Genomic DNA, 55,989 nt, shown 5'->3' on the forward strand with positions numbered 1-55,989 from the left:
GCTCGGCCACACCGTCATCGCGGATTCCGTCAATGGCCTGGGCGTGACGCGGGACGCCTGGCTCGCCGTGGCAGACCGATCGGCGGTCCGGGCGGTCGAGGTGGAGGTCGTCTGCTCGGACAAGGCGGAACATCGCCGGCGCGCGGAAACCCGGCTTTCCGACGTACCGGGTCTGACGAAACCAAGCTGGGAAGAGATTATCGATCGCGTTTACGAAGATTGGGGATCGCGACCCCTCGTCATCGACACCGCGAAGAAGAGCCCCGACGAGCTCGTCGCCGATCTCATTTCGAAGCTAGAACACCAGAAACCGGGGAGCTGACGCCCTCCCGCACCGCTTACTTGAAGGCCTCGCCGGGATAGGCGCCCCAGATCTCGCTCTGGGCAATCCAGCCTTCGACCCCTTGCGTGTCGGCATGGCACCAGTCGCCGTTGCATTCGCCGATGTGCAGCATGACGCCTGGTTCGACGCGCGCGACGATCGGCGCCGTGCTCTGCGGATCGCGCCGCATGTTGACGAAAACACCCTCTCCCTTGCTGCGCATCCACGGGGCCGCCAGCGCCGTGCGGTCGCCGGAGAGAAGCGCCTGGTTGACCCAGCCCTCGGTTCCGTCGGCGTCGCGGATACGGCGCCAGTTGTCATATTCCTGAATGATCTCGACCGGCACGCCGGATTTGAGATAGCGGAACGCCACCGCATAGTCGACGCTCGGGCCGATTCTCAAGTTCACGCTTTTCGCCTTCAGGCTGACGAAGCGGGGGAGGGGAAGGCCGCTCGGCCCCTTCGCCGCCTGCGCCTGGGCGGTGCCGGCCGTCAAGACCGCTCCGAGCAAGGCTGCCATCGTGAGGGTGGAAACTCGTGAAATGAAGTGACGCATGACGAAGCTCATCTTCCGAAGGTAAGCAGGGCTTGGCGCAAGCCCTTGCGGTGCTGACCGGCCAGGCGCTCGCAGATTCCCGCACTTTTCAAATCCCCGCACGGGGCGGCGAGTTTCAATTGTGTTCCCCACCGGGTCTGGTAGAAATTGCGGCTGTAGGGAGAACTATCACCCGACTTGGTTAAGGACCCGTCAACGAGGGCGCCGCTCACAGCAATGACAAGCAAGAAAAAGCCAACGGTTTACATCACCCGCAAACTGCCGGATGTCGTCGAAACCAGGATGCGTGAGCTCTTCGACGCGGAGCTGAACATCGATGACACGCCGCGCAGCCAGCCGGAGCTGGTCGCCGCGGTCAAACGGGCCGACGTGCTCGTGCCGACGGTGACGGACCGGATCGATGCGGCTCTGATCGAGCAGGCCGGGCCGCAGTTGAAGCTCATTGCCGCCTTCTCGAACGGCGTCGACAACATCGATGTGGATGCGGCCGCGCGCAAGGGCATAACCGTCACCAACACGCCGAACGTCCTGACGGAGGACACGGCCGACATGACCATGGCGCTGATCCTCGCGGTGCCCCGCCGGCTCGCCGAAGGTGCGCAGGTGCTGACCGACCGCAAGGGGGAGTGGGCAGGCTGGTCTCCCACCTGGATGCTGGGCCGGCGCATTGCCGGAAAACGCATCGGCATCGTCGGCATGGGGAGAATCGGCACCGCCGTCGCCCGCCGTGCCAAGGCCTTCGGGCTTTCGATCCACTATCACAATCGCCACCGCGTCAAACCGGAAACCGAGGAGATGCTGGAAGCGACCTATTGGGACAGCCTCGACCAGATGCTCGCCCGCGTCGACATCGTCTCCGTCAACTGCCCGTCGACCCCGGCGACCTATCATCTGCTCTCGGCCCGGCGGCTGGCGCTGATGCGGCCCGACAGCTACATCGTCAACACCGCGCGCGGCGGCATCATCGACGAGGCGGCGCTGATCAAGAGCCTCCGCGAGGGCAAGATCGCCGGCGCCGGGCTCGACGTGTTCGAGAACGAGCCGTCCGTCAATCCGAAGCTCATCAAGCTCGCCGGCGAGGGAAAGGTCGTTCTCCTGCCGCATATGAGCTCGGCGACGCTGGAAGGCCGTATCGACATGGGCGAGAAGGTGGTGATCAACATCCGCACCTTCTTCGACGGCCATCGCCCGCCGGACCGGGTCCTTCCGGGGCGGGATTGAAACACCACCACTTTGGCAAAAGCCGCGGCGCTATCCACCGAGGGGGCCGCATCCTCTCTGCCCTCGTCCCTGTGCTCGTCACGGGGATGAGAGCAGCGCCGCGTCTGCGGCGCGGGAAACGTTCTTTCAGCCCAAGGACTTGGTCTGGCTGGATTCCTGTGACGAGCACAGGAATGAGGAAATCAAACGAGCGCCCGCCGGGTATCCCAGATCTCAACAGGCCTCAATGCGCCTCGTCCCAGTTGTGTGCCGCGCGCGCATCGACCTTGAGAGGCACCCTCATGTCGAGCGCGGGCATAGCGGCGTTCTCCATCACCGAGATGATGACCGGAATGGTGCGCTCGATCTCGCCATCCTCCACCTCGAAGATCAGCTCGTCGTGCACCTGAAGCAGCATTCGCGCGGAGAGCTTTGCCGCTTCGAGCGCCGGCTCCATCTTGACCATCGCGCGGCGGATGATGTCGGCGGCCGAGCCCTGGATCGGGGCGTTGATCGAAGCGCGCTCGTTGAAGGCGCGCATCGACGGATTGGACGAGCGGATGTCCGGGTAGTGCGCCCGGCGTCCGAAGATCGTCTCGACATAGCCGTTCTCGCGGGCAAAAGCCTTGGTGTTCTCCATATAGTCGCGAATGCCGGGGAAGCGTTCGAAATAGCGTTTGATGTAGTCACCCGCCTCCGAACGCTCGATCGAAAGCTGGTTGGCTAGCCCGAAGGCGGAGATGCCGTAGATGATGCCGAAATTGATCGCCTTGGCGCGGCGGCGGATCTCGCTCGGCATGCCGTCCACCGGCACGCCGAACATTTCGGAAGCCGTCATCGCATGGATGTCGACGCCATCGGCGAAAGCCTGGCGCAGCTGCGGGATATCGGCCACATGGGCGAGCACTCTCAGCTCGATCTGGCTATAGTCGGCCGAGACCAGCTTGTGTCCCGGCGCCGCCACGAAGGCCGTGCGGATCTTGCGGCCTTCGCCGGTCCTGATCGGAATGTTCTGCAGGTTCGGATCGGAGGAGGAAAGCCGCCCGGTCGCCGTCGCAGCCATTGCAAAACAGGTGTGGACGCGCCTCGTTTCCGGATGCACAAAGCCGGGCAGGGCGTCGGTATAGGTCGATTTCAACTTGGTCAGCTGCCGCCAGTCGACGATCTTGCGAGGCAGGTCGTGCCCGGCGGCCGCGAGGTCTTCGAGCACCTGCGCGGAGGTCGACCATTGCCCGGTCTTGGTCTTGGAGCCGCCCGGAAGGCCCATCTTGCCGAAGAGAATGTCGCCGAGCTGCTTCGGCGAGCCGATGGTGAATGTCTCGCCGGCGAGGCGATAGATCTCGTCTTCGAGCGCCGCCGCCCCCTGTGCCAGCTCGCCGGAAAGGCGTGACAGGATCTGCCGGTCGATGGTTATGCCGCGTTCCTCCATCCCGGCAAGGACAGAAATCAGCGGCCGCTCCAGTCGCTCGTAGACGCGCGTCAACCCCTTGGCGGCGAGCCGGGGCTTCAGCACGTGCCAAAGCCTCAGCGCGATATCCGCATCCTCGGCCGCATAGGTCGTCGCCTTGTCGATGTCGACGAAGTCGAAGGTGAGCGAAGACCGGCCGGTGCCGGTGACGTCCTTATAGGCGATCGGCTTGTGGCCGAGCCACCGCTCGGCAAGCGAATCCATGCCGTGGGCGCCGTTGCCGGCATCGAGCACATAGGACATCAGCATCGTGTCGTCGAAGCTTCGCATGGCGATGCCGTGCCGCTTCATCACGAGATAGCCGTATTTCAGGTTCTGCCCGACCTTCAGGACGGACGGGTCCTCCAGCAGGTCCTTTATCCGGCTAAGGGCCTCGCGGACCGGTACCTGGCTGTCGACAGGTCCACCCCCCAGGAGGTCGCTGACGCCGCTCTTGTGCGCGAGCGGCACATAGGCCGCCCTGATCCTGGAGCCCGACGGGTCGTTTGCGTAATCGGCGACCGCGAGCGAAAAGCCGACGAGGTCGGCGCGCATGGCGTCGGGCGACGTCGCCTGAGTGTCGAAGCCGACGAGCCCCGCCTCGCGGGCGTCGGCGATCCAACGCTCGAGCGTATCGAGATCGCGGATGGTGAGATATCCGGAATGATCGAACGCGGCTTTGCCGAAATAGGCCGCACGCGCCTCGGCGAGGCCCGCGGGCGTCGCGCCGGTCGTATCGGCATCCTGGCCGGAGGAGAGGAACGAGACAGCCGCCCTGGCCGCATTTCCCCTGGGCGGCGTCGCGCTCGATGATTGCGGCGACGGCGGCGGGCCGCCGGCCTCGCCGACGTCCAGATCCGGTCCATGCGCCTGCGCGCCCCATTCGACCGGCACATGAGCCGGTTCGATCGCTTCCGCATCCGTATCGGTCGCCGCTGCGACGCGGCGCGTGAGCGTGGTGAATTCCATCGCCTTCAGGAATGCGATGAGCTTCGGGCCGTCCTGCGAATCGAGCCTGAAGTCCTCGGGCGGAACGTCGAGCGGCGTGTCCTTCTTCAACGTCACGAGCTCACGCGAAAGGCGCGCCAGATCGGCATTGGCGATGATGGACTCGCGCCGCTTCTGCTGTTTGATCTCGCCAGCCCGTTCGAGCAGCGTGTCCAGATCGCCATATTCTTCGAGGAGCTGGGCTGCCGTCTTCGGCCCGATCCCGGGGATGCCCGGCACGTTGTCGGTCGAATCGCCGGTCATGGCCTGGAGATCGATCATCTTTTCCGGGGGCACGCCCCACTTTTCGATCACGTCCGGAACGGTGATCTGCTTGTCCTTCATGCTGTCGTACATCGACACTTTCGGCGTGACGAGCTGCATGAGGTCCTTGTCGGAGGAAACGATGGTCACGTCGGCGCCCGCCTCCTCGGCAAGCCGCGCATAGGTCGCGATGAGGTCGTCGGCCTCGTAGCCCTCCTTCTCGATGCAGGGCAGGTTGAAAGCGCGGGTGGCGTGGCGGATGAGCCCGAACTGCGGGATCAGATCCTCCGGCGGCGCCGTACGGTTGGCCTTGTACTGGTCGTAGAGCCCGTTGCGGAAGGTCTTCGAGGAATAGTCGAAGATCACGGCCAAATGCGTCGGCGTCACGCCGACGGAGGTGTCGCGCGCGTCGGTCAAAAGCTTCCAGAGCATGTTGCAGAATCCCGCAACTGCATTGACGGGAAGCCCGTCCGACTTGCGGTTGAGCGGCGGGATGGCGTGGAACGCCCGGAAGATGAAGCCCGAGCCGTCGACGAGGAAGAGATGATCACCGTTTTTCATGCGGCCATGGATAGCGCGAGGCAGGGGAAAGGTCCATTGCGCTTTTCCGGCGCTACCCCATTTAAGTGGAGCGACAAAGGCCTCCCGGAACCCTGATATTCGGGTGCCGAACACTCACGCAAACGTTACGCATTTGTAATGCGCGATTCAGTCTCCCTATCCTTGAAATGCCACATTTGACTCCACAAATCATGTCGAGCGGCAATCATTCAATGCCGTGAGTCTGGTGATTGGCCTGTCCCCCGCCCGCACCAGATGAGGACAAAGGCCTCATCCCCCTCTCCGGGCCTTTGTCCCGCTTTCAAAGAGCCGCCACGGCGCAGCCTCCGCGCCGTGGCGGTTTTTTGTTGCCTATGCCCGTCAGTCGAAAGCGTATCGCCACACAGTCTCAAATCCCCGTGAAGTCGGCGCGGGTTCGGCTTCATTGCAGGCATTGTAACTTGTCTTCGCGCTCCTTCCCGCGTAGGCATAGACATGGCCTTCAATCGTATGGAATCTGCGACTTACCTGGCCAGCTTGTTGGCGAGGGGTTTCTCGCGCGCCCTGCAGGAGCGCGGTCAGAAACTCGGCTTTGCCCCCGGGCAATTCCCGGTCCTCCTGGAATTATGGTCCGAGGAAGGGCTGACTCAGAGACAGCTTCTCGACCGGCTCGACATCGAGCAGGCAACCATGGCCAATACGCTCGCCCGAATGGAGCGAGACGGCCTCATCGTCCGCCGCAAGCATCCGAACGACAAGCGTTCGCAGCAGATATTCCTGACCGAACGAGCCCGCAAGATGGAGGCCGCTGCGAAGGAGGCTGCTGCTGCAGCGGAGCAGTCGCTGCTTTCCGGCTTTCGCCGCTTCGAGAAAGAACTGATGCTCGAATATATGCGCATGGCGCTGGCGAATACGGCGCGCCACGGCGACGCCTCCTGATTTCACCCGACAATTTATCGTTGCATCAAAAGTTTTCGCTTAAAGCCGCCGGGTTTCGATTCTAGTTTCGCCGCGAAACCCAAAAAGGATTCGCATAATGGCAGATATCACCCCGGTTCTCGAGCGCGCCGACGCAAATCTCCCGAAAAGCCTCGAGCGGCTCTTCGACCTCGTCCGCATCAAGTCCATTTCCACCGATCCCGCCTTCAAGGAGGAGTGCCGCAAGGCTGCGGAGTGGCTGGTGGCGGAACTCGGAGCGATCGGCTTCGAAGCCTCGGTACGCGACACGCCCGGCCATCCGATGGTCGTCGCCCATCACTCTGCCGAGAAGGCGGACGCTCCGCACCTGCTCTTCTACGGCCATTACGATGTGCAGCCGGTCGATCCCCTGAACCTCTGGGAGACCCCGCCCTTCGAGCCCTCCGTCAAGGAGGTCGAGCCCGGCCGCAAAATCATCACCGGCCGGGGTACGGCCGACGACAAGGGCCAGTTGATGACCTTCGTCGAGGCAGTGCGCGCCTATAAGGAGACCCGTGGCGGCTTGCCCTGCCGCATCACCATTCTCTTCGAGGGCGAAGAGGAATCCGGCTCTCCGTCGCTCAAGCCCTTCCTCGAAGCCAATGCCGGTGAACTCAAGGCCGACTACGCTCTTGTCTGCGATACCAGCATGTGGGACCGGGACACGCCCGCGATTTCGGCCGGCTTGCGGGGCCTCGTCGGCGAGGAGGTCGTCGTCAAGGCGGCGGACCGCGACCTGCACTCCGGTTATTTCGGTGGCGCGGCGGCGAACCCGATCCATATCCTGGCCGAGATTCTCGCCGGCCTTCACGACGAGACCGGCCGCGTGACGCTCGACGATTTCTACGAAGGCGTCGAGGAGACGCCGGCCGAGATCAAGGCTGGCTGGGAAACGCTCGGACAGACCGCCGAGAAATTCCTCGGCGAGATCGGCCTCTCTATCCCCTCCGGCGAAAGGGGCCGCTCCGTGCTCGAACTCACCTGGGCACGGCCGACGGCGGAGATCAACGGCATCACCGGGGGCTATACCGGCGAAGGATTCAAGACGGTGATCGCTGCAGAAGCCTCCGCCAAGGTTTCGTTCCGCCTGGTCGGCAAGCAGGACCCGGCAAAGATCCGCGAGAGCTTCCGCGCCTATGTGCGCTCGAAAATTCCGGCGGACTGCTCCGTCGAATTTCATGCGCACGGCGGTTCGCCGGCTATTCATCTGCCCTATGATTCGGCGCTGCTGAGCACGGCGAAGGCGGCACTTTCGGATGAATGGCCGAAGCCCGCCGTGGTCATCGGCATGGGCGGCTCCATACCGATCGTCGGCGATTTCCAGCGGATGCTCGGCATGGAATCGCTGCTGGTCGGGTTCGGTCTTTCCGACGACCGCATCCACTCGCCCAATGAGAAATACGAGCTCGCGTCCTTCCACAAGGGCATCCGCTCGTGGGTCCGCATTCTGGACGCACTCGGCACGCGGTAACGCCTTGCAGGCGGGGGGCTATGGTGAACACCGTTCGGCCATTGTCCACCGCCTTCGGCCATGAATGACAAATCGCACCCGCTTGACGGATATCAAGTCGACTTTGCTTGACCTGCCTGCCTTGGGATGCTTCCCTTTTTGAAAACAAATCAAAGTGGGAAATGGGCTGTTGGCAAGTGCAAGGATCGGGACGCCTCGTCCCGAGCATGTTTCTTTCATTACGCAGAATGGGCATCGCCACCTCGGCAGAACCGCGAAGCGCTTGGCGTGCCTTCAACCGGCCGCTGCTGATGGGCACCCGCATCGCCGCGACGCTTCGCTCGTGAATCGATTTCCGCCGGAAAATCACGCAGAAGCCCCGGCATGAAACGGCTCAAGGCATATTTCTGGCCCGTTGTGGGGCTTGCCGCGATCTTGGTTTCGGTGCGCGCGCTCGTCGATGAACTGCGCGGCCTGTCTCTCAACGAGTTCCTGGCGAGCTTCCAGGCCATATCGCTCGAAAGCTGGCTGCTCGCCATCGGTTCGACGCTTGTCGCCTATGCGGCGCTTGCCGCCTATGACCGGCTGGCGCTCGATCATCTCGGCCACCGCATCTCGCTGTGGTTCATCACCCTCTGCTCGTTCACCACCTATGCGCTTTCGCACAATCTCGGCGCCTCGGTTTTTTCCGGCGCGGTGGTGCGCTATCGAGCGTATCGGTCGAAAGGCCTGACGCCCGGAGAGGTGGGCGTGCTCGTCGCCTTCTGCTCCTTCACCTTCACGCTCGGCACGCTGATGCTCTCGGCCATCGTGCTGCTCCTGAGGCCGAATATCATCGAGAGATTTTCGGAGTTCCTGCCCATCGAAATGTCGTTGACGACGGGCGGCCTCATTCTCGCGCTCATCGCGCTCTACGTCCTCGGCAGCCTGGTCGGCATGCGGCCGCTGCGCACGCGCTGGTTCCAGCTGCATTACCCGCGGCCCTCCATCGTGCTGAGGCAATTGATCATCGCCCCCGTCGAGCTTCTGGGCGCTGCCGGCATCATCTATTTCGCGCTGCCCGAAGCCGGCAATCCCGGCTATGTGGTCATTCTGGGCATCTTCCTCGCATCCTTCTCCGCCGCGCTGCTCTCCCATGCGCCGGGCGGCATCGGTGTGCTTGAATTCGTCTTCATCGCGGCGCTTCCGGAAATGGACCCGGCCGACGTTCTGGCTGCGCTTGCCATTTTTCGGCTGCTCTACCTCCTCGTCCCCTTCGTGCTGGCGCTCGTCGTCATTCTCGTCTTCGAGCATTCCCGCTTTCTGGCCGAGCGTGCCGCGAAGGAGCCGTAGAGTTTCGCTGGAGCACTTCCAGGAAAAGTGTGTAACGCTTTTCCGTCCGAAGTGCGCAGGTTGCAGAGCACTTCCAGGAAACCGCTACGCACTTTTCCTGGAATTGCTCTAGGCCTCAGGGGGCGTTGCAGGTGGCGGGGATCGCCTTCTCGATGGGGCCTTCCGCTTCGTCGAGCCGGGCCGTCTCGATCTGATAGGGCGTGAAGGGCGGCACCTGGAGGGACGGATTGATGATCCTCGTCACGTAACAGCCGGAGAAGAAGCGGGTCTTTCCGCCTTCTTCGATGGATTTGATCGCAACCGGAACGGCCGAATAGATGCTGCCGGCAGCGCCCTCCGTGACGACCTTGCCGAACTTCGCTTCCACCGACACCGTCTTGGCGTAACCGTCGGCGAAGGCCTTGAACTCGCCGACGGGTTTCGACGCTCCGAAGTAGCCGTAGGCTCTGGCATATTCCTTCCGGTTGATCGCGTTGTAGAGCGAGCGGACGAGCGCCGCGCCGTCGGAGCGGTCGTCGACATAGGGAAATTCCTCCTGTGCCCTGGCCCCGATCCCCTGCGCGGCAAGGGCGGCAAGGGCGATCAGCACGGTGCAGCGAACCCTCATTCTCTCTCCTTTCGAACGGATGAGCCGGCCGGCCGAGAAGCCGGCGCGCTCGCGAGTGTCCGGTACGATCCCGACGATTTTGAGTCGAAGGAGAGGCTTACCGCGGCGGCAGACCGGCCTTTCGCCGGCCGACGACATGCTCGCGCCAGATGGTGAAGATGCCGGCGGCGACCACCAGCACCGAGCCGATGATCATGTTCGTCGTCAGCGTCTCTCCGAAGATGGTCACGCCCATGACGGAGGCGAAGACGAGCTGCAGGTAGGTAAGCGGCTGAACCGCGGCGGCATCGAGCATGTCGTAGGCGCGGATCAGAAAATAGTGGCTCGACGTGCCGGTGATGCAGAGCAGCACCATCCAGATCCAGTCCGCCCCGGAAAGCGTCGCCCAGAAGAAGGGCCCGACGAGACTGATCGCGAAGGCGCCGACGATGCCGGTATAGAAGAAGCTGGTCATCGCCGAATCGTCGCGACTAGCAAGCCTGGTGGTGATGACATAGAAGGCGAACATCACGGCTGCCGCCAGCGGCAGCAGAAAGTTCACGTCGAACGACCCGTCTTCCGGCCGCAGGATCAGAAGAACGCCGATGAGTCCGACGGCAATCGCCGACCAGCGCCGCCACCCGACCCGTTCGCCGAGCAGAGGCATCGACAGGAGCGCCACGAAGAGCGGAGTGGCCGCGAGGATCGCCTGCGAATGCGCCAGCCCGACGATGGTGAAGGACGTGATCACCACGACGATCTGCACGGGCAACAGGACGCCCCGCAGGAGCTGAATGAGCGGCTTTCTCGTCACCGCGGTCGCGGCAAATCCGCCCGGCGCCCGCGCCGCGATCACCGCAGCGAAGCCGGCAAATGCCCAGTAGCGGATCATTGCCACGAAGACCGGCGGGTAGATGGCGCCCAGATGCTTGGAGATGCCGTCCTGGATCGAGAAGATGACGATCGCCAGAAGCGCGAAGACGTAACCGTTTGCCTTGGATCTCATGGGGTGGTGATACACGCGCTTTGCGGCCGCAGCCACGAGTTTTTCGCCCTGTGCATCTGGCCAGATCCGAAGCGCGTCGCGCGAATGCGATGCGTTTTCAGGTATCGCCAGATACAGAAAGACCCCGAGCCGGGAGGAGGTGGCTCGGGGTCTTAAACTTGATCGGTTCTGGGAGGAGGAGTGAACCGACCGAATGCCGGGCGCCGTGGGAGGAGGTACAGCGCTTCGACAAGGAGGAGAATAGATTATTTTCGTTGAGGTAATAGTGCGAATGTTGCATTGCAGCATTGCGCCGGATGCAAGGCGGCGTTCAGCCTTCCGAAGGTGAGGAACCAGGAGGCCGGGGGCCGATGCAAGGTTTTGAACAATCTGCCTTTTTCGCAAGAGAGCTCTTAACTCCCCCTTAAATTGCCGCATTTAAAGTACAACGCATCGGGACCAGCGGACGGGGTGGAGCCTACCGCACGACAACGGCACGGCCGGGATCGCCTGCGGGCGATGGGCACCGGTTTGGCCCCCAAAGGGGATATTTCCTTCCGGCATGGCGAGCGGCAAATCAGGACAGCGGATCGAGCCTTCCTTCGGCAGTAGCGACGACGGCGGCGACCTGCGCGTCGACGCGAGCGACCGCGTCTCGGGCGGCGGCAGCAAGCCGAAGCGCGCCAAGCCGCCCGAACGCGGTGCGAGGCGAGAAAAGCCCGGCAGGCGCGCCGGCGGGCGCGGCTCCGGAAGAAGCGGCTCCGGCGGCGGGTTCTTCGGCCTCGTCCGGCGGCTCGCCTATTGGTGCATCGTGCTCGGCATATGGGGCGCGATCGGCGTCGGCGGGCTCGTGCTCTATTACGGGGCGCGCATGCCGAGCGCCACGAGCTGGTCGATTCCCGAACGGCCGCCCAACGTCAAGATTCTCGCGGCGAATGGCGACATCATTGCCAACAGGGGCGCGACCGGCGGCGAGGCGGTCGCTCTCGAAGACATGTCGCCCTATATCCCGCAGGCGGTGATCGCCATCGAGGATCGCCGCTTTTATTCGCATTTCGGAGTCGATCCGCTGGGGCTGGCGCGCGCCATGCTCACGAACGTCATGAGCGGCCGCATGGTCCAGGGCGGCTCCACGCTCACCCAGCAGCTTGCCAAGAACCTGTTTCTCTCGCCGGAGCGGACGTTGGAGCGCAAGGTGCAGGAGGTGCTGCTCGCCTTTTGGCTGGAGCAGAAATACACCAAGGACCAGATCCTGGCCATGTATCTCAACCGCGTCTTCTTCGGGTCGAACGCCTATGGCGTCGAGGCGGCCTCCCGGCGTTACTTCAACAAGTCGGCGCGCGACGTCAATCTCGGCGAAGCGGCGCTGCTCGCAGGCCTTCTGAAAGCTCCCTCACGGCTGTCGCCGGCCCGAGACCCCGAAGCGGCGGAGGAGCGCGCACAGCTCGTGCTCGGCGCAATGCGCGAGGAAGGCTTCATCAGCGACTCCGAGATCAAGACGGCGATGTCGCAGGCGCCGACGCGGGCAAAGAGCTTCTGGTCCGGCGCCGAGCACTATGTCGCCGACATGGTGATGGACCAGCTCCCCGGCATGATCGGCGAAGTCACGCAAGACCTCGTCATCGATACGACCATCGACCTTGCGCTCGAGAAGAAGGCGGAAGAGGTGCTCGCCGAGAGGCTCGAGGCCGAGGGCGGGAAGCTCAACGCCTCCCAGGCCGCGCTCGTCTCGATCGACGGCACAGGCGCCATCCGCGCGCTCGTCGGCGGCAGGGACTATGCCGAAAGCCAGTTCGACCGCGCCTCCAAGGCGAAGCGCCAGCCGGGCTCGGCCTTCAAGCCCTTCGTCTACGCGGCGGCGCTCGAGATCGGCCGCACGCCGATGTCCGTGCGCAACGACGCGCCGGTCCGGATCGGCAACTGGACACCTGAAAACTATGATCAGAAATACCGCGGCGAGGTGACGCTCGCCGATGCGCTCGCCAATTCGCTGAACACCATCGCCGCCCAGCTCGTCATGGAGGTGGGGCCGCAGAACGTGGTCAAGCTCGCGCACCGGCTGGGCATAGATTCCGAGATGCAGGCCAATGCATCGATCGCGCTCGGCACGTCGGAAGTGACGCTGGTGGAGCTGACGTCCTCCTATGCGCCTTTCATGAATGGCGGCTTCAAGGCGACGCCGCACGTCATCCGGCGCATCTCCGCCGCCGACGGCACCGTGCTTTACGAAAACACCTACGACAATCCGCCGCGGGTGCTCGATCCGGCGATCGTCAGCGAAATGAACCGGATGATGGTGCGCGTGCTGACGGATGGCACCGGCAAAAATGCGCGCCTGCCGGGCTGGGAGGCGGCCGGGAAGACCGGAACGACGCAGTCCTTCCGCGACGCGCTGTTCGTCGGCTACACCTCCAACCTCGCGACCGGCATCTGGTTCGGCAACGACGACGGAAAATTCATGAAGAAGGTCACCGGCGGCGGCCTTCCCGCCAGGGCCTGGCACGATTTCATGGTTGCGGCGCATGAGGGCCTTTCGCCGTCGCCGCTCTTCGGCACGACGGGCGTGCAGCCGGTCTTCGACGAGGGCGGCATCGCTGCTGCCGACGAAATGCCGGCCGAGGGTTTCGGCACGGGTAATCCCGACGTCTTTCCCGAGCGCCCGGCAGGCATGGACGGCGTCGAAAGCATGGACGGCATGGCCGCGGTCGATCAGGTCCGGCCTGCAGAACAGGCCGGTGGACCAGTCCCGCCGGCCGGCGTCGGAGAGACCACCGGTGGGACCCGCCGAACGACGCTGTTCGATCTGCTGACCGGCGGCTGAACCAGCGGCAGCGGGGCCCCGTCGGGTGTTTGTGGATGACGCCTTGCATTTGCCGTCGTTCCCCCCGCAGAATGCCTTGCAGTCCGAAACGCCGGTCCTTATATACGCCGCATCGATGCAGCCGCGGCTGCGATGAAAGACAAAGACCATCCCGTTAGGGGCTGTCCCACGAATGCCTGACCGGGTTCCGACAGTCCGCTGCAAGGAGAGAACGACATGGCTAAAGTTATTGGTATTGACCTGGGAACGACCAACTCCTGCGTCTCCGTCATGGACGGCAAGGACGCGAAGGTGATCGAGAATGCGGAGGGCGCGCGCACGACCCCCTCCATGGTGGCATTCACCGAAGACGGCGAACGTCTCGTCGGCCAGCCGGCCAAGCGCCAGGCGGTGACCAATCCCGAGAACACGCTTTTTGCGATCAAGCGCCTGATCGGCCGCACCTTCGAGGATCCCACGACCCAGAAGGATAAGGGGATGGTCCCCTACAAGATCGTCAAGGCAGACAATGGCGACGCCTGGGTCGAAGCCCATGGCACCAGCTACTCTCCGTCGCAGATCTCCGCGATGATCCTTCAGAAGATGAAGGAAACGGCCGAGTCCTATCTCGGTGAAAAGGTCGAAAAGGCCGTCATCACCGTTCCGGCCTACTTCAACGACGCCCAGCGCCAGGCCACGAAGGATGCCGGCAAGATCGCCGGTCTCGACGTGCTGCGCATCATCAACGAGCCGACCGCAGCGGCCCTTGCCTACGGCCTCGACAAGAAGGAAGGCAAGACGATCGCCGTCTACGATCTTGGCGGCGGCACGTTCGACATCTCGGTCCTGGAAATCGGCGACGGCGTCTTCGAAGTGAAGTCGACCAACGGCGACACCTTCCTTGGCGGTGAAGACTTCGACATGCGCCTCGTCGAATATCTTGCCTCCGAGTTCAAGAAGGAGCAGGGCATCGACCTCAAGAACGACAAGCTCGCGCTGCAGCGCCTGAAGGAAGCTGCCGAAAAGGCGAAGATCGAACTCTCGTCCTCGCAGCAGACCGAAATCAACCTGCCGTTCATCACGGCGGACGCTTCCGGTCCGAAGCACCTGACGATGAAGCTGTCCCGCGCCAAATTCGAGAGCCTGGTCGAAGACCTGATCCAGAAGACCATCGCACCCTGCAAGGCCGCGCTCAAGGATGCCGGCGTTTCGGCTGCCGAGATCGACGAAGTCGTTCTCGTCGGCGGCATGACCCGCATGCCGAAGGTTCAGGAAACGGTGAAGCAGCTTTTCGGCAAGGAACCGCACAAGGGTGTCAACCCGGATGAAGTGGTTGCCATGGGCGCCGCGATCCAGGCGGGCGTTCTGCAGGGCGACGTCAAGGACGTGCTGCTGCTGGACGTCACCCCGCTCTCGCTCGGTATCGAAACGCTCGGCGGCGTTTTCACCCGCCTGATCGAGCGCAACACGACGATCCCGACGAAGAAGAGCCAGGTCTTCTCGACGGCCGACGACAACCAGTCCGCCGTGACGATCCGCGTCTCGCAGGGCGAGCGTGAAATGGCGGCCGACAACAAGCTGCTCGGCCAGTTCGATCTCGTCGGCATTCCGCCGGCACCGCGCGGCGTGCCGCAAATCGAGGTCACGTTCGACATCGATGCGAACGGCATCGTCCAGGTGTCCGCCAAGGATAAGGGCACGGGCAAGGAGCACCAGATCCGCATCCAGGCATCGGGTGGCCTTTCCGACGCCGAGATCGAGAAGATGGTCAAGGATGCCGAAGCCAATGCGGAAGCCGACAAGAAGCGCCGCGAAGGCGTAGAGGCCAAGAACCAGGCCGAAAGCCTGATCCATTCTTCGGAGAAGTCGCTCCAGGAGCATGGCGACAAGGTTTCCGAGACGGACCGCAAGGCGATCGAGGATGCGATCGCAGCGCTCAAGAGCGCCGTCGAAGCTTCCGAGCCGGACGCCGAGGACATTAAGGCCAAGACCAATACCCTCATGGAAGTCTCCATGAAGCTCGGTCAGGCGATCTATGAGGCTCAGCAGACGGACGCCGCCCATGCGGATGCCGCCGCCGACGCCAAGCGCTCCGGCGATGACGTGGTCGACGCCGACTACGAGGAAGTCAAGGACGAAGACGACCGTAAGCGGTCGGCCTGACGGCTTCGCCTTTCGATGAACGGGCCCGGGAGCAATCCCGGGCTTTTTCATAGATAGTTCATGGGCTGCGGCCCCAGGCGTGGAAGCGAACCGACCCTGCGGAGGAAAGTGGCTGCGAAACCGCCGTTTTCCGACAAAAAACGGCTTCGGCCCCGACTTGGCTATGGTATCGCGCTTAAAGGTTTACTAAATCCTGTGGCAAGATAATCAGGCAGCCGTCGGATCCTTCGCGCTGGCAAGCCCTGTCGCTGATAACAGGACGATCTTTGAAGCATGAAACGTGATCTTTACGAAACGCTTGGCGTTCAAAAAAACGCGGACGAAAAGGAGCTGAAGAGCGCCTTTCGCAAACTCGCGATGAAATATCACCCGGACAGGAATCCCGGCGACCAGGAATCGGAAAAGTCCTTCAAGGAAATCAACGAAGCTTATGAAACGCTGAAGGACCCGCAGAAACGCGCAGCCTATGACCGTTACGGCCATGCGGCCTTCGAGCAGGGCGGCATGGGCGGAGGCTTCGGCAACGGCTTCGCCGGCGGCGGAGCGCACGGCTTCTCCGATATTTTCGAGGACATCTTCGGCGAAATGATGGGTGGCCGTCAGCGCCGCTCGTCCGGCGGACGCGAGCGCGGCGCGGACCTGCGCTACAACATGGAGATTTCGCTCGAGGAGGCCTATTCCGGCAAGACGGCGCAGATCCGCGTGCCGACGTCGATCACCTGCGACGTCTGCACCGGCACCGGCGCCAAGCCCGGTACCAGCCCGAAGACCTGCGGCACCTGTCAGGGCACCGGCCGCGTCCGCGCGGCCCAGGGCTTCTTCTCGATCGAGCGGACCTGCCCGACCTGCGGCGGGCGTGGCCAGACGATCGCCGACCCTTGCACCAAATGCCACGGCCAGGGCCGCGTCGTGGAGGAGCGGACGCTCTCGGTCAACATTCCGGCCGGTATCGAGGACGGCACGCGCATCCGCCTTTCCGGCGAGGGCGAGGCCGGCCTTCGCGGCGGCCCGGCGGGCGACCTCTACATCTTCCTCTCGGTCAAGCCGCATGAGTTCTATCAGCGCGACGGCGCGGATCTCTATTGCGCCGTGCCGATCTCCATGACGACGGCGGCGCTCGGCGGCAAGTTCGACGTCACCACGCTCGACGGTACCAAATCGCGCGTCACCGTGCCGGAAGGCACGCAGGCCGGCAAGCAGTTCCGCCTCAAGGGCAAGGGCATGCCGGTGCTGCGCTCCAGCCAGACGGGCGATCTCTATATCCAGATTCAAATCGAAACGCCGCAGAAGCTCACCAAGCGCCAACGCGAGTTGCTGCAGGAATTCGAGCAGATCTCGTCCAAGGAGAACAATCCCGAATCGACGGGCTTCTTCTCCCGGATGAAGGATTTCTTCGATACGTTGAGCGATTGAGGTAACGTCTCGGATGTTGTGCCTTCCCCTATGCGGCCGCTCGGGGAAGGGGCCCGGGACTGCGCGGCTTGTCCCTTCTCCCCGTGAAATTGGGAGAAGGCGGCGGCAGCCCGATAGGGCCTGTTCGGCGGTCTCCCTGCATGGCACCATCCACCTATATTGCAGCTGAAACCAATTGCCACAGGCCGGCGGCGATGAGTAGCGTGCCCGCAATACGGGAGAGGAGGCGGCCCGGGAAGAACACCTTCTCCGCCAGCACGAAGATGGCGATTGCCGCAATCCAGAGCACATTCATGATGCCGCCGACGAAAAGAAGCGTCATCAGCGCCCAGCAGCAGCCGATGCAATAGAGCCCGTGGCGCAAGCCCAGTCCGACGGCTCCCGCCGGGTCGCGGCGAAAGCCGCCGTGGCGCTGCAGGAAGACGATCGGCGTCTGACACTGGCTGAGGCAGGCATCCTTGAGCGGCGTCCATTGGTAAAGACCCGCGACGATCAACACGGCACCGCTGAAGATGCGACTGGCGCTTGCCAGCGCCGGCGACAGCAGGGTTCCCTCCATGAGCCATTGCCCAAGCGTCGCGGCAAGCGCAAATCCCACCCAGGCAAGGAGATAGCCGCCGGCGAAAAAACCGGTCGCCGCAAAGGGCTTGCCCTCTTTCCGGCTTTGCCGGCCGACCCGGGCATAGAGCAGGATCATCGGCGTTGCCGAAGGCAGCATCATGCCGACCATCATCACGACCCACATGGTCAGAGTGACGCCGGCCTCTACGGAACTCCAGGGACGCGGTGAAATGCCGAGGACGGTGCCGAGCGACGGGGCGTCGCCGGCGTCCATCTCCATGCCGTCCATCTCCATGGCAGGGTCCATCCGCATGTCCGCTCCCATGCCGGGACCGGACATGCTCATGCCGTCGCCGCTCATGGCTGCTGCCAGCCAAAGAGTGTATGTCCAGGCGATCACCGTCAATGCGGCGAGCGACGCTGCCACGATGACGCGATCCCGTCTGAGCAGGCTTTCAAGCGCGGTGTCGGCCGGCATGACGTCAGTGAACCACGCCGCTTCCGGTCATGTGCAGTCTGGCGAAGTGGGCGTGCGAATCCGCGAGCGAAACCGCCAGCGGCCCGCTCGTCTCGGCCCAGCCGCGCCCCACCTCGCAGCGGTCGTATTCGAAGCCGTGCGGAAGGTTGATGCGGGCGTGGTGCTCCTCACCGGTCACCGGATTGACGATCGGCTCGCCGCGAGCCTCCATCCATCCCGGAATGTTGACGCGCGCGGAGCGCCTTTCGACGTCGATCTCGAAATCGATCGGCGCGAAAACCGGTTCGTGGAAGGTCTCGAAAGTCGTCGCGAACACCTGGAAGAAGGTGGCGCCGGGCTCGGTGTCCTGGCCGCTCATGATCCGTAGCAGCGCCTCCCGCTGCTCGTCGGAGGCACGCTCGTCGATGATCGGAACCACCGCGCCCCTGCCCTCGTGAATGGCGCCGGGCCAGGATACGATCATGCCGCATCTCAAGCCGTCGAGCCGGGTGTCGCCATGGTGTCCCTCGTCGATATCGACGACCCCGATCGCGCGGCAATGCCCCTCGGTAGGCAGTGCGTTGAACTGGCACGGGCAGCCATAGGCGCAGTTGCAATGGATGAATTCGCGGCCCTTGATCGTCCACTCGACGTCCGTCATCGTTTCCTCCCCAGATACGATGGAAGTTTCACTCTCCTCCGAATGCAATTTTATTAGATAGCGGGAATATACTCCCCGCCGACGGCAATGCCAACGGGGTGCCTGGCGAAAGCGTCAGGCGATGAGGTCCACGGCGAAATAGCAGAGCGCCGAGATCAACGCTGCCGCCGGCATGGTGATCACCCACGCGACGACGATGTTGCCGGCGAGCCCCCACCGCACCGCCGACACCCGCCTCGCCGCGCCGACGCCGATGATCGCGCCGGTGATCGTGTGGGTGGTCGAAACCGGAATGCCGAGCCAGGTCGCCGCGAACAGCGTGATGGCGCCGCCCGTCTCGGCGCAGAAGCCCTGCATCGGGTTGAGCTTGGTGATCTTCGAGCCCATCGTGTGGACGATCCTCCAACCGCCGAAGAGCGTGCCGAGCGCGATCGCCGCCTGGCAGGTGATGACCACCCAGAAGGGCACGTAGAATTCCGAGCCGAGATAGCCCTGCGAGAAGAGAAGCACGGCAATGATGCCCATGGTCTTCTGCGCATCGTTGCCGCCATGGCCGAGCGAATAGAGGGAAGCCGAAACGAATTGCAGCACCCGGAAGGTGCTGTCGACGGCGAAGGGCGTCTGGCGAACGAAAACCCAGGAGACGATCAGGATCAACAGCAGTGCCAGAACGAAGCCGATGCCCGGCGACATGACGATGGCGCCGGCGGTCTTCAGCAGTCCTTGCCAGACGATCGAGCTGAAACCGGTTTTGGCCAGCCCGGCACCGACGAGGCCGCCGATGAGCGCGTGCGAGGAACTCGACGGGATGCCGAAGACCCAGGTGACGATGTTCCAGGTGATTGCGCCCATCAGCGCCGCGAAGATCACCTGCGGCGTGACGATACCCGGATCGATGATGCCCGTTCCGAGCGTTTCGGCGACGTGCAGTCCGAAGAAGAGGAAGGCGATGAAGTTGAAGAACGCCGCCCAGAAAACCGCATATTGCGGCCGGAGCACGCGGGTCGAAACGATGGTCGCGATCGAATTGGCCGCATCGTGCAGCCCGTTGAGGAAGTCGAAGAAAAGCGCGACGGCAATGAGCCCCACGAGCAGCGGGAAGGCGAGCGTCGCATCCATCAGACGTTCTCGATCACGATGCCGCTGATTTCGTTCGCCACGTCCTCGAAGCGGTCGACGACCTTTTCCAGTTCGCCGTAGATCTCGCTGCCGATGATATAGGCCATGGGGTTGGAAGCGCCGTGGCGCTGGAAGAGATCCTTCAGGCCCTGCTCGTGGAGCTGGTCGGACCTATCCTCGACATGCGTCACCTCCTCGGCGATGGCGCCGAGGCGGTGGGCATTGGCGCCGATGCGACTGAGGAGCGGAATGGCCTCGGCGACCAGATGGGCGGCCTCGACGACCGCCGCGCCCATGGACTGCATGCCGGGGTCGAAGCTCTTCTGTTCATAGAGCCGGATCGTTTTCACCGTCTTGTGCATCATGTCGATCGCATCGTCCATCGACTGGATGAGATCCTTGATGTCGCCGCGGTCGAAGGGGGTGATGAAGCTGCGGCGGACGGCCAGCAGAACCTCGCGGGTGATCTCGTCGGCCTCGTTCTCGAGCGCGACGATGCGGTCGCAATGGCTTTCGATGTCAGGGCCGCCGGCAAGAAGCGCGTTCAGCGCCTCCGCCGCACCCATGACGGTGCGCGAATGGTCGGCGAAGAGGTCGAAGAAACGGTCTTCCCGGGGGAGGAGCTTGCGAAACAGGCCGAGCATCAGCGATCCATCCAACTGTCGATTGTCACGCAGTTGTCATATTGTACTTGCGCGCTCGGGGAAAGTTCCGATGCGGCCGAAAAAAAGGGCTTTCCCACAGGCGATTGGGCGGAAATGCGCAGCCCGGACACGGAATCGCCGCGGGCCGGAGAGAGGCAGACGGAACACCCCTTTCCGCCTTGCCTTGGCCCGGCTTTCATCCTACCTGACAGCAACGTCGAATTCGGACCCGCAATGCCCCACAAGGTCTTTCTCACACGTCTGAAACTGAGCGACTTCCGCAACTATGCGACGCTGGCGCTCGACCTCGACCAGCGCCATGTGGTGCTGACCGGCGAGAACGGCGCGGGCAAAACCAATCTGATGGAGGCGGTCTCCCTTCTTTCGCCCGGGCGCGGCTTGAGGCGCGCTGCCTATGCCGATATCGCCCGCGTCGGCGCCGCCGATGGTTTCTCGATCTTCGCCGCCGTCGACGGCATGGAAGGGTCGGTGGAGATCGGCACGGGGACTCAAGGGGCCGAGGAGGGGCAATCACGGCGCCTCAGACTCAACGGCACTGCGGCCCGCACGGTCGACGAACTCACCGATCACCTCCGGGTGCTCTGGCTCACGCCGGCGATGGATGGCCTCTTCACCGGCCCTTCCGCCGACCGCAGGCGTTTTCTCGACCGGCTGGTACTGTCGCTCGATCCCGGGCACGGCCGGCGCGCCAGCGAGTTCGAGCGCGCCATGCGCAGCCGCAACCGGCTACTCTCGGAATTCCGACCCGATCCCGCCTGGCTGTCGGCCATCGAGCGCGAAATGGCCGGGCTCGGCATCTCCATGGCGCTCGCCCGTCAGGAGATGCTCGGCCTGCTCTCGGCCCTCGTCGAGCGAAGCCGGAGCGATGGGACCTTTCCGTCCGCAAGCCTGTCGCTCGCCGGCTTTCTCGACGACTGTGCAGGTATTCCCGCCTTTGAACTCGAAGAGCGTTATCTGGCAATGCTCGCCGAAGGCCGTGCCCGCGATACGGCCGCCGGCCGCACGCTCGACGGGCCGCACCGCACCGATCTTCTGATCCGCCACCGGGAAAAGGACATGGAGGCAGAGCGCTGTTCGACCGGCGAGCAGAAGGCGCTGCTCGTCGGTCTGGTTCTCGCGCATGCACGGCTCGTCGGGGATATGACCGGCCACGCCCCGGTGTTGCTGCTCGACGAAATCGCCGCCCATCTCGACCGGGGACGCCGTGCCGCCCTCTTCGATCTGGTCGATGGGCTCGGCGGCCAGGCCTTCATGACGGGCACCGACCGGGCGATGTTCGACGCCCTTGGCGAGCGGGCTCAATATCTGGCCGTTGCAAACGGCCGCGTTTCCGGGTGACATAGAGCGCCGTCCGCGGAAATTAAATGGAGACGCATATGACGACCGATGCGACGCTCGCTCCTTCGGAGATTGCGCGCTACGCACGCCACATCGTGCTGCCGGAGATCGGCGGCCCGGGGCAGCAGAAACTCAAGGCCGCGCGCGTGCTCGTCATCGGCGCGGGCGGGCTCGGCGCGCCGGCTCTGCAATATCTCGCGGCCGCCGGTGTCGGCACGCTCGGGGTCGTCGACGATGACGTGGTCTCGTTGTCGAACCTGCAGCGTCAGGTGATCCACGCCACCGCAGATATCGGGCGGCCGAAGGTCGAGAGCGCCGCCGCGGCGATCGACGCCCTCAATCCGCATGTGAAGGTCATGACGCACGCGCTCAGGCTGGACGCCGAAAATGCAGATGCGCTCATGCGCCAATACGATCTCGTCGTCGACGGGTCGGATAATTTCGATACGCGTTATCTCGCCGCCGATACGGCCGCGGCGGCAGGCGTGGCGCTCGTCACCGGTGCCGTCGGACGCTTCGACGGCTCGGTCACCGTGCTGAAGCCCTACGAGACCGATGCCGAGGGGCACCCGAACCCCTCATACCGCGATCTCTTCCCGGAGCCGCCGCCGCCGGGCACCGTGCCAAGCTGCGCCGAAGCGGGCGTCCTGGGCGCGCTCACCGGCGTCATCGGCACGCTGCAGGCGATGGAAGCGATCAAGCTCGTCACCGGCATCGGCGAGCCGCTGGTCGGCCGTCTGCTGCTCTACGATGCGCTCGCCGCCCGGTTCAACACGATCCGCTATCGGCGCGGCACGCGCTGAGGACGCCATGGAGACGGTTCGCATCGACGCCAGCTTCGATCGTTACGAGGAGTTGCTGTCGCTGATCCGTGCGTCCTTCGCCTATATGGACGGCCGCATCGATCCGCCCTCCTCGGCCCATGCGCTGACGGCGGCCTCCCTTAACCGGAAAGCAAGAGACGAGATCGCCTTCGCGGCCGTCGCCGGGCGTGACCTCCTGGGCTGCATCTTCTGCAAGCCGGAAGCGGACTGTCTCTATATCGGCAAACTCGCCGTCGCTCCCGGCTTCCAGGGAAAGGGAGTAGGGCGGATGCTCATCGCCGCCGCCGAGGAAACGGCGCGCGGTCTGGGCCTGCCTGCGCTGAGGCTTCAGACACGCATCGAACTCACCGGGAACCAGGCCGCTTTTGCGGCTTTGGGCTTCGTGGAGACGGCGCGAACCGCCCACCCAGGCTTCACCCGCCCGACCTCGGTCGATATGCGCAAAGTGCTCAGCTAGATCACGATGCTTTTGGGTCGGGTCGACCTAAAACACGACCGTGATCGGTTTCAGGAAGTTGAGACGCGGGATGCGGGCGGAAAGCCGCACACGTTTTTCCTCATCCCGCTCTTTTCCTCATCCCGCTCCAGGGCCGAGGTGTGGGGAGGTATCGCCGCGCGCCGGCACCCGCCGGAAGCCCGCAAAGAGAGACTGGAGCGCTTCGCTCCCCTGGGCCACGAGGTCGAAGCGGCGGCCGAACAGCAGCCATTCGGTACAGAGCCCCATCATCATCCAGCGCAGGGCCCGCGCCGCGGTCGGCGGCGCCCAGTGCTCCTGCAACTGACCCCTTTCCAGTGCCCGGGCGAAGGCAAGCTCCAGAAGGGCATCGTGGCGCTCCTCGATCTCGCGCTGGCGCACGAGAACGGCGGACATGTCATTGTCGTAGTCGCAGCGCAGCATGATCGCGAGAATGCGCTGCCGCTGCTCGTCCGCGGCCAGGGTCGTCAACCAGTCGCTGGTCGCGCTCTCGACGATGGCGAGCGTGTCGAAGGCTTCCGTTTCGATCTCGCGTGCGATCATGTCTTCGTGAGGCAGCGGCACGGCCTCGTAAAGGGCGAGGAAGAGATCCGTCTTGTTGGCGAAATGCCAGTAGATGGCGCCGCGGGTGACGCCCGCCTCCTTCGCCACTTCCTCGAGCGTCGTATTGGGAACGCCCTTCTTGTAGAACATCCGCTCGGCGGCACACAGAATCTTCTGTCTTGTAGCCTCGGCGTCGGCCTTGGTTCGGCGCATCTATTCAAATTCTCCTTCGGCGACGGCCCGCCCGCCGCCGTAGGCGGGCGGGCCGTCTTCGATATTATTCGGCCGGGCTGGCGGTTTCGGATGCTGGCTTGGCCGCCTCCGGCGCCGCTCTTCCGCGTTCGAAGATCTTCATCACGAACACGAAGAAGACCGGGACGAAGAAGATCGCCAGCACCGTCGCCGAGATCATGCCGCCCATGACTCCCGTGCCGATGGCGCGCTGGCTGCCGGAACTTGCGCCCGTCGCGATCGCCAGCGGCAGGACGCCGAGGGTGAAGGCGAGCGAGGTCATCAGGATCGGCCGGAAGCGCAGATGCGCAGCCTCCAGTGTCGAGTCGATGAGCGACTTGCCCTGTTCGCGGAGTTCCTTGGCGAACTCGATGATCAGGATCGCGTTCTTCGCCGAAAGCCCGATGATCGCGATCAGGCCGACCTTGAAGTACACATCGTTCGGCATGTCGCGCATCGTCACGGCAAGCACGGCGCCGATGACGCCGAGCGGCACGACCATGATGACCGAGACCGGAATGGACCAGCTCTCATAGAGTGCGGCCAGGCACAGGAAGACGAGCAGGCAGGAGAGCGCAATCAGGAGCGGCGCCTGCGAGCCCGACTGGATTTCCTGCAGCGACTGCCCCGTCCACTCGTAGCCGAAGCCCGCGGGAAGCTGGGCCACCAGGCGCTCCATCTCGGCGATCGCATCGCCGGAGGAGTAGCCGGGAGCGGCCTCGCCGCTGATGCGGACCGCCGGATAACCGTTATAGCCCACCGTTTGCGTCGGCGCCTTGACCCATTCCACATCCGCAAAGGCCGAAAGCGGAACCATGCCGCCATTGGAGTTGCGGACATTCAGGTTCAGGAGATCCGCCGTCTGCATGCGCTTCGTCTCGTCCGCCTGCACCGTCACGCGCTGCATGCGGCCGGCATTCGGGAAGTCGTTGACATAGGACGAGCCGAGATTGGTCGAGATGGTCGAGTTGATGTCGGCAAAGGTCACGCCGAAGGTATTGGCCTTCTCGCGGTCGATATTGACGCTGACCTGCGCCGCATCGGGCATGCCCTCGAAGCGGACCCCGGTCAGGACCTTGCTCTGGGAGGCGAGGCCGAGCAGCTGATCGCGCGCTTGCGCCAGCGCCTCTTGACCGAGACCCGCACGGTCCTGCAGGCGGAAAGAAAACCCGCCGGTCGTCCCGAGTCCCTGGATCGCCGGAGGCGACAGAGCGAAGCTGATCGCATCCTTGATCTGACTCATGGCCATCGTGGCGCGGCCGGCGATCGACTGGGCGGAGTTGTCAGCATCGCGCTCGCTCCAGTCCTTGAGCGTCACGAATGCGAGCCCCGCATTCTGCCCGCTGCCGAAAAAGGAGAAGCCGTTGATCGCCACGATCGTGTCGACCGCCTTTTCCTGGCCGAAGATGGTCTCGGTCTGCTCGATCACCTCCGTGGTGCGGTTTGCAGTCGCTTCCGAAGGCAATTGCATCATCACGATGACGAAGCCCTGGTCCTCGTCCGGCAGAAAGGACGAAGGAAGCTGGAGAAAGGCCCAGCCGAGGCCGGCAAGCAGCGCTAGATAGATGACCATGAAGCGGCCGGTCCGCCTGACGATGCCCCCGACGGCGCGCGTGTAGCCGTGCGACGTCCGGTCGAAACCGCGATTGAACCAGCCGAAGAAGCCGCGCTTGGCGTGATGGTGACCCTTCGGAACCTGCTTGAGGAAGCTTGCGCAAAGCGCCGGCGTCAGCGAGAGCGCAAGCAGCGCCGAGAACAGGATCGAGACGACCATGGTAAGACTGAACTGGCGGTAGATCACGCCGACGGCGCCCGGGAAGAAGGCCATCGGGATGAACACCGAAGCCAGCACCAGGGTGATGCCGATCACCGCACCGGTGATCTGCTTCATCGCCTTGCGGGTTGCATCCTTCGGAGTGAGCCCTTCTTCCGACATGATACGCTCGACGTTCTCGACCACGATGATCGCATCGTCGACGAGAATGCCGATCGCCAGCACCATGCCGAACATCGTCAGCACGTTGATCGAGAAGCCCATCGCCAGCATGACGGCGCAGGTGCCGAGCAGGGCGACCGGCACGACGATGGTGGGAATGATCGTGTAGCGGACGTTCTGCAGGAAGAGGAACATTACCAGGAAGACGAGGCCGACGGCCTCGACGAGGGTGTGCAGCACCTTCTCAATCGACACCGCGACGAAGGGCGAGGTGTCATAGGGGACCGAATATTCGAGCCCTTCCGGGAAGAACTCCGCCAGCTCGTCCATGCGCGCCTTGATCGCTGCCGAGGTCGACATCGCGTTGCCGCTCGGAGAAAGCTGCACGGCGATGGCCGCCGAGGGGCTGCCGTTGAGGCGGGTGGAGAAGGTGTAGCTTTCGCCGCCGATCTCGAGGCGCGCGACGTCGCGCAGCCGCACGGCGGAGCCGTCGGCATTTGCCCTGAGCACGATGGCACCGAATTCCTCCGGGCTCGAAAGCTGACCCTTGATGACGACCGGAGCGGTGACCTGCTGCGTGATCGGATTCGGCTGGGCGCCGATCGAGCCCGAGGCGATCTGGGCGTTCTGAGCCTGGATCGCTGCCGTGACGTCGGCCGCCGTCAGGTTGAGGCCGAGCATCTTGTCGGGGTCGAGCCAGACGCGCATCGAGCGCTCGGTCGCAAAGAGCTGGGCGCGTCCGACGCCGGGCACGCGCTGGATTTCGCTGAGCACGTTGCGGCTGAGATAGTCGCCGAGCCCGATCGCGTCCATCGAACCGTCGGTCGAAGTCAACGAGATGATCAGCAGGAAGCCGGCGCCGGCCTCGTCCACCTGCACGCCTTGCTGCCTGACGGGATCGGGCAGGCGCGGTTCGACGCGCTGCACCCGGTTCTGAATGTCGACCGAGGCCTGGCTTGGATCGGTGCCCGGCTGGAAGGTGGCGTCGATCGAGACCGAGCCGGAGGAGCTGGTCGACGATTCGAAGTAAAGCAGCCCCTCGACGCCGTTCAGCTCGTCCTCGATCAGCCGCGTGACGCTCTGATAGGTGTCCTGCGAGGAGGCGCCGGGATAGTTGGTATTGATCGATATCTGCGGCGGTGCGACATCCGGATACTGCGAAACCGGCAGGAGCGGGATAGCGATGATGCCGGCGATCATGATGAAGATCGCCACCACCCAGGCAAAGATCGGCCTGTCTATGAAAAAACTGGGCATGATATCGGTCTCACTTCACTTCGGTGCCGGGCTTTTCGCCGGCATCGGCCGAAGCGCTGGCCTGTTCGGGCGCGGGCTTTGCGTTCGGGTTCCAGTCGGAAGGCTGCACGGGCGCGCCCGGGCCGACTTTCTGGAAGCCCTCGACTATGACCTTTTCGCCGGGTTTCAGGCCGGAGGTCACCTGCCAGCGCTCGCCGACGGTGCGTCCGAGCGTGACGTTGCGGAATTCAACCTTGTTGTCGGCATTCACGACATAGACCTGCGACTGCCCGGCATTGTTGCGCTGCACGGCCTGCTGCGGGACGGTGATCGCGTCCTTTTCCAAACCCTGCTGGATCTGGACGCGGACATACATGCCCGGCAGCAGATCGTTGTTCGGGTTGGGGAATTCGCCGCGCAGCGTCACCTGGCCCGTGGTCGCGTCGACGGCGGCTTCGGAGAAGAGCAGCCTGCCCTTGAGAGCGTAGGGCGTCCCGTCGTCGAGGATCAGCTGAACCTCGGCCTCGTTGTTGGCGCTCATCCACTGGCCGTCCTTGAGCGCCTTGCGCAGGCGGATCAGATCCGTCGCCGACTGGGTGAAATCGGCGTAGATCGGGTTGAGCTGCTGGATCGTTGCAAGGTTCTGAGTGTCATTGGTGTTGACGAGCGCGCCTTCGGTGATCAGCGCCCGGCCGATCCGGCCGCTGATCGGAGCGGTGACGTTCGTATATTGCAGATTGAGCTTGGCCTCGGCGAGCCCTGCCTCGGCGATGCCGACATCGGCCTCGGCCTGGGCGAGGGCCGCGATCGCATCGTCGTACTGCTGCACGGCGGTGACCTGCGCCTCCTTCAGGCGCGACTGGCGGTCGGCCGTCCGCTTGGCCTGATCGACCACCGCCTGGGCGCGCTTCAGCGTCGCCGCGGCGCTGTCCACCTTGACCTGGAACGGTGCCGGGTCGATGCGGTAGAGCACGTCGCCTTCCTTGACCATGGTGCCCTGCTCGAACACGCGCTCGACGACGATGCCGGAGATGCGCGGGCGGACCTCGGCGATGCGGGTGGCGGTGATGCGGCCGGGCAGTTCGTTGGTGATCGGCAGCGGTTCCGCCTTCGTCGTGAAGACGGCGACCGGCGACGGCGGAGGGGCGGCAGCCGCGGCCTGCTGTTCTTCATTCTTCTGGCAGCCCGCGAGAAAAATCACGGATGCCAGCGCGGCGGCCAATATCGGTCGGTTCATGCGCATCGCAATGTCCATATTGTCAAAGGACCGGCCGCAGTCGCGGCGTTTCGCAAGCGCTGCGCGGTCCAAAAGTGAGGTGAAGCGGAGCCGGTATCGGCGTGGAAAATACCGGAAAGCTAATATACAGACGCCAATGTATGTTAATTTCTGCCGCAGTGCAACAGAGTTTTGACGCGCCGGCCGGGGAGGCAAAAAGGGGGGAGTCGCAACGGTTTCGGCGTTGCGGCGCGTGGTGATCACACAGGTGTGATTCGGGCCGAAGCTGTTTCAGAGTGCAAATCGGCCCGTCATCCGGCTGCCGCGACCTTCTCCCCGCCGGCGGGGAGAAGGAAAACACGGGACCGCCTGCGCCACGATGCCACGCCCCGCGTGCGGAGGGTTAGGGTGAGGGGCAATCACACCCGCGCGTCGTCTCTCACTGACCCGACTTGATCACCCGCCCGTCCGCATCGAAGCGATGCATGCTGCCGATTACCGGCGTCGCGTGGACGATGTCGTCGGCGGCGTAGCGGTGTTCGCCGAAGAGGCGCACCGTCAGCAGGCCGACCGTCTCCGATTCGATATAGATGATCGTGTCGGCGCCAAGATGCTCGACATGGATCACCTTGCCCTTCCAGTCCCCGCTTTCACGGGAGAGGCCGATATGCTCCGGACGGATACCGATCGTCTTTGCCTCTCCGTCGCCGAGCTTTGCGGCTTCGATGAAATTCATCTGCGGCGAGCCGATGAAGCCGGCGACGAAAAGGTTGGCCGGGCGATTGTAGAGCTCCATCGGCGAGCCGACCTGCTCGATCCGGCCGGCATTCAGCACGACGATCTTGTCGGCAAGCGTCATCGCCTCGACCTGATCGTGGGTCACGTAGATCATCGTCGCCTTGAGGCTGCGGTGAAGGCGGGCGATTTCGAGCCGCGTGTTGACGCGCAGCGCCGCGTCGAGGTTCGACAGCGGCTCGTCGAAAAGGAAGAGCTTCGGCTCGCGCACGATCGCGCGGCCGATCGCCACGCGCTGACGCTGGCCGCCGGAAAGTTCGGCCGGACGGCGGGCGAGATAGGGTTCGAGCGACAGCATGCCGGCCGCCTTGGCGACCTTTTCTTCGATCTCCGCCTTCGGCACACCCGCCTGCTTCAGCCCGAGGCCCATATTGTCCTTGACGGTCAGGTGCGGATAGAGCGCGTAGGACTGAAACACCATGGCGATGCCGCGCTTGGCCGGCGCCACATGGCCGACCTCGACGCCGTCGATTTGAACGCTGCCCGACGTCGCGTCCTCGAGGCCGGCGATAGTGCGCAGAAGCGTCGATTTTCCGCAGCCGGACGGACCGACGAAGATGACGAACTCGCCGTCCTTCACGTCCAGGTCGATGCCCTTCAGCACCTCATGACTGCCGAAGGCCTTGCGGATGGTTTTGAGTTGAAGTGATCCCACGTGTCGCCCTCTTGGGTTAAAGCTCGACCGGCTTGCCGGTGCGCACACTCTCGTCGGCGGCGAGGCAGATCTTCAGCGACTGCACCGCATCGTCCATGTGCCGGCCGAGATCGATGTCTTCTCGGATGGCCTTGAGCACGAAGGCCTGCTCGCGGTCGCAAAGCTCCTGGTGGCCGGGCTCGCCCTCCATCACCAGGTCCTCGTCGGATTTCAGGAACCGGCCGTCCGGTCCCGTCGCGGCGCTGTGCACGCGGATGACGGAGGTTTTCGTGTGCACGTCGATGTCGTCCGACTTGGCGTTCTGATCCATGACGATCGACACGGCGCCGTTCGGAGACATCACGTCCTTCACGAAAAAGGCCGTCTCGGAGATCATCGGGCCCCAACCCGCCTCGTACCAGCCCACAGAGCCGTCCTCGAAGATCACCTGCAGATGCCCGTAATTGTACATATCCGCGGCGATCTCGTTCGAGAGCCTCAAGCCCATGCCGCGCACCTCGACGGGCCTGGCATCGGTGATCTGGCACATGACGTCGACGTAGTGGACGCCGCAATCGACGATCGGCGGTGTCGTCTGCATCAGCGACTTGTGCGTCATCCAGGTCGGGCCGCTCGACTGCTGGTTCAGGTTCATGCGGAAGACAAAGGGCCCTCCGAGCTTGCGGGCTTCCGCGATCAGCCGCATCCAGGACGGGTGGTGGCGCAGGATATAGCCGACGACCAGCTTGCGGCCGTTGGCCCGCGCGCAGGCGACGACGCGCTCGGCGTCGGCGACCGTCGTTGCCAGCGGTTTCTCCACGAAAACATGGGCTCCCGCCTCCATCGCCATCACCGCATAGTCCGCATGCGTGTCGGAATAGGTGTTGATCGAGCAGAGCTCCGGCTTCAGCGCGGCCAGCGCCTCCGGGAACGACGGCAGGATCTCGTATCCTGCCAGAGCCTCGGGCAGCGCCACCTTCGATCGGTTGACCAGCCCGGCGATTTCGAAGCCAGGGTTCTGATGATAGGCGAGCGCGTGGCTGCGGCCCATATTGCCGAGCCCGGCGCTGAGCACGCGGATCGGGGGTGCGGATGAATTCACTTGACTGCTCCTGCCGTGATGCCGCGGATCAGCTGCCGCGAGAAGATGACGTAAAGGACGAGGACCGGGAAGATCGCCAGCGACAGCGCCGAGAGGACCGCGTTCCAGTTGGTGACGAACTGGCCGATGAAGATCTGCGAGCCGAGGGTGACGGTCTTGGTCGCCTCGGCGGGCGCGAGGATCAGGGGGAACCAGAGATCGTTCCAGATGGGGATCATGGTGAAGACGGCGACCGTCGCCATGGCCGGGCGGATGAGAGGAAGCACCAGCCGCAGGAAGATCGCATATTCCGACAGGCCGTCGATGCGTCCGGCATTCTTCAGGTCGTCGGATACGGTGCGCATGAACTCGGACAGAATGAATACCGCCAACGGCAGGCCTTGCGCCGTATAGACGAGGATCAGCGCGGTCAGCGTGTTGACGAGACCAGTCGCCACCATACCCTGCAGGATCGCCACCGTTCCGAGCCGGATCGGGATCATGATCCCAAGCGCCAGATAGAGCCCCATCAGCGTATTGCCGCGGAAGCGGTATTCGGAAAGCGCGAAGGCGGCCATGGCGCCGAACAGCAGGACGAGCGCGATCGAGACCACGGTGACGATGATGCTGTTCTGGAAATAGCCGATGAAGTCACCCTGCTTCAGCACCGTTTCGTAGCCGATCAGGCTGAAGGTCTCGGGTGTCGGGATCGCCAGAGGCTCCCGGAAGATCGCGTTGCGGCTCTTGAACGAGTTTACGATCGTCAGGAACACCGGAAAGAGTGCAACGAGCGTATAGGCGATCAGGGCCGCGTGAACGGCGCCCATGCGCACGAAGGAGGCGCGTGTTTTCGACATCTTCTATCCTCCTTAGAACTGATAGCGGCGCATGCGGCGCTGTATGCCGAAGAGATAGAGCGCGACGCCGGCGAGAATGATCAGGAACATGATCGCGGCGATCGTCGCGCCCATCGAACGGTCGCCGAGCTGAAGCTGGAAACCGAAGAAGGTGCGATAGAGCAGGGTGCCCAGGATGTCGGTCGACTTGTCCGGGCCGGCCAGCGCGCCCTGCACCGTATAGATCAGATCGAAGGCGTTGAAATTGCCGACGAAGGTGAGGATCGACACGATGCCGATGGCAGGCAGGATCAGCGGAAGCTTGATCTTCCAGAACTGGCTCCAGCCGGTGACGCCGTCGAGCTCCGCCGCCTCGGTCACCTCGTCTGGAATGTTGAGCAGCGCCGCATAGATCAGCATCATCGGGATGCCGATATATTGCCAGACGGAAATGAGCGAAACGGCGATAAGCGCGGTGTCGGGCTTGCCGAGCCAGGGCCCGAACAGCGATCGCAGGCCGACCGTGTCGAGAAGATAGGGGGCGACGCCCCAGATCGGCGACAGGATCAGCTTCCAGATGAAACCGACGATGACGAAGGAGAGCAGCGTCGGCAGAAAGATCGCCGTGCGGTAGAAGGCGCCGAAGCGCAGCTTCGGGACGGACAGCATGGCGGCGAGCGCGATGCCGATCGGGTTCTGCACGGCCATGTGGATCAGGAAAAAGACGAAATTGTTCTTGAGCGCGTTCCAGAAATCCGCCGCCCAGCGCGGGTCGCCGAACAGAACCTTGAAATTGCCGAGGCCCACGAAGGTCAACTGGCCGTCAACCGTGTTGTAGAAGGACTGGCGCAGCGTCTCGAAGAGCGGAAGGATCATCACCGCCGTATAGACGACGAGCGCCGGCAGCAGAAAGACGAGGATGTGCCAGCGCCGCGGGCGCCTGATCTCGGTGACGTCGGTCGTGATTTCACGTGGGTTCATCGGCCTCTGGCCCGTTCTCAAACCGGCTGGCCATAAGGGCGCAGCCTCGATTTCTTTCGAAATGCGGCGCGGCTTCCTGCCTTGCACCGTGCTTCCGTCTGGCGTCCCGGGGTCGCGGAGAGCCGGCAAGCCGCTTCGATCCGCCCGTCACAGGCGCGGCGCCGTAGCGCCGGTGCCCGAGCAATCCATGACGCCGTCCCGCATGCGATACGTTTGCACATGTCGGGGAGGGTGCGCAGACGGCGTCCACGCACCCCGTTTCGGTCTTACTTTACCGGCTTGAACCAGCTGTCGAGGCCGTCCTGGAGCTTCTTGGCCGCCGCCTCCGGCGTGTCCGTGCCGTTGATGACATTGGCCGACATGACCCAGGTTTCGTTCTCGAGGTTAGGGGTTCCGCGCGAAAGGATCTGATAGGTCGAGCGGATGGTCGGCTTGCATTTCTCCCGCCAGGAGACGAATTCCTGAGCGAGCGGATCGGACATCTTCACCGCCGTCGAATTCAGGCTGAAGAAGCCGGGCAGGGCGTTCGCATAGATTTCCGCGAACTCCGGCGAGGCGACCCAGGTGAGGAAGGTCTTAGCGGCATCCGCATTCTTGCTCTTGGCATTGAGGCCGATGCCGATGTCGTTGTGGTCGGAGATGTAGCAGGTATCGCCCGCCTTCTTCACCGGGGGCGGAAAGGCGCCCATCTTGAATTCGGCCTGTGTGTTGAAGCCGGAGATTTCCCAGGAGCCGGCCGGGTAGATCGCCGCCCGGCCGAGCGTGAAGAGGTTCTGGCTGTCCGGATAGGTCTGCGCCTCGAAGCCGTCGCCGAGATAATCCTTCCACTTCGCCAGCACGCGGAAAGGCTCGACCCACGGCTCGTCGGTCAGTTTCTGCTCGCCTTTCAGCAGAGCCAGACGGCCTTCCTCGCCCTTCCAGTAGTTCGGGCCGATGTTCTGGTAGCCCATCGTGGCGGCTTCCCAGAGATCCTTGGTGCCCATCGCCATCGGGATGTAGTTGCCGTCCGCCTTGATCTTTTCGAGGACCGCGAAGAACTCCTCCTCGGTCGTCGGAACGGAAAGGCCGAGCTGGTCGAAGGCATCCTTGTTGTAGATGAAGCCGTGAATGACGGAAGCCATCGGCACGCAGAAGGTCGCCTTGCCGTCGTCGGTCGTCCACGCTGATTTGGCGACGTCGGAGAAATTCTCCATGCCGGGAAGACCGGTCAGGTCGGCAAGATGCTTCTTGCTGTAGAGTTCGAGCGAGGCGTCGAAGGGACGGCAGGTGATGAGGTCACCCGCGGAGCCGGCGTCGAGCTTGGCGTTGAGGGCGGCGTTGTATTCGGTGGGGGCCGAGGGCGCGAATACCACCTTGATGCCCGGGTTCTTCGCCTCGAAGGCGGGGATCAGCTTTTCCTGCCAGATCGCCAGGTCGTCATTGCGCCAGCTTTCGATCGTCAGCGTTGCCTCCTGGGCTTGTGCAAGCCCGGTCGAGCCGAGAATGCTCGATGCGAGCAGCAAGCCTTTCATTGTTGTGCGGGTCATGCAGTTTCTCCCCTTTAGGCGCGTGTCGCGCGGTTTTGAATTCCCAGTTTATCTCTCACGCCCCGACGATGGCGATCGCCCGGCGCAAATTCTGATCGGCGCGCTCGAGCGCGTCCTCGGCATGGGCGATGTCCCTCGCTCCGGATGCGAGCAGGATCGCCAGCTTGACCGACCCGGCGGCAAGGCCGAGAAGCCTGTCCGCCTCGGCGGCGCCGATGCCGGTTATGTCCGAGACGATCCGGATCGCCCGGCCGCGCAGCTTGATGTTGTCGGCACGCAGATTGACCATGTGACCATCGAGCACGTGGCCGAGATGGATGCCGACCATGGTCGAAAGCATGTTGAACGCGATCTTCTGAGCCGTCCCAGCGCCCATGCGGGTCGAGCCGGACACGACTTCCGGAGGCGTCTCCAGGAGGATGGAGACGTCGGCGTTCAGAAGGAGCGGTGCGCCGGCATTGTTGGCCATGCCGATGACGCGGGCGCCGCGTTGCCCGGCCTCGTCGGCAGCGGCGATCGCATAGGGCGTGGAACCGCTGGCAGAAACCGAAATGAGGCAGTCGCCCGCCCCGATTCCGGCGTTGCGCACATCGGTGCGCGCGAGCTCCATGTCGTCCTCATAGCCGCCGGCAAGATCGGTGAGGCTTTCGGCGCCGCCGGCAATGAGAATGACGATCTGCTCCCGAGCTATGCCGTAGGTGCCTGGCAGCTCGAGCGCGTCCGCCATCGCCATCAACCCGGAGCTTCCTGCGCCGGCATAGGCAAGCCGGCCGCCCGAGGCAAGGCTGTCCGCCGCAAGGCGGGCCGCGGCGGAAATCGGCTCGATCGCCTGTTCCACCGACCTTGCCGCCTCCTGCTGACCGGCTGCGAGCAAGCGAAGGGCCAGCTCCGGACGCATGACGTCCAGGCCCTTGGCATTGTCGCGGCGTTCTTCGGTCTTGGCTGGCGGCATGGCATCGTCCTCCTCTTCTGGAATTAATGCCAAAAAAATACCACTTGTCTAGGAGAAATTTAACTTTTACCGCAAGAAACCACTGAAAAAAGAAATAAATCCATAGTTTTCAAAGAAGTAGGCTGGGGAATGATCAGTAGTCAGAAATCTCGCTTGGTTAATGGTATTTTTTTGGTATCTTGTGGTGACGGAGGTACCCATGGCGTTTTACCTGATCGGAATTGATGGCGGCGGAACGAGCTGCCGCGCGGCTGTGGCAGCCCTCGACGGCCGCATTCTCGGCCGCGGCAAGGCGGGCGCCGCGAACATCCTTACCGATCCGGAAACGGCGCTGCAGAACATAACCGATGCGGCGCGCAACGCCTTCGGGGATGCGGGCCTCGACCAGGCCGCAATTGCGGCATCGCGCGCTATCGTCGGCGTCGCCGGCCACAATGTGGGCGATGCCGTTCATTACGTGAAGAGGCGGCTTCCCTTTGCTCAGGCCGATATCGAGTCCGACGGGCTGATCGCGCTGCAGGGCGCTCTCGGCGACGGGGACGGGGCCGTCGCGATACTCGGGACGGGCACGATCTATATCGCGCGCCGGGGCGATGAGATCAGCTATGTCGGCGGCTGGGGCTTCACTATCGGAGATCACGGCAGCGGCGCACGCATCGGTCACGCGCTGCTGCAGGAGAGCCTGCTCGCCTATGACGGCATACATGAAGGCTCGCGCGTGACCGATGCCGTGCTTGCCGAGTTCAACCACGACCCGCGCGACATCGTCGATTTCGCACGCCTCGCCAAGCCCGGCGAGTTCGGCCGCTATGCGCCGCGCGTCTTCGAATATGCCGAGCGCGGCGACCCTGTGGCAGTCAGCCTGTTGGAGGCTGCCGCCGCGACGGTGGACGAGGCGCTCGACGTGGTGGTTTCGAGGGGAAGCGAGAAGCTGTGCCTCCTCGGAGGATTGGCGCCGCTTTATCGCCGCTGGCTCGCCGACCGGCATCAGCCGCGCTTCGTCGAGGCGCAGGCCGATGCTTTGACCGGCGCCGTCGCGCTGGCGGCGGCCCGTTTCGGCTCCCATTCCGGGGTATCGGCATGAACCAGCAGCTCGCCGCCATTCTGCCGCTCGAAACCCTGCAGTCGGGGGGCGCCGGCCCGCTCTATCTGAAGCTCAGACAATCGCTCGAAGAGGCGATCCTGTCGGGCAAGCTCAATCACGGAGATGCGCTGCCGCCGGAGCGGGATCTTGCGGATTACGCCAATGTCAGCCGAGTCACGGTCCGCAAAGCGGTCGACGATCTCGTGCGTGACGGGCTCCTCGTGCGCCGCCACGGTTCCGGGACCTTCGTCGTCCGGCCGGTTTCGCGCGTCGAGCAGTCGCTTTCGCGCCTGACCTCCTTCACCGAGGACATGGCCCGGCGCGGCCTCAACACGCGTGCGGAATGGCTGGAGCGCGGTCTCTTCCATCCCTCGCCGGACGAGATGATGACCCTCGGGCTTGCGGCCGACGCGCTGGTGGCGCGCCTTGGGCGGCTCCGTATTGCCGACGACATGCCGCTTGCGATCGAACGCGCCTGCGTTTCGGCGGAATTCGTTCCCGATCCGCTCGCCGTCGCCTCCTCGCTCTATTCAGAGCTCGAGAAGAAACAGGCCCGGCCGGTGCGCGCGGTGCAGCGGATCTCCGCCTGCAATATCAAGGAACCGGACGCGGCCATGCTCGGCGTCGCGGTCGGCGCCGCCGGTCTTTCGATCGAGCGCGTCTCCTATCTTGCTTCGGGGCGTGTGGTCGAATTCACGCGGTCGCTCTACCGCGGCGATGCCTATGATTTCGTCGCGGAGCTGACGATCCCGGAAAATTGAGCCGGCGGGGCCGGACGAGGGAAGGGCGGGACCAAGGAAAAGTGTAAAGCGGTTTTCCGCCCGCATCCCGCCTGTTTGATGAAAGGACATGACGATGCAGACCAACATGCGGCGAGAAATCGACGAGATTCCCGAGGCCGCAGCCCGGTTGCTGGAGCGTTCGGCCACGGGGCTGGCGCAAGCAGGCGCGGCGCTACGCGCCAAGGATCCGGCCTTTCTGGTAACGATCGCCAGAGGCTCTTCCGACCATGCCGCGCTGTTCCTGAAATACGCGATCGAGCTCACGATCGGTCGTCCGGTCGCCTCGCTCGGACCATCGCTGGCGTCGATATACGGTGCCGATCTGAAACTCGGCGGTGCGGCGGCGATTGCGATCTCGCAGTCCGGCAAGAGCCCGGACATCGTGGCCATGGCCGAAGCCGCGACACGCGCCGGCGCCGTTTCGATCGCGCTGACGAACACGCTGCCGTCGCCGATCGCCGAGGCCTGCACCCACCCGCTCGACATTCTCGCCGGGCCCGAAATTGCCGTTGCGGCGACCAAGTCCTATGTTAACTCGATCGTCGCCGGTCTTGCCGTGCTCGGCGAGTGGACCGGCGACGCGACGCTCAAGCATGCGGTCGCCGATCTGCCGAACCAGCTTGCCAAGGCCGTGAAGCTCGATTGGCAGGACTTCGCCGACGATCTTGCAGAAGCGGAATCGCTCTATGTGCTGGGCCGCGGTCCGGCGCTGGCCATCGCCAGCGAAGCGGCGCTGAAATTCAAGGAGACGTCCGGCATGCATGCCGAGGCCTATTCCGCGGCGGAGGTGCTGCACGGACCGGTGGCGCTGGTCGGGCCCCGGTTCCCGGTGCTTGTGCTGGCCGCCCGCGATGCTGCCGAGGCCTCTGTCGCCGATATCGCGGACGGCATGAGCGCCAAGGGCGCGGTGGTGCACGTGACCTCGGCACGGGCGAGCAAGGCAAAGCGCCTGCCCTTCGTCGAGACCGGGCACCCGCTCACCGACGCCTTGGCACTGATCCTGCCGTTCTATGGCTTCGTCGAGGCCTGGTCCCGCTCGCGCGGTCTGAATCCCGACGCACCGGAGAACCTCAAGAAGGTGACGGAGACACGATGACTGCGAAGAAGACGATCAGCGGAGCGCGGATTTTCGACGGCATCGACTGGCACGACGGGGCAGCCCTCGTGATCGAGGCGGGACACGTCAAGGCGATTGCGCCGGCGGGAAGCGTCCCCGCCGGCGGCGAGACCGTCGACGCGCGTGGCCTGCTTCTCGTGCCCGGTTTCATCGATCTGCAGGTGAATGGCGGCGGCGGCGCGCTTCTGAACGAAGCGCCGACTCTCGAAAGCATCCGGCAGATCTGCGCGGCGCATGCGAAATTCGGCACGACGGCGCTGCTGCCGACGCTGATCACCGACACGCGCGCGGTCAGGACCGCGGCCATTGCAGCAGGCGTCGAGGCGAAAGCCGCGGCGGTTCCGGGCTTCCTCGGCCTGCATCTCGAAGGCCCGCATCTGTCCGTCGCGCGCAAGGGGGCTCACGATCCGGCGCTGATCCGCCCGATGGGCGATGACGATCTTGCCGAGATACTCGCTTGCGCAAAGGCGCTCGGCCGTCTGATGCTCACCGTGGCCCCGGAAAACGCCACCAGGGAGCAGGTGCGGGCGCTGGCCGATGCCGGCGTCGTGGTGAGCCTCGGCCATACCGACGTGGATTACGATACCGCCTGCGCCTATGCCAAAGCGGGTGCCCGGACCGTCACACATCTCTTCAACGCCATGAGCGGGCTCGGCCATCGCGAGCCCGGCGTTGTCGGCGCGGCGCTTTCGACCGGCACGCTCCACGCGGGCATGATCGCCGATGGTTTTCACGTTCACCCGGCGTCGATGGGTATCGCGCTGCGCGGCAAGAAAGGCCCGGGTCAGATTTTCCTGGTCACCGACGCCATGTCGCCGATCGGCACCGACCAGACGAGTTTCTTCCTGAACGGACGGGAAATCCTGCGCCAGGGCGGGCGCCTGACGCTTGCCGACGGCACCCTTGCCGGCGCCGATATCGACATGCTGTCGTCGGTCCGCTTCGTCCACCAAAGGCTTGGTCTGCCGATCGAAGAGGCGGTTCGCATGGCCTGCGCCTATCCCGCCGACGCCATGGGGATCGCCTCGCACAAGGGCCGGCTCCTGCCTGGTACGGATGCGGACTTCGTGCTGCTCACGCCGGAACTCGCAATGAAATCGACCTGGATCGCCGGGGAGGCGGTTTTCGCGGTTTGAGGCAGCTTGGCGGCGCGATACACGGCAAGATGCCCCTAACCCTAACCCTCTCCCCGCAGGCGGGGAGAGGGTACTTGCCCTATGAAACACGGGCGGTTGTGGCTGGGCAGGCAGTCTCCGCTCGGCCCTTCGCCCCGCCTGCGGGGAGAAGGTGGCCGGCGGGCCGGATGAGGGGCCGACGCCGGAAGGAAGCATCACAACCTAGGCTTGCATCTTCGCCCCTATGGCATCGAGCCGCGCCCGCATCGCCCTGATTGTTGCTGCGTCCGTGCGGCGACGCTCCGACGCGGCGAATCCCATCTCGACGAGGCGCCTGTCTTTAGCCGCCTCAGAAACAGAACAGGACGAATGAACCTCGGCGACAGCAAGCCTCGGCACGATCGCTCCAACTGTGTCGATGGTGATGCCCGATCCGGGCATGATCGAGAGCCGTCCCGCCGCCAGTTCGATCAGTCTTTCCAGCGTATCGGCCGCTTCCGGTGCCGTTCTCGCGCCGCCCGAAGTCAGGATGCGTTCGAAGCCGAGATCGGCGGCGATCTCCACCGCCTCGGCGAAATCCGGCACCAGATCGAAGGCGCGGTGCAAGGTGAGCCCCAAACCTGACGCATGGCCGGCGAGTTTCGTCAGCATGCGCGCGTCCAGGCGGCCGTCGGCGAGCGATGCGCCGAGAACCACGCCGGCGAGTCCTGCATGCCGCGCCGCGTCGATGTCGTGTCGCATGACCTCGAGGTCGGCCCTGTCATAGATGAAATCGCCCGCCCGCGGCCGGATCATCGCATAGACTGGCACCGGCGGTGGAGCGGCGGCGGCCATCAGGCCGGGGCTGGGTGTCAGCCCTCCCGCCCCAAGCGCCGAACAAAGTTCGATACGGTCGGCGCCCCCGGCAACGGCTGCCTCCAGACCATCCGGATCGTCGACGCAGACCTCGAGCAATATGCGGCTCATGCCGATCTCCCAGCGAAGCCGAGCAGGGCGGCGCCGATCAGGCCGGGCTCCACCCGGCACTCGCCACGCACGACGAGCGGCCGGTCGAAACGCCTGAGGATGCGCGCCCGCACCGCCCGGTCGATTTCGGTCAGCAGCGCTTCGGCATTGGAAAGGCCGCCGCCCACCGGCACGATCGTCGCCCCGGTAATGTTGATCACGAGCGCCAGCGGCGAACTCACCAGATCGACGAAGACGTCGATCGTGCGCGCCGCCTCGGCATTTCCGTTCTGCCAGCCTTCGATAATGTCGTGACTGGAGAGCGCCTTGCCGTGGACCGTCTCGTGGAGTCTTTCCAGCCCGCGTGCACCGCCGACCGTATCGACGCAGCGGCTCTGGCCGCAGCCGCAGGGAAAGGCCGGTATGTCCATGGGCGGGTTTCCGGCGGCGGCCGCGACGGCGGGGCCGTGACCCCACTCGCCGGCAAAGCCGCCATCGGCATTGATCAGCCGGCCGTCGATCACCAGCCCGCCGCCGACGCCGGTGCCGAGGATGGCGCCGAAGACGATGCGATGGCCGCGCCCGGCGCCGATACCGGCCTCGGCAAGCGCGAAACAATCGGCATCGTTGGCGATCACCACCGGCAGGTGCAGCGCCGCTTCGAGTTCGGCGACGAGCTCACGCCCGTCGATGCAGGGAATGTTGGCGCATTTGATCCGGCGCGTCTCCGGATCGATCACCCCGGTGATCGAGATCGCCACCCTTTCGGGCAGGCCGCCCGCTTCGTCGAGCACGGATTCCATCGCCTCGACGAAGCGGCGGAAATCCGTGAGCGGCGTCGCGCGTCGGGGCAGCGGGAATATCCGCTCCGGCGAATGGGTGATCGCGCCCTTGATCGCCGAGCCGCCGATGTCGAAACAGACGATCATACATCGCCCCGGATGGTCGCCTCGGCGGCGAGTGCTGCGGAAAGCAGGCGGTCGTCCTGGTGATGAGGCGCCGAAAGCTGGAAGCCGACCGGCATGCCGGCCGCACCCGTGCCGCAGGGAAGAGAGACGCCGCAGAAATCCAGGAAGTTGCCGATCGATGTATTGCGCAGCGTCCTGGCATTGACCTTGAAGAAGAGATCGTCGTCGGCAAGAAGCGGATCGAGCGGCGGCGCCACATGCGGCAGGGTCGGATGCGCAATCAGCTCGCCGGCCCTGATGCTCTCGCCCGCTTCATGGATCAGCCGGTCGCGGGCGTCGAGGATGGCGATGTAATCGCTGACGGTGATCTTCTCGCCGAGGCGGCTACGGGCGACGACGCGCGGGTCCATGCGCTCCGCGTCAGGCCCTGCCAAGCGTTCCCGGTGCAGCGCGTAGGCCTCTGCCGTCACAAGAGCGCCGTGGCGGGCGGTAAGCTCGAAAATTTCCGCAAAGCTCGGGAAGGCCTGCCGGCGGACCTTCACGCCCGCCGCTTCGAGGCGCTTGATCGCTTCCTCGAATGCGGTCACGACTTCCGGTTCGGCGTCGTCGAAGACGATCGTCTCGGGAACGACGATTGAAAGATCGGCGATCTCGGCGCGGCGGATCACCGGCGCGGTCAGTCCATGCATGGCGGCGTCCGCCCAGACTGCATCCTGCACCGTCTGGCAAAGAGGGCCAAGCGAATCGAGGCTTTGCGCGAGCGGGAAGACGCCCTTCATCGCGTAACGGCCGCGTGTCGCCTTGTAGCCGACGATGCCGGTCATCGCCGCCGGGATACGGATCGAGCCGCCGGTGTCGGTGCCGATCGCCAGCGGCACAAGGCCGGCAGCGACCGCAGCGGCGGAACCGGAGGAGGAGCCGCCGGGAATGCGATGGACATCCGTGGACCTCGGATTGCGCGGCGTGCCGTAATGCGGATTGATGCCGAGCCCGGAGAAGGCGAATTCGCTCATATTGGTCCGCCCGACGCTGACCATGCCGGCGCTTCCGAGGTTGGCGACCACCGTTGCGTCGGCCGCGGCCGGCGGCCCTTCAGCGAGAGCGACGGAACCTGCGGTCGTGGCATCGCCGGCAAGATCGAAGAGGTCCTTCCAGGCGACGGGCAGGCCGTCGAGCAGCCCGAGGGAGCGGCCGGTCTTGATGCGCTCGGAGGCCGCCTTCGCTTCGCGCGCCGCACGCTCCTGCGTGAGCGCGACGAAGATCGATCGGTCGGGGTGGTTTTCGATCCGCGTCAGGGTTTCCGCGACAAGTGCGACGGGATCGAGCTTGCCGGACTGCGCGAGCACGGCGAGGCTCGCAAGTGTTCGTTGGTTGATCATGGTACCTTTTCCCGCTGGCGTTCCAGCGCTCGGATACGACTTTCCTTCCCCTGGATCACGATGTTTTTAGGTCGGGCGACCTGAAAACATGGGCGTGATCGTTTCCAGGAGGTTGAGACGCGGGATCCGGGCGGAAAACCGCACACACTTTTCCTCGTCCCGCTCCAGCATATCGCATTCGTTCGACGCACACGACAATGCCCTCCTCGTTATTCCGATAGAGCAGGCGGGGTGCTTCTGCGATGGTAAAGCAATCGGCGACTTGGGGGCTGTCGCTACAAAAGGAAACAGCAGCACGCCCGAAAACCGCCTCCGGCCGGCTTGCCCCTGCCGGCCGCTCTGCCTACATGCCTTTCGGTTGCACTTATCGGCCAGGGAGACGGTCATGATTCTCGATGCGGCGCGCCTTGCCTTCGCCAATCTTTTCGCGACGGAGACCCGCACCGTCTTCTGGAAGGTCATCGGGCTGACGCTGCTGGCGCTCGTCGCGCTCTGGTTCGCGCTGCGCGAGCTCTTCGTCTGGCTTGCCCTGCCCTGGATCGATGCGCTGATGCCGGGCACACCCGACTGGGCGGGGTGGCTCACTTTCGTCGTCGGGATCTTTGCGAGCCTGGGACTCGCGCTCGCTCTGGCGCTGCTGCTGGCGCCGGTGACGGCGCTGATTGCCGGCTTCTTCCTCGACGATGTCGCCGAGGTGGTCGAGAAACGGGACTATCCCGGCGAGGCGCCCGGCACGCCGCTGCCTCTCGCCGAGGCTATCACCGGTTCGGCGAAATTCCTCGGCGTCGTCATTCTCGGCAACATCGTCGCGCTCTTCCTCCTGCTGGTGCCGGGCGTCAATCTTGTCGCGTTCTTCCTCGTCAACGGCTATCTGCTCGGCCGGGAATTCTTCGAGTTCGCCGCCATGCGCCATCGTCCGCCCGCGGAGGCGCGGCTCTTCCGTGCCAAACATCGCTCGACCGTATTCCTCGCCGGCCTCGTGCTGGCGGCCTTCCTAGCCGTGCCTCTGCTCAACCTGCTGACGCCGCTCTTTGCTGCCGGCATGATGGTGCACCTGCACAAGATGCTCTCGGCGCGGGACACCGGTTTTGCGGGCACGACCGCGGCTGCGAGAAGCTGATCGCACCGCGCTCCCTTGACACCCGGCTGCGCGCCGACATTCTGCGCCCGACTTTAAATCCGACCCACGGAGAAGCATGATGCGCGAAGCAGAAGAGCGGATCACCCGGCTCGAAGAGACGGTGGCTCATCAATTGAAGACCATCGAGGAGCTTTCGGACCAACTGGCGGAGCAATGGAAGGTGGTCGAGCAGACGCGCGCCAAGCTCGATCGTCTGACGGAACGGTTCCTGAGCCTCGAAGAACAGGCGCAAGATGCGACTCCGGTGACGCGCCCGCCGCATTATTGATGCTTCTTGATCCGACAAAAAAAGCCTCCGGTCGCATGAACCGGAGGCTTTTGAATAAGGTCTGATGTGCGACGATCAGTACGGGCAGGTCTCGTCGGTCATATAGTCGTGAACCTGGACCTTGCCGGCGATGATGTCTGCCTTCACTTTCTCGACCGCTTCCTTCATTTCCGGCGTGATCAGCGCCTGATTGTGCTCGTCGAGCGCGTAGCCGACTCCGTCTTCCTTGAGACCGAGATTGGAGATGCCGAATTCGAACTTGTCGTCCTTCGCGGCCATGAAGGAGTCGTAGACGGCGACGTCGACGCGCTTCAGCATGGATGTCAGCACCTTGCCCGGCTGCAGCATGTTCTGGTTGGAATCGACACCGATTCCGAGCTTGCCCGCATCCGCTGCCGCCTGCAGCACGCCCACGCCGGTGCCGCCGGCAGCATGATAGACGACGTCGGAGCCCTGATCGATCTGCGACTTGGCGATCTCGCCGCCCTTGACCGGGTCGTTCCATGCATCGGGCGTGGTGCCGGTGTAAGCTTCGAGCACCTTTACGTCCTCACCGGTCGACTTGGCGCCGCCGACATAGCCGCAGGCGAATTTGTGGATCAGCGGGATGTCCATGCCGCCGACGAAGCTGACCGTCTTGGTCTTGGAGGCGAGGCCGGCAAGAACGCCGACGAGATAGGAGCCTTCCTGCTCCTTGAAGACAATCGATTTGACGTTGGGTTTTTCGACAACCATGTCGATGATCGCGAACTTGGTGTCCGGATATTCGCCGGCGAGCTTCTCGAGCGACGCGGCCCAGTTGAAGCCGGCCATGACGATCGGGCTGTTGCCGTCGCTGGCGAAGCGGCGCAGCGCCTGTTCGCGCTGGGCGTCGTTGGCGATCTCGAACTCGCGATATTCGATGCCGGTTTCGGCCTTGAACTTTTCGGCTCCGTTGAAGGCCGCTTCGTTGAAGGATTTGTCGAACTTTCCGCCGAGGTCGTAGATGATCGCCGGCTTGATGTCGGCGGCCAATGCCGTCGCGGACATCATCGAGAATGCAAGGAGACCGAGAATGGTTTTTTTCATTGTAAAGCCCTGTTGTCGCTATTGATCTTTTCGGGTCTTCCGCCGGTCCCGAACGGGGCCCCCACCGCGGAACCCGCCCCTCTCTTTAAGGCTTGGGTGGGCGCATCCTTGCACGGCTTCGGCAAAAAAACATCCAAATTTTTTCGGATGGTAAAAAAGCGATCCGGCCGCTGAACTGGCCGGCGGAGCCGGCTCACGGTGCAAAAAAAGGGGTGCGGACATATGTCCGCACCCCGTTCGATCCTAAGCATGTCGAGAGCGTCGGCTTCGACGCGCCGCGGAACGGTCAGGCGCCGATCGGGCAGCTGACGCCGGTGCCGCGCAATCCGCAATAGCCGTCCGGATTCTTGGCGAGATATTGCTGGTGATAGTCTTCGGCGAAGTAGAAAGGTCCCGCCTTCGCGATTTCGGTGGTGATCTCGCGATCATGCTTGCCGACCCGCAGCGCCTTCTGGAAGGCGTTGCGCGCAGCATTCGCCTCGGCGAGCTGCTCCTCGTCATAGACATAGATCGCCGAGCGGTAGGTGGTGCCGACGTCGTTGCCCTGGCGCATGCCCTGGGTGGGGTCGTGCTCCTCGAAGAATGTCTTCAGCAGGCGCTGAAGCGAGACCTTGGCCGGATCGTAGACCACCAGCACCACCTCCGTGTGGCCGGTCAACCCCGTCGTCGTCTCCTGATAGGTCGGATTGGGCGTGAGCCCGCCGGAGTAGCCGGCAGCCGTCACGTAGACGCCGGGGATCTGCCACAGGAGACGCTCGGCGCCCCAGAAGCAGCCCATACCGAAGAGGATCTTCTTCATGCCCTCCGGATAAGGGCCCTTGAGCGGCCGTCCGGACACGAAATGCGTCGTCGCGGTCGGGATTTCCTCCTCTCGGCCGGGCAGCGCCGTTGCAGCATCGGGCAAGATGGTCTTCTTGTTGAACATGTCGATCAGAAACATCTGAGGCTCCTTTCGTCAGCGCTCGTGGGAGCAAGCCGCGCGGCTCCGGCGCTCAGGCGGCAAAGCGCCCGGCAGCGGGTTTCTTCCTGTATCCGGCCATCCACAGGAGGAGGGCGAGGGCGAGGAATACGGCAAAGGCGGGCTGCGCCAGAATCCAGTGCAGCGCCCTGAGCCACATTGCAGGCCCGGCGCCGGTCCGCTGCAGCGACTGAATCCAGTTCAGCTGGTCGGATCCGATCGCCGCTATGCCGTCGGCAAGCGAAGTGATGACCGGCTCCGACGCCGCTACCGACTGAATGGAATCGATCGTCCCTGCAAAGACCGCAGCCATCAGCGCCAGAAAGCTCGCAAACCGAAGCAGCAACCGCATCCGCTCCCCCCTTTCGGCTCGTCCTGCGCAAGAGATAGGCGCAAGGGCGGGCAAGCGCAATGGCGGGTCATCCGCAGCAGCTTTCACGGCCTGTCAATAATATGTCAGAAACCAGTTGATCCCGCGCACATCATCGGTATATATCGCGCCCGTCTCCCGGTTTCACCGGTGACGCGGAGAAGCTTCGCTTTTCCCCATCCAGCCGGATCGACCGCCGGCTGCAGAAGGATGGACAGGTGGCCGAGTGGTTGAAGGCGCACGCCTGGAACGCGTGTATACGTGAAAGCGTATCGAGGGTTCGAATCCCTCTCTGTCCGCCATCAGCCGCCGATTGTCCTCAGCGCGATATTGCCGCCGATCACCGCATCATCATCAAGCTGCATACGCACATCGCCAACGACCGCCGTTCCTATGCTACAGCCCGACGTCTGCGACGTTCGTGTTCGACCGTGGTGTCGGTGACGGACCAGTCGTCGAACGCAGCCGGCAGGGTTCCCGCCACTGACGAAGCAAGATGGTGCCGGCAACCATACCTCACCGATCTTCATCGCGTAGTGCCGCGCCGGCGGAAGCGCGCATCAAGAGAGCGCGGCTCCGGAGCGCGATGACGAGTGCTGCCATGTCCAGGACGCCCGCGACTGTGAAAGTGATCCGCATGCCGGCGGCAACGGCCACGGGTGGTGCGGACGCGATCTCGGGTGTAGCCGATGCGAAGGCGAAGATGACTCCCATGACCGATGCGCCGGTGACGAGCCCGAGATTGCGCGAGAGATTGAGCATTCCGGAGACGAGGCCGCGCCGGTCCGGGCGGACTTCCACCATCACGGCCGTATTGTTGGCTGCCTGGAACAGCTGGTAACCCGGCGTCAGGATAAGCATGGCGGCCAGGTAGCCGGCGACGCCGAACATCTCAGGAATCACCGACAGGGCGAATGAGCCGGCGGCCATTGCGAGGAGACCTGCGACGATCATGAACGGGGCTCCCATGCGGTCGACGGCACGGCCGGCCGGCAGACCGCTCAGGGCGGAGACGACCGGACCCGCCGACATGACGATCCCGACCAGCGCTTCACCGAGGCCGAGCGAGCGCGAAAGGTAGAACGGCCCGACCACCAGCGTTGCCATCATCACCGTGGAGACAAGTGCGCTCATGGCAAGCCCCGCACCGAGCACCGGGTCCCGCAGAGCCTCGATCCGGATCAAGGGGGTCGCCGCTCGCCGCTCGGCCAGTACGAAGAGGCCGGCGCCGACGACGGCGGCGGCCAGGAGAGCCATGTTGAGCGGACCGAAACGATCGCGCGCAACGGTCATGGCCAGTGCATAGGCGGCCAGCGTCAGGCCGAGCAGCACCGTGCCCGGAACGTCGAAATCTGCATGCCTGGCCGCAGGCCTTTGGAGATCGGCGGGCAGCGAGCGATGAGCGAGAAGAAGGGCCAAAGCGCCGAGCGGCACGTTAACGAGGAAGATCGCCTGCCAGCCGAGACCGGCGACTAGGACGCCGCCGAGCGACGGCCCCAGCGCGGTTCCGATCGCCGACATGGTGCCCAGCAGGCCCATGGCGCCCCCGGTCTTTTCCTTCGACACCGTCTCTCCGACCAGGGCCGTGGCGAGCGCCATCATGACCGCCGCACCGAGCCCCTGAACCGCCCGGGCGGCAATGAGGAGCTGCAGGCTCGGTGCAGCGCCGCACAAGCCCGAAGCCACGGTAAAGAGCAGGATCCCGGCAAGCAGCAGCCGCCGGCGCCCGACCATGTCGCCGAGCCGGCCGACACCGACGATGAGGGTGGTAATGGCAAGGAGATAGGCAAGGACGACCCATTGGACCTGCTGGAACGAGGCGGAGAACGCCGTGGCGAGGCTCGGCAGGCCGACATTCGCGATGCTGGTGCCGAGCGAGGACAGCAGCACGGAGAGCGAAAGGCTGACGAGCGCCCATCGGGCCGAAGCCCTGTGCGGATTTGCACCTGCGGCATCGTCTGGCGCGGCAACGGCTGGTTTCGGCATGAACATTCCTTCCCTGGACCCTGAAGCGTTCGAGGAGAAGCTAGCCGCTCGACCATCATGGCGGAACACGCACGATTTGCACTTGATTCGTGCGTTTCACGCCATGTCAGAATGAAATCTGTGCTACTGTCGCTGCATGGCGAAACCCGATCTCAATCTCCTCGTCATCCTCGACGTGCTGCTCACGGAAGGCAGCGTCGCGCGCGCTGCCAAGCGGCTGCGCCTGAGCCCCTCGGCAATGAGCCGGGCGCTTCAGCGATTGCGCGAGACGACCGGCGACCCGCTTCTGGTTCGGGCCGGGCGCGGCCTCGTTGCGACGCCGCGTGCGCTCGATCTGCGCGAGAAGGTCGGCCGGCTGGTGGAGGAGGCGCAATCCGTCCTGCGGCCGCAGGAGAAACTCGACCTGAAACGGCTCGCTCGGACGTTCACGCTGCGCACCAGCGACGGCTTCGTCGAAAACTTCGGGCCGAACCTCCTTGCCCGGCTCGGCGCGGAAGCTCCCGGGGTACGCCTGGCCTTCGTGCAGAAATCGGACAAGGACAGCGGCCCGCTTCGGGACGGGAGCGTCGATCTCGAAACTGGTGTGGTGGGCGAGGCGACAGGGCCGGAGTTGCGGACTCAGGCTCTGTTCCGGGACCGGTTCATCGGCGTCGTGCGCAATGGCCACGCTTTGAGCGGGGGCGAGGTAACACCGGCCCGCTACGCAGCCGGCAGGCACATCCTTGTTTCAAGGCGGGGGCCGGAGAAGACGGCTGTCGGCATCGATGATGCAATGAGGTCGATCGGATTGGAGCGCGAGGTCGTTACCATTGTGGGCGGCTTTTCGAGCGCCCTGGCGCTGGCTCGCTCCACGGACCTGATCGCCAGCGTTCCAGAACGCCACACCAGCGCCTTGCGTGAGGGAATGCACAGCTTTGCGCTGCCCTTCTCCCTGCCGCAGATCACGGTGTCGCTGCTCTGGCATCCGCGGCTCGATGCCGATCCGGCGCATCGCTGGCTGCGCGGCTGCATCCGCGAGGTTTGCACGGCGCAAGGCTCAGACATGCCGGCCCTAGCCAGTTGAGACGCGACGCCTTCACTTTGAATCTTCGCGCGCCCTTAGTCCGTTCTCCACGCTCGAAACACCGATGACCGAGGCGGCTGCTTCGCCGGCAGAGGCAATGTCCGCTTCGCTTCCAACCGTACCGGAGAGCACGACGATATTGCCTAAAGCGATCACCTCCATGTCGCTCGTATCGATCGTAGTTGCGTAGCGAAGGAAGTGCAGAACTTTCTCCGCCAGATCGTCATCGGTCAGATGAGGATCGTCGTCCTTGTGAGAGTAGTTCGGGTATTCGCTCGGCATTTCTGGTCATTCCCGTCCTCGATCGCAACGCTTGGCAGCGCCGGAATGTTCCGGTCGCGCATGGCCGCGTTCGCGCTGATTCTTCTGTAATTGCTGCATGTTGGCCTCTAATCAAGAAGGCCCGCAGCATGCGTCTCCCTTGCCTCCATAGCCCGAACAGGGCTATGGCTTGGAAACCCATCAAGGCTCTTCCATGTCCGACGTCTTCCTGAACGTTCTACCGATTTTCGTCCTGATCCTGACAGGCTGGCTCATCGTCCGGCTCGGCTACCTGAAGCCGGCCGTCGGCGAAGCGCTCGGCGATTTCGTCTTCCGCGTCGCAGTGCCGGTGCTGCTCTTCCGTACCATCGCAGAGGCGGATTTCAAGGAAGGGTCGCCCTGGCCGCTCTGGGTTGCCTATTTCTCCGGCGTCGCGGTGACCTGGACCATCGGCCATCTGGCGGCGACGCTCGGCTTCGGCCGGGACGCGCGCATGGGGGTGCTTGCCGGCGTTTCGTCCGCCTTCGCCAATACGGTGTTCATCGGCCTGCCGCTCGTTTCCCGCCTTGTCGGCCAAGACGGTATCGTTGCGCTGTCGATCCTGCTTTCCGTTCATCTGCCGGTCATGATGATTGCCGGAACGGTGATGATGGAGCGCGCGGAACGTCAGACGACCGGCGCACCGGGGCAGGGCATCTGGAAGCTCATGGGCGGAGTTGCCCGCAACCTCGTCCGCAATCCCCTCGTGATCGGCCTTGCCTTCGGCGCTCTGTTCCATCTCCTCGGACAACCGCTCGGCGGACCGGTGAAGATCGTCGTCGACCAGCTTGCGGGCGTGGCAGCGCCTGCGGCGCTCGTCTCGATCGGCATGGCCCTCGACAAATACGGTCTTGCCGGCAATACCGGGCTCGCGGCCGTGACGAGCACCCTCAAACTCCTGGTGCTCCCCGGCGCCGTCTTCGCCGCCTGCCATCTGTTAGGGCTGAGCGACAGCTGGACCGCGGCGCTGGTGCTGACCTCGTCGGTCCCGACCGGCGTCAACGCGTGGCTGATCGCCAACCACTTCAATGTCGGGCATGCGCTCGCCTCCTCGACCATCACCCTGACCACTGCGCTCGGCGTGGTCAGCGTGTCGGTGTGGGCCTATCTGCTGATGTGACGGGGCGGGAGTCCTGACCGAAGGCTGCGCTCAAAACAGCCGGTCGAGCCAGCCATGCGGGTCCGGCGCGCGCCCGTTCTGGATGTCCAGCAAGGCTGTCTTCAGGCGGCCGGCAACCGGACCGGCTCCGCCGTCGCCAATGGTGAAGCTGTGTTCGCGGCCCTTGACCTTGCCGATCGGCGTTACGACCGCAGCCGTCCCGCAGGCGAAGGCCTCGGTGAGGCGGCCGCTTTCCGCATCCGCCTGCCATTGATCGATGGCATAGGGCTCTTCACGCACCGTAAGCCCCATATCGCGGGCGAGCGTGATCAGCGAATCGCGCGTGATGCCCGGCAGGATCGTGCCCGTCAGCGGCGGCGTCTGCAGCGAGCCGTCGCGGAAGACGAAGAAGACGTTCATGCCGCCGAGCTCTTCGACGAAGCGGCGCTCGACCGCGTCGAGGAACACCACTTGCTCGCAGCCCTCCTGCATCGCCTCCGCCTGCGCCGCAAGACTCGCGGCATAGTTACCGCCGCATTTGGCCTCGCCGGTGCCGCCGGGCGCTGCCCGGGTGTAATTCTCCGAAACCCATATGGTGACGGCCGGGGCGCCGCCCTTGAAGTAGGAACCGACCGAGGAAGCAATGACGCAGTAGAGATATTCAGCCGAGGGCTTCACGCCGAGGAGCACTTCCGTCGCGATCATGAACGGCCGGAGATAGAGCGCGGCTCCTTCACCGGCGGGAATCCAGTCGCGGTCGATACGAACCAGTTCGCGCACGGATTGGACGAACAGCTCCTCCGGCAGCGGCGCCATTGCGAGCCGAAGCGCGGAATTGCGGAAACGGCGCGCATTGGCGTCGGGGCGAAACAGCGTGGCGCCTCCGTCGGGCAGGCGATACGCCTTCATGCCCTCGAAGATCTCCTGGGCGTAATGCAGCACGAGTGTCGACGGATCGAGATCGAACGCCTTTCGCGGGCCGATCTTCGCATCGTGCCAGCCGCGGCCCTCGGAATAGCGGATCGTCGCCATGTGATCGGTGAACACGCGCCCGAAGCCCGGATTGGCAAGCAGCGCATCGCGCTCGCCGGTCGCCACTCTGGTCGGGTTCTGCTCGAACAGGAAAGTCTGCTCACCGCTACCGGTCATCTGTCGTCTGCTCCTTCGTTCCGAGCGGTTGGTGTCGCTCGCGTTGCATATGTCGAATGGTGAAGGCCATTCTATATCATGATGCGGCCAGGCTCATCACATCTGCGGGATGTGAAAAAACCCGATCGACCGACCGGGTTTTTCAGGAAGAAGACTGGCCGTGTGCTGACCGCAGTCAGTTTGCCGGAGCCGGCGCCGGAGCGCCGGTCTGACCTGCCGGAGCTGCTCCGCCTTCGGCAGGAGCAGGGGCCGGGCTGGCTTCAGTGGCTGCGGGGGCCGCACCGCCCTCGGCAGGAGCCGGAGCTTCAGCAGCGGCGGGAGCCTCCTGACCTGCAGCGGGTGCCGCCTCGGTGGAGCCTGCCGCGCCGGCGTCCGGCAGCGGGGCCGGGCTGTCGGCCTGCTCACGCAGCCAGGCGATGAGGTTGGCGCGCTCGTCGGTCTTCTTGAGGCCGGCGAAGCCCATGGCCGTGCCCGGCACGTGCTTCTTCGGCGCTTCGAGGAAGTAGCTCAGATGATCGTAGTCCCACACGACCTTGCCGCCTTCGGAAAAGGTCTGCATGCCCGCGGAATAGCTGAAGCCCTCATGCGAGGCGATCGGGCGGTTGACGACGCCCCAGAGGTTCGGGCCGACCTTGTTCGGTCCGCCCTTCTCGATGGTGTGACAGCTTGCGCATTTCTTGAACACGGCCTCGCCGGCGGAGGCATCGGCGCTGGCGAGCAGCGGCCCGATCGGTTCGGACTTCGCTTCCTCGCCGCCGGCAGCCCCCGCTTCGCCTGCCGTTTCCTCGGCGACGATGGCGAAACCTTCCTTCTCGGGAGCTTCGGAATGGAAAATGCCTTCCGACGCAATGGATACGGACATCAGAACGAAGACCGTACCCAACAAGGCACCCACACCCATGTTCACATATGGATTCATCTGCAAACGCTCCCTTAGCCACCGGCAAACAAAAAACCGGCCCATCTTGAAATCGCGCGGAACCTATGTCTTTTGGCTCTGCGTTGCAACAGAGATTATCAACCCCGGAGTGAGACGTTTTGACACTTTCTCCGGGTTTTCGAAGGCCGAACGATGAATCGTGAACAATCGGGCAAAACCCTCGTACTCATTCCCGCGCGCATGGCGTCGACGCGCCTTCCCGGCAAGCCGCTTGCCGACATTTGCGGCCTGCCGATGATCGTGCAGGTGGCAAGGCGGGCGGCGGAGGCCGAGGTCGGGCGGATCGTGGTGGCAGTCGATCATCCCGATGTCTTCGCGGCCGTGACCGGCGCCGGCTTCGAAGCGATCATGACGCGCGTCGATCACCAGTCGGGCTCCGACCGGATCCACGAGGCGCTCCTGAAAGCTGATCCGCATGGCGAAGCGGAAATCGTCATCAACGTTCAGGGCGATCTTCCGACCATCGAGCCGGGTCCTATTCGTGCGGCGCTGAAGCCGCTGGAAAATGCCTCGACCGACATCGCCACGCTGACCGTGGCGATCACCGACGAACACGAAAAGACCAATCCCAACGTCGTCAAGGTCGTCGGCTCGCCGCTTTCCGAAAGCCGCTTTCGCGCGCTCTATTTCACCCGCGCCACCGCACCCTACGGCGAAGGCCCCCTCTATCACCACATCGGGCTTTACGCCTATCGTCGCAAGGCGCTGGAAAGCTTCGTTTCGCTGAAGCCGTCGACGCTCGAGAAACGCGAATCGCTCGAGCAGTTGCGGGCGCTCGAAGCGGGCATGCGCATCGATGTCGAGATCGTGGACTCCGTGCCGCTCGGGGTCGACACGCCGGCCGATCTCGACAAGGCCCGCCGCATCCTTTCCGCCCGCGTCTGACATTCCGACATCAAGGGGACCAAAGTGACCGCCAAGACCAACCGGATTTCATTCCAGGGCGACTACGGCGCCAATTCCGACATGGCCTGCCGCGACATGTTCCCGTCGATGGAGCCGCTGCCGTGCCAGACCTTCGAGGACGCTTTCCTGGCGGTTGAAAACGGCGAGGCCGATCTCGCCATGATCCCGATCGAAAACACGATTGCCGGACGCGTCGCCGACATCCATCACCTCCTGCCGGAATCGCGCCTGCATATCGTCGGCGAATATTTCATGCCGATTCGCTTCCAGCTGATGGTGCTGCCCGGCGTCGGGCGCGACGAAATCCGCACCGTGCACAGCCATATCCATGCGCTCGGCCAGTGTCGCAAGATCGTGCGTGCCAACGGGTGGAAGCCGGTGGTCGCGGGCGATACGGCCGGCGCCGCCAAGCTCGTCAAGGAAGTGGGCGACCGCTCGATGGCGGCGCTTGCTCCGCGCCTTGCCGCCGACCTCTACGGCCTCGACATCATCGCCGAGAACGTCGAGGACACCGACAGCAACGTCACGCGCTTCGTGGTGCTGTCCAGAGAGGAGAGCAGGGTTGCCCGCACCTCGAAGGACGAACTGATCATCACGACCTTCGTCTTCAACGTGCGCAATATCCCGGCGGCGCTCTACAAGGCGATGGGCGGCTTCGCGACGAACGGCATCAACATGACCAAGCTCGAGAGCTACCAGCTCGGCGGCAAGTTCGTGGCGACCCAGTTCTATGCGGACATCGAGGGGCATCCCGACGATACAGGCGTGCGCCACGCGATGGACGAGCTGCGCTTCTTCTCGGAAAATGTGCGCATCCTCGGCACCTATCCGGCGCATCCGATGCGCGGCGTGCTCTAACCATGCGGTGCGGCTTCGGCCGACCCGCATCACCCCGGACGGCACGAGAAAACGGCAAAACGCGTTAACCGGCTACGCGTCCAGTGCATGCCTAATTTGCAATCATGGAACTACTTAAATCTTAGGCAAATGCCTATTTAGCTCTCGTACAAAGAAGGAGCTAAAAAGATGAAAATCCGTCAGAAGATTACGGAATACGTAAAGATGCGCCGTGCGGTCCGCGAGCTGAACGCTCTCGACGATCACGCCCTGAGCGATATCGGTATTTCCCGTTCCCAGATTCAGGCAGCCGTTTTCGGCCGTTAATACCGGGATGACCCCGCGCCGCATTTGACCGCGCGACATCCGAAGTCTTCCACACCCCGCCTCCGTGCGGGGTGTGAGCGTTTTATACACACGTTTGATTACGGGCGTTCAACGTTTCTCACGCGGCATGGCTATTCGTCGTAAAGGCAGACACGCAGGCGATGCCCGTCCGGATCGAGTGCGACGAAAGTCGGTCCGAAATCCATCCGTGTCAGTTCCTGGGCGATCGGCAGGCCCATTGCGCGCCATTCCTCGTAACGCGCACGCACAGCCTCTTCCCCTTTTACCATGAAGGCGACTTCGGCTCGGGCGCCGTCACCGATAGGCTGAGGCTGCACTTTCTCCCTTGCCCACAAGCCGAGAACGAAACCGTCCTGCACCTCGAAGGACGAGAAGGTCGGAAAGGTGGCGGTCGGCTCTTTGGCCAGAAGCTTCCTGTAGAATTCGACGCTGGCCGGTGGGTCCATGACATAGAGGACGATGAGATTGGGTGTTGCCATGATGGTCTCCTTGTTTCGAGACCTGAAGTCTAGCCCGGCATGCTGCCAGTTTTTGTCAGCAGTCTGCGAGGCGGCAAAGAAACATCCGCGCATCGGATTCAGGCGGGATCGATGCCGTTCACGGCGCGCCAGTCCTTGAGCAGGGCTTGGCGGCGGCGCGGATAGCGATTGTCGAGCATCGCCGCTTCTGCAATCCGGTCCGTCCGGAAATGGCGGAAATCCTGCCTCAGCTCGCACCACGCCGCGAGCACCCGGACCTCTTCGAAGAAACCAAGCACGAAGGGCCAGACCGTCCGGCGGCTGTCGCGGCCGTCATTGTCGAGATAGTGCAGTTCGACCTTGTGTTCGCTGCGGATCGCTTTGCGCAAGAGGCTGAGGTCGATCGTTTCGGCACCCGGCTTTCGCGGGCCCACCAGAAGGGTCGAATGCTCGAGTTTCTCTTTCAGGTCCGCCGGAAGCACCGAGCCGATCTTTGCCAGCGCATCGGCGGCTGCGGTCGCGAGCCTTGGGTCGCCGCGTTTGGCGACCCAGCGAGACCCTAGCACCAGCGCCTCGATCTCCTCCTCGGAAAGCATCATGGGGGGAAGCATGAAGCCGGGCCTGAGCACGTAGCCGACGCCGGGCTCGCCTTCTATATGCGCGCCCCGCGCCTGCAGGCTGGCTATGTCCCGGTAGAGG

The 55,989-nt window shown here is 64.0% G+C and carries 51 protein-coding genes and 1 tRNA gene (2 of these 52 cut by a window edge); 23 read left to right on the top strand and 29 right to left on the bottom strand.

Translation table 11 applies throughout. The features are described from left to right. A protein-coding gene (locus tag BHD07_RS02740; RefSeq protein ID WP_338277543.1) for an AAA family ATPase crosses the window boundary here: on the top strand, nt 1-322 show its 3' portion. Its footprint begins 194 nt before the window's first position; the window shows 322 of its 516 coding nt (coding positions 195-516); its start codon lies off the left edge, out of view; the stop codon is at nt 320-322. A gap of 16 nt (nt 323-338) precedes the next feature. On the opposite strand, the gene BHD07_RS02745 is transcribed toward BHD07_RS02740, so the two are convergent. Further along, the gene (locus tag BHD07_RS02745; RefSeq protein ID WP_050563083.1) at nt 339-842 is read right to left on the bottom strand and encodes an SH3 domain-containing protein; all 504 of its coding nucleotides are present in this window, start codon (nt 840-842) and stop codon (nt 339-341) included. 252 nt (nt 843-1,094) lie between these two features. Here BHD07_RS02745 and BHD07_RS02750 point away from each other — a divergent pair, with 252 nt between their 5' ends. Continuing rightward, a complete protein-coding gene (locus BHD07_RS02750; protein WP_003531928.1) occupies nt 1,095-2,099 on the top strand; it encodes a 2-hydroxyacid dehydrogenase in 1,005 nt (334 codons plus the stop codon). 223 nt (nt 2,100-2,322) lie between these two features. Here the strand turns inward: BHD07_RS02750 and polA are convergent, their stop codons facing one another. Continuing rightward, the gene (gene polA / locus BHD07_RS02755) at nt 2,323-5,337 is read right to left on the bottom strand and encodes a DNA polymerase I (protein ID WP_100669897.1); all 3,015 of its coding nucleotides are present in this window, start codon (nt 5,335-5,337) and stop codon (nt 2,323-2,325) included. Between the two features lie 474 nt (nt 5,338-5,811). On the opposite strand from polA, the gene BHD07_RS02760 reads away from it, so the two are divergent. The 3 genes from BHD07_RS02760 to BHD07_RS02770 all read left to right on the top strand — a co-directional run bounded on the left by BHD07_RS02760 (nt 5,812) and on the right by BHD07_RS02770 (nt 9,055). Further along, nucleotides 5,812-6,255, top strand: a complete 444-nt coding sequence (locus tag BHD07_RS02760; protein WP_018093804.1) for a MarR family winged helix-turn-helix transcriptional regulator — start codon at nt 5,812-5,814, stop codon at nt 6,253-6,255. A gap of 94 nt (nt 6,256-6,349) precedes the next feature. Beyond that, complete coding sequence (locus tag BHD07_RS02765; RefSeq protein WP_275598147.1) at nt 6,350-7,744, top strand: M20/M25/M40 family metallo-hydrolase; 1,395 nt, start codon at nt 6,350-6,352, stop codon at nt 7,742-7,744. Nucleotides 7,745-8,107: 363 nt separating this feature from the next. Continuing rightward, a complete protein-coding gene (locus BHD07_RS02770; protein WP_275597006.1) occupies nt 8,108-9,055 on the top strand; it encodes a lysylphosphatidylglycerol synthase transmembrane domain-containing protein in 948 nt (315 codons plus the stop codon). A 115-nt stretch (nt 9,056-9,170) separates the two neighbouring features. On the opposite strand, the gene BHD07_RS02775 is transcribed toward BHD07_RS02770, so the two are convergent. Together BHD07_RS02775 and BHD07_RS02780 are read right to left on the bottom strand one after the other, a co-directional pair. Then, nucleotides 9,171-9,662, bottom strand: a complete 492-nt coding sequence (locus tag BHD07_RS02775; protein ID WP_100670052.1) for a hypothetical protein — start codon at nt 9,660-9,662, stop codon at nt 9,171-9,173. A 97-nt stretch (nt 9,663-9,759) separates the two neighbouring features. Continuing rightward, a complete protein-coding gene (locus BHD07_RS02780) occupies nt 9,760-10,683 on the bottom strand; it encodes a DMT family transporter (protein WP_275597004.1) in 924 nt (307 codons plus the stop codon). A 505-nt stretch (nt 10,684-11,188) separates the two neighbouring features. Between BHD07_RS02780 and BHD07_RS02785 the strand changes: the two genes are divergently transcribed. The 3 genes from BHD07_RS02785 (at nt 11,189) to dnaJ (ending at nt 17,002) form a co-directional block, all read left to right on the top strand. Continuing rightward, nucleotides 11,189-13,447, top strand: coding sequence for a transglycosylase domain-containing protein (locus BHD07_RS02785; protein WP_275597003.1), 2,259 nt, complete (start codon nt 11,189-11,191; stop codon nt 13,445-13,447). A gap of 216 nt (nt 13,448-13,663) precedes the next feature. After that, on the top strand, nt 13,664-15,589 hold the full coding sequence (dnaK, locus tag BHD07_RS02790) for a molecular chaperone DnaK (RefSeq protein ID WP_100669893.1): 1,926 nt from the start codon (nt 13,664-13,666) through the stop codon (nt 15,587-15,589). Between the two features lie 273 nt (nt 15,590-15,862). Then, nucleotides 15,863-17,002, top strand: coding sequence for a molecular chaperone DnaJ (gene dnaJ, locus BHD07_RS02795; RefSeq protein ID WP_018093812.1), 1,140 nt, complete (start codon nt 15,863-15,865; stop codon nt 17,000-17,002). A 154-nt stretch (nt 17,003-17,156) separates the two neighbouring features. Here the strand turns inward: dnaJ and BHD07_RS02800 are convergent, their stop codons facing one another. From BHD07_RS02800 to BHD07_RS02815, 4 genes are all read right to left on the bottom strand, one after another. Further along, nucleotides 17,157-18,041: a DUF2182 domain-containing protein gene (locus tag BHD07_RS02800; RefSeq protein ID WP_100669892.1), complete on the bottom strand. Its 885-nt coding sequence runs from the start codon at nt 18,039-18,041 to the stop codon at nt 17,157-17,159. Between the two features lie 4 nt (nt 18,042-18,045). Further along, complete coding sequence (locus tag BHD07_RS02805; RefSeq protein WP_100669891.1) at nt 18,046-18,681, bottom strand: DUF1326 domain-containing protein; 636 nt, start codon at nt 18,679-18,681, stop codon at nt 18,046-18,048. Nucleotides 18,682-18,795: 114 nt separating this feature from the next. Beyond that, entirely contained in the window at nt 18,796-19,800 is a 1,005-nt protein-coding gene (locus BHD07_RS02810; RefSeq protein ID WP_018093815.1) for an inorganic phosphate transporter, read from the bottom strand. After that, complete coding sequence (locus BHD07_RS02815; protein ID WP_100669890.1) at nt 19,800-20,444, bottom strand: DUF47 domain-containing protein; 645 nt, start codon at nt 20,442-20,444, stop codon at nt 19,800-19,802. The genes BHD07_RS02810 and BHD07_RS02815 overlap by 1 nt, the downstream gene beginning before the upstream one ends. A 234-nt stretch (nt 20,445-20,678) precedes the next feature. On the opposite strand from BHD07_RS02815, the gene recF reads away from it, so the two are divergent. The 3 genes from recF to BHD07_RS02830 are packed head-to-tail and all read left to right on the top strand — an operon-like array spanning nt 20,679 to nt 23,084. After that, complete coding sequence (gene recF, locus BHD07_RS02820; protein ID WP_275597002.1) at nt 20,679-21,803, top strand: DNA replication/repair protein RecF; 1,125 nt, start codon at nt 20,679-20,681, stop codon at nt 21,801-21,803. A 26-nt stretch (nt 21,804-21,829) separates the two neighbouring features. Next, entirely contained in the window at nt 21,830-22,606 is a 777-nt protein-coding gene (locus BHD07_RS02825) for a molybdopterin-synthase adenylyltransferase MoeB (protein WP_275597001.1), read from the top strand. A gap of 7 nt (nt 22,607-22,613) precedes the next feature. Further along, on the top strand, nt 22,614-23,084 hold the full coding sequence (locus BHD07_RS02830; RefSeq protein ID WP_100669889.1) for a GNAT family N-acetyltransferase: 471 nt from the start codon (nt 22,614-22,616) through the stop codon (nt 23,082-23,084). Nucleotides 23,085-23,201: 117 nt separating this feature from the next. Here the strand turns inward: BHD07_RS02830 and BHD07_RS02835 are convergent, their stop codons facing one another. From BHD07_RS02835 to BHD07_RS02875, 9 genes are all read right to left on the bottom strand, one after another. Continuing rightward, entirely contained in the window at nt 23,202-23,858 is a 657-nt protein-coding gene (locus BHD07_RS02835; protein ID WP_275597000.1) for a TetR family transcriptional regulator, read from the bottom strand. Nucleotides 23,859-23,922: 64 nt separating this feature from the next. Next, a complete protein-coding gene (locus BHD07_RS02840) occupies nt 23,923-27,069 on the bottom strand; it encodes an efflux RND transporter permease subunit (protein WP_100669887.1) in 3,147 nt (1,048 codons plus the stop codon). Between the two features lie 10 nt (nt 27,070-27,079). Further along, nucleotides 27,080-28,303: an efflux RND transporter periplasmic adaptor subunit gene (locus BHD07_RS02845; RefSeq protein WP_275596999.1), complete on the bottom strand. Its 1,224-nt coding sequence runs from the start codon at nt 28,301-28,303 to the stop codon at nt 27,080-27,082. A 400-nt stretch (nt 28,304-28,703) separates the two neighbouring features. Beyond that, entirely contained in the window at nt 28,704-29,714 is a 1,011-nt protein-coding gene (locus tag BHD07_RS02850; RefSeq protein WP_018093823.1) for an ABC transporter ATP-binding protein, read from the bottom strand. Between the two features lie 16 nt (nt 29,715-29,730). Beyond that, complete coding sequence (locus BHD07_RS02855; protein ID WP_275596998.1) at nt 29,731-30,795, bottom strand: Gfo/Idh/MocA family protein; 1,065 nt, start codon at nt 30,793-30,795, stop codon at nt 29,731-29,733. Continuing rightward, nucleotides 30,792-31,631, bottom strand: a complete 840-nt coding sequence (locus BHD07_RS02860; RefSeq protein ID WP_275596997.1) for a carbohydrate ABC transporter permease — start codon at nt 31,629-31,631, stop codon at nt 30,792-30,794. Before BHD07_RS02860 ends, BHD07_RS02855 begins: the two co-directional genes overlap by 4 nt. Nucleotides 31,632-31,643: 12 nt before the next feature. Next, nucleotides 31,644-32,591, bottom strand: coding sequence for a carbohydrate ABC transporter permease (locus BHD07_RS02865; protein WP_018093826.1), 948 nt, complete (start codon nt 32,589-32,591; stop codon nt 31,644-31,646). Between the two features lie 266 nt (nt 32,592-32,857). After that, nucleotides 32,858-34,117: an ABC transporter substrate-binding protein gene (locus BHD07_RS02870; protein WP_275596996.1), complete on the bottom strand. Its 1,260-nt coding sequence runs from the start codon at nt 34,115-34,117 to the stop codon at nt 32,858-32,860. 55 nt (nt 34,118-34,172) lie between these two features. Next, nucleotides 34,173-35,069: an N-acetylmuramic acid 6-phosphate etherase gene (locus BHD07_RS02875; protein WP_275596995.1), complete on the bottom strand. Its 897-nt coding sequence runs from the start codon at nt 35,067-35,069 to the stop codon at nt 34,173-34,175. Between the two features lie 199 nt (nt 35,070-35,268). Here BHD07_RS02875 and BHD07_RS02880 point away from each other — a divergent pair, with 199 nt between their 5' ends. From BHD07_RS02880 to nagA, 4 genes are all read left to right on the top strand, one after another. Continuing rightward, complete coding sequence (locus BHD07_RS02880) at nt 35,269-36,153, top strand: N-acetylglucosamine kinase (RefSeq protein ID WP_100669879.1); 885 nt, start codon at nt 35,269-35,271, stop codon at nt 36,151-36,153. Then, the gene (locus BHD07_RS02885) at nt 36,150-36,914 is read left to right on the top strand and encodes a GntR family transcriptional regulator (protein WP_018093830.1); all 765 of its coding nucleotides are present in this window, start codon (nt 36,150-36,152) and stop codon (nt 36,912-36,914) included. The genes BHD07_RS02880 and BHD07_RS02885 overlap by 4 nt, the downstream gene beginning before the upstream one ends. A 94-nt stretch (nt 36,915-37,008) precedes the next feature. Next, a complete protein-coding gene (locus BHD07_RS02890; protein ID WP_275596994.1) occupies nt 37,009-38,031 on the top strand; it encodes an SIS domain-containing protein in 1,023 nt (340 codons plus the stop codon). Beyond that, nucleotides 38,028-39,188 (top strand): N-acetylglucosamine-6-phosphate deacetylase, encoded by a 1,161-nt coding sequence (nagA, locus tag BHD07_RS02895; RefSeq protein WP_275596993.1) that lies wholly within the window; start codon nt 38,028-38,030, stop codon nt 39,186-39,188. The genes BHD07_RS02890 and nagA overlap by 4 nt, the downstream gene beginning before the upstream one ends. A gap of 201 nt (nt 39,189-39,389) precedes the next feature. Here nagA and BHD07_RS02900 read toward each other — a convergent pair whose 3' ends face one another. From BHD07_RS02900 to BHD07_RS02910, 3 genes are read right to left on the bottom strand one after another with little or no spacing between them, the layout of a single operon-like run. Further along, nucleotides 39,390-40,133 carry a copper homeostasis protein CutC gene (locus BHD07_RS02900; protein ID WP_275596992.1) on the bottom strand — a complete coding sequence of 248 codons (744 nt, stop codon included), beginning with the start codon at nt 40,131-40,133 and terminating at the stop codon, nt 39,390-39,392. Continuing rightward, nucleotides 40,130-41,041 (bottom strand): ROK family protein, encoded by a 912-nt coding sequence (locus BHD07_RS02905; protein WP_275596991.1) that lies wholly within the window; start codon nt 41,039-41,041, stop codon nt 40,130-40,132. Before BHD07_RS02905 ends, BHD07_RS02900 begins: the two co-directional genes overlap by 4 nt. Continuing rightward, complete coding sequence (locus BHD07_RS02910; protein ID WP_275596990.1) at nt 41,038-42,399, bottom strand: amidase; 1,362 nt, start codon at nt 42,397-42,399, stop codon at nt 41,038-41,040. The genes BHD07_RS02905 and BHD07_RS02910 overlap by 4 nt, the downstream gene beginning before the upstream one ends. 385 nt (nt 42,400-42,784) lie before the next feature. On the opposite strand from BHD07_RS02910, the gene BHD07_RS02915 reads away from it, so the two are divergent. Beyond that, nucleotides 42,785-43,519 carry a sulfate transporter family protein gene (locus BHD07_RS02915; RefSeq protein ID WP_018093837.1) on the top strand — a complete coding sequence of 245 codons (735 nt, stop codon included), beginning with the start codon at nt 42,785-42,787 and terminating at the stop codon, nt 43,517-43,519. Between the two features lie 76 nt (nt 43,520-43,595). Next, nucleotides 43,596-43,808, top strand: a complete 213-nt coding sequence (locus BHD07_RS02920) for a SlyX family protein (protein ID WP_033047208.1) — start codon at nt 43,596-43,598, stop codon at nt 43,806-43,808. 75 nt (nt 43,809-43,883) lie between these two features. On the opposite strand, the gene BHD07_RS02925 is transcribed toward BHD07_RS02920, so the two are convergent. From BHD07_RS02925 to BHD07_RS02935, 3 genes are all read right to left on the bottom strand, one after another. Then, entirely contained in the window at nt 43,884-44,876 is a 993-nt protein-coding gene (locus tag BHD07_RS02925) for a BMP family lipoprotein (protein WP_018093839.1), read from the bottom strand. Nucleotides 44,877-45,162: 286 nt separating this feature from the next. After that, nucleotides 45,163-45,816: a peptide-methionine (S)-S-oxide reductase MsrA gene (gene msrA / locus BHD07_RS02930; RefSeq protein ID WP_275596988.1), complete on the bottom strand. Its 654-nt coding sequence runs from the start codon at nt 45,814-45,816 to the stop codon at nt 45,163-45,165. Between the two features lie 52 nt (nt 45,817-45,868). Continuing rightward, nucleotides 45,869-46,186 carry a membrane protein gene (locus BHD07_RS02935; RefSeq protein ID WP_018093841.1) on the bottom strand — a complete coding sequence of 106 codons (318 nt, stop codon included), beginning with the start codon at nt 46,184-46,186 and terminating at the stop codon, nt 45,869-45,871. 230 nt (nt 46,187-46,416) lie between these two features. Here BHD07_RS02935 and BHD07_RS02940 point away from each other — a divergent pair. Next, nucleotides 46,417-46,506, top strand: a tRNA-Ser gene (locus BHD07_RS02940). Between the two features lie 214 nt (nt 46,507-46,720). On the opposite strand, the gene BHD07_RS02945 is transcribed toward BHD07_RS02940, so the two are convergent. Then, the gene (locus BHD07_RS02945) at nt 46,721-48,196 is read right to left on the bottom strand and encodes an MFS transporter (RefSeq protein WP_275596987.1); all 1,476 of its coding nucleotides are present in this window, start codon (nt 48,194-48,196) and stop codon (nt 46,721-46,723) included. 130 nt (nt 48,197-48,326) lie between these two features. Here BHD07_RS02945 and BHD07_RS02950 point away from each other — a divergent pair, with 130 nt between their 5' ends. Further along, entirely contained in the window at nt 48,327-49,253 is a 927-nt protein-coding gene (locus tag BHD07_RS02950; RefSeq protein WP_275596986.1) for a LysR family transcriptional regulator, read from the top strand. A 12-nt stretch (nt 49,254-49,265) separates the two neighbouring features. On the opposite strand, the gene BHD07_RS02955 is transcribed toward BHD07_RS02950, so the two are convergent. Beyond that, nucleotides 49,266-49,535, bottom strand: a complete 270-nt coding sequence (locus BHD07_RS02955) for a BON domain-containing protein (protein ID WP_275596985.1) — start codon at nt 49,533-49,535, stop codon at nt 49,266-49,268. 193 nt (nt 49,536-49,728) lie between these two features. Here BHD07_RS02955 and BHD07_RS02960 point away from each other — a divergent pair, with 193 nt between their 5' ends. Continuing rightward, nucleotides 49,729-50,673 carry an AEC family transporter gene (locus BHD07_RS02960; RefSeq protein WP_100669871.1) on the top strand — a complete coding sequence of 315 codons (945 nt, stop codon included), beginning with the start codon at nt 49,729-49,731 and terminating at the stop codon, nt 50,671-50,673. A 30-nt stretch (nt 50,674-50,703) separates the two neighbouring features. Here the strand turns inward: BHD07_RS02960 and BHD07_RS02965 are convergent, their stop codons facing one another. After that, on the bottom strand, nt 50,704-51,801 hold the full coding sequence (locus BHD07_RS02965) for a branched-chain amino acid aminotransferase (protein ID WP_275599948.1): 1,098 nt from the start codon (nt 51,799-51,801) through the stop codon (nt 50,704-50,706). 175 nt (nt 51,802-51,976) lie between these two features. After that, nucleotides 51,977-52,720, bottom strand: coding sequence for a c-type cytochrome (locus BHD07_RS02970; RefSeq protein WP_275596984.1), 744 nt, complete (start codon nt 52,718-52,720; stop codon nt 51,977-51,979). 153 nt (nt 52,721-52,873) lie between these two features. Between BHD07_RS02970 and BHD07_RS02975 the strand changes: the two genes are divergently transcribed. The 3 genes from BHD07_RS02975 (at nt 52,874) to BHD07_RS02985 (ending at nt 54,811) form a co-directional block, all read left to right on the top strand. After that, entirely contained in the window at nt 52,874-53,626 is a 753-nt protein-coding gene (locus BHD07_RS02975) for a 3-deoxy-manno-octulosonate cytidylyltransferase (RefSeq protein ID WP_018093848.1), read from the top strand. 24 nt (nt 53,627-53,650) lie between these two features. Next, nucleotides 53,651-54,505, top strand: a complete 855-nt coding sequence (locus BHD07_RS02980; RefSeq protein WP_275596983.1) for a prephenate dehydratase — start codon at nt 53,651-53,653, stop codon at nt 54,503-54,505. A gap of 168 nt (nt 54,506-54,673) precedes the next feature. Then, a complete protein-coding gene (locus tag BHD07_RS02985) occupies nt 54,674-54,811 on the top strand; it encodes a DUF1127 domain-containing protein (protein ID WP_018093850.1) in 138 nt (45 codons plus the stop codon). A 131-nt stretch (nt 54,812-54,942) separates the two neighbouring features. Here the strand turns inward: BHD07_RS02985 and BHD07_RS02990 are convergent, their stop codons facing one another. Then, a complete protein-coding gene (locus BHD07_RS02990) occupies nt 54,943-55,311 on the bottom strand; it encodes a VOC family protein (protein WP_100669868.1) in 369 nt (122 codons plus the stop codon). 98 nt (nt 55,312-55,409) lie between these two features. After that, nucleotides 55,410-55,989: the 3' portion of a helix-turn-helix transcriptional regulator gene (locus BHD07_RS02995; RefSeq protein ID WP_275596982.1), read on the bottom strand. The gene runs 107 nt beyond the window's last position; only the last 580 of its 687 coding nucleotides appear in the window; its start codon lies off the right edge, out of view; its stop codon occupies nt 55,410-55,412.

Origin of the sequence: Sinorhizobium sp. KGO-5 (genome assembly GCF_036245905.1) — a bacterium.
In the GTDB taxonomy this organism is placed as follows: domain Bacteria; phylum Pseudomonadota; class Alphaproteobacteria; order Rhizobiales; family Rhizobiaceae; genus Sinorhizobium; species Sinorhizobium meliloti_A.

What these genes read in the sequence shown, in the direction of transcription:
- polA (WP_100669897.1), bottom strand. Translation starts at nt 5,337, where the DNA reads ATGAAAAACGGTGATCATCTCTTCCTCGTCGACGGCTCGGGCTTCATC.
- BHD07_RS02950 (WP_275596986.1), top strand. Translation starts at nt 48,327, where the DNA reads ATGGCGAAACCCGATCTCAATCTCCTCGTCATCCTCGACGTGCTGCTC.
- BHD07_RS02945 (WP_275596987.1), bottom strand. Translation starts at nt 48,196, where the DNA reads ATGTTCATGCCGAAACCAGCCGTTGCCGCGCCAGACGATGCCGCAGGT.
- BHD07_RS02935 (WP_018093841.1), bottom strand. Translation starts at nt 46,186, where the DNA reads ATGCGGTTGCTGCTTCGGTTTGCGAGCTTTCTGGCGCTGATGGCTGCG.
- BHD07_RS02875 (WP_275596995.1), bottom strand. Translation starts at nt 35,069, where the DNA reads ATGCCGCCAGCCAAGACCGAAGAACGCCGCGACAATGCCAAGGGCCTG.
- BHD07_RS02860 (WP_275596997.1), bottom strand. Translation starts at nt 31,631, where the DNA reads ATGTCGAAAACACGCGCCTCCTTCGTGCGCATGGGCGCCGTTCACGCG.
- BHD07_RS02890 (WP_275596994.1), top strand. Translation starts at nt 37,009, where the DNA reads ATGCAGACCAACATGCGGCGAGAAATCGACGAGATTCCCGAGGCCGCA.
- BHD07_RS02990 (WP_100669868.1), bottom strand. Translation starts at nt 55,311, where the DNA reads ATGGCAACACCCAATCTCATCGTCCTCTATGTCATGGACCCACCGGCC.
- BHD07_RS02915 (WP_018093837.1), top strand. Translation starts at nt 42,785, where the DNA reads ATGATTCTCGATGCGGCGCGCCTTGCCTTCGCCAATCTTTTCGCGACG.
- BHD07_RS02865 (WP_018093826.1), bottom strand. Translation starts at nt 32,591, where the DNA reads ATGAACCCACGTGAAATCACGACCGACGTCACCGAGATCAGGCGCCCG.
- dnaK (WP_100669893.1), top strand. Translation starts at nt 13,664, where the DNA reads ATGGCTAAAGTTATTGGTATTGACCTGGGAACGACCAACTCCTGCGTC.
- BHD07_RS02775 (WP_100670052.1), bottom strand. Translation starts at nt 9,662, where the DNA reads ATGAGGGTTCGCTGCACCGTGCTGATCGCCCTTGCCGCCCTTGCCGCG.
- BHD07_RS02840 (WP_100669887.1), bottom strand. Translation starts at nt 27,069, where the DNA reads ATGCCCAGTTTTTTCATAGACAGGCCGATCTTTGCCTGGGTGGTGGCG.
- BHD07_RS02815 (WP_100669890.1), bottom strand. Translation starts at nt 20,444, where the DNA reads ATGCTCGGCCTGTTTCGCAAGCTCCTCCCCCGGGAAGACCGTTTCTTC.
- BHD07_RS02975 (WP_018093848.1), top strand. Translation starts at nt 52,874, where the DNA reads ATGAATCGTGAACAATCGGGCAAAACCCTCGTACTCATTCCCGCGCGC.
- BHD07_RS02745 (WP_050563083.1), bottom strand. Translation starts at nt 842, where the DNA reads ATGGCAGCCTTGCTCGGAGCGGTCTTGACGGCCGGCACCGCCCAGGCG.
- BHD07_RS02925 (WP_018093839.1), bottom strand. Translation starts at nt 44,876, where the DNA reads ATGAAAAAAACCATTCTCGGTCTCCTTGCATTCTCGATGATGTCCGCG.
- BHD07_RS02830 (WP_100669889.1), top strand. Translation starts at nt 22,614, where the DNA reads ATGGAGACGGTTCGCATCGACGCCAGCTTCGATCGTTACGAGGAGTTG.
- BHD07_RS02985 (WP_018093850.1), top strand. Translation starts at nt 54,674, where the DNA reads ATGAAAATCCGTCAGAAGATTACGGAATACGTAAAGATGCGCCGTGCG.
- BHD07_RS02885 (WP_018093830.1), top strand. Translation starts at nt 36,150, where the DNA reads ATGAACCAGCAGCTCGCCGCCATTCTGCCGCTCGAAACCCTGCAGTCG.
- BHD07_RS02785 (WP_275597003.1), top strand. Translation starts at nt 11,189, where the DNA reads ATGGCGAGCGGCAAATCAGGACAGCGGATCGAGCCTTCCTTCGGCAGT.
- BHD07_RS02905 (WP_275596991.1), bottom strand. Translation starts at nt 41,041, where the DNA reads ATGATCGTCTGTTTCGACATCGGCGGCTCGGCGATCAAGGGCGCGATC.
- BHD07_RS02825 (WP_275597001.1), top strand. Translation starts at nt 21,830, where the DNA reads ATGGAGACGCATATGACGACCGATGCGACGCTCGCTCCTTCGGAGATT.
- msrA (WP_275596988.1), bottom strand. Translation starts at nt 45,816, where the DNA reads ATGTTTCTGATCGACATGTTCAACAAGAAGACCATCTTGCCCGATGCT.
- BHD07_RS02810 (WP_018093815.1), bottom strand. Translation starts at nt 19,800, where the DNA reads ATGGATGCGACGCTCGCCTTCCCGCTGCTCGTGGGGCTCATTGCCGTC.
- BHD07_RS02965 (WP_275599948.1), bottom strand. Translation starts at nt 51,801, where the DNA reads ATGACCGGTAGCGGTGAGCAGACTTTCCTGTTCGAGCAGAACCCGACC.
- BHD07_RS02910 (WP_275596990.1), bottom strand. Translation starts at nt 42,399, where the DNA reads ATGATCAACCAACGAACACTTGCGAGCCTCGCCGTGCTCGCGCAGTCC.
- BHD07_RS02805 (WP_100669891.1), bottom strand. Translation starts at nt 18,681, where the DNA reads ATGACGGACGTCGAGTGGACGATCAAGGGCCGCGAATTCATCCATTGC.
- nagA (WP_275596993.1), top strand. Translation starts at nt 38,028, where the DNA reads ATGACTGCGAAGAAGACGATCAGCGGAGCGCGGATTTTCGACGGCATC.
- BHD07_RS02800 (WP_100669892.1), bottom strand. Translation starts at nt 18,041, where the DNA reads ATGCCGGCCGACACCGCGCTTGAAAGCCTGCTCAGACGGGATCGCGTC.
- BHD07_RS02960 (WP_100669871.1), top strand. Translation starts at nt 49,729, where the DNA reads ATGTCCGACGTCTTCCTGAACGTTCTACCGATTTTCGTCCTGATCCTG.
- BHD07_RS02920 (WP_033047208.1), top strand. Translation starts at nt 43,596, where the DNA reads ATGATGCGCGAAGCAGAAGAGCGGATCACCCGGCTCGAAGAGACGGTG.
- BHD07_RS02955 (WP_275596985.1), bottom strand. Translation starts at nt 49,535, where the DNA reads ATGCCGAGCGAATACCCGAACTACTCTCACAAGGACGACGATCCTCAT.
- BHD07_RS02845 (WP_275596999.1), bottom strand. Translation starts at nt 28,303, where the DNA reads ATGGACATTGCGATGCGCATGAACCGACCGATATTGGCCGCCGCGCTG.
- BHD07_RS02970 (WP_275596984.1), bottom strand. Translation starts at nt 52,720, where the DNA reads ATGAATCCATATGTGAACATGGGTGTGGGTGCCTTGTTGGGTACGGTC.
- BHD07_RS02770 (WP_275597006.1), top strand. Translation starts at nt 8,108, where the DNA reads ATGAAACGGCTCAAGGCATATTTCTGGCCCGTTGTGGGGCTTGCCGCG.
- BHD07_RS02760 (WP_018093804.1), top strand. Translation starts at nt 5,812, where the DNA reads ATGGCCTTCAATCGTATGGAATCTGCGACTTACCTGGCCAGCTTGTTG.
- BHD07_RS02900 (WP_275596992.1), bottom strand. Translation starts at nt 40,133, where the DNA reads ATGAGCCGCATATTGCTCGAGGTCTGCGTCGACGATCCGGATGGTCTG.
- BHD07_RS02870 (WP_275596996.1), bottom strand. Translation starts at nt 34,117, where the DNA reads ATGACCCGCACAACAATGAAAGGCTTGCTGCTCGCATCGAGCATTCTC.
- dnaJ (WP_018093812.1), top strand. Translation starts at nt 15,863, where the DNA reads ATGAAACGTGATCTTTACGAAACGCTTGGCGTTCAAAAAAACGCGGAC.
- BHD07_RS02880 (WP_100669879.1), top strand. Translation starts at nt 35,269, where the DNA reads ATGGCGTTTTACCTGATCGGAATTGATGGCGGCGGAACGAGCTGCCGC.
- BHD07_RS02835 (WP_275597000.1), bottom strand. Translation starts at nt 23,858, where the DNA reads ATGCGCCGAACCAAGGCCGACGCCGAGGCTACAAGACAGAAGATTCTG.
- recF (WP_275597002.1), top strand. Translation starts at nt 20,679, where the DNA reads ATGCCCCACAAGGTCTTTCTCACACGTCTGAAACTGAGCGACTTCCGC.
- BHD07_RS02750 (WP_003531928.1), top strand. Translation starts at nt 1,095, where the DNA reads ATGACAAGCAAGAAAAAGCCAACGGTTTACATCACCCGCAAACTGCCG.